Origin of the sequence: Pseudomonas sp. GL-RE-26 (genome assembly GCF_019956275.1) — a bacterium.
GTDB lineage: Bacteria > Pseudomonadota > Gammaproteobacteria > Pseudomonadales > Pseudomonadaceae > Aquipseudomonas > Aquipseudomonas grandcourensis.
In genome coordinates this window covers 56,398-112,013 of the sequence record NZ_JAHBDI010000005.1, presented here as the reverse complement: position 1 = coordinate 112,013, position 55,616 = coordinate 56,398, and the positions used below count along the sequence as shown (strand labels likewise).

Annotated in this window: 53 protein-coding genes and 3 pseudogenes (2 of these 56 only partly in view); 37 read left to right on the top strand and 19 right to left on the bottom strand. The window is 61.7% G+C overall.

Going from position 1 to position 55,616, the window contains the following annotated elements; translation table 11 throughout:
* Positions 1–752 carry the 3' portion of a hypothetical protein gene (locus KGB07_RS04015; protein WP_223464632.1) on the top strand. It extends 160 nt beyond the left edge of the window, so only the last 752 of its 912 coding nucleotides appear in the window; the start codon falls outside the window, past its left edge; the stop codon is at positions 750–752.
* A 320-nt stretch (positions 753–1,072) separates the two neighbouring features.
* Positions 1,073–2,509, top strand: a complete 1,437-nt coding sequence (locus KGB07_RS04010) for an IS1182 family transposase (protein ID WP_223464631.1) — start codon at positions 1,073–1,075, stop codon at positions 2,507–2,509.
* Between the two features lie 384 nt (positions 2,510–2,893).
* Here KGB07_RS04010 and KGB07_RS04005 read toward each other — a convergent pair.
* Positions 2,894–3,312: pseudogene (locus KGB07_RS04005) on the bottom strand (organic hydroperoxide resistance protein).
* A 226-nt stretch (positions 3,313–3,538) separates the two neighbouring features.
* Positions 3,539–4,423 (bottom strand): LysR family transcriptional regulator, encoded by an 885-nt coding sequence (locus KGB07_RS04000; RefSeq protein ID WP_223464629.1) that lies wholly within the window; start codon positions 4,421–4,423, stop codon positions 3,539–3,541.
* A 122-nt stretch (positions 4,424–4,545) separates the two neighbouring features.
* Here KGB07_RS04000 and KGB07_RS03995 point away from each other — a divergent pair, with 122 nt between their 5' ends.
* From KGB07_RS03995 to KGB07_RS03965, 6 genes are all read left to right on the top strand, one after another.
* On the top strand, positions 4,546–5,970 hold the full coding sequence (locus tag KGB07_RS03995; RefSeq protein ID WP_404942369.1) for an MFS transporter: 1,425 nt from the start codon (positions 4,546–4,548) through the stop codon (positions 5,968–5,970).
* Positions 5,971–6,127: 157 nt separating this feature from the next.
* Positions 6,128–8,131 carry an aminotransferase class I/II-fold pyridoxal phosphate-dependent enzyme gene (locus KGB07_RS29565; protein WP_317850404.1) on the top strand — a complete coding sequence of 668 codons (2,004 nt, stop codon included), beginning with the start codon at positions 6,128–6,130 and terminating at the stop codon, positions 8,129–8,131.
* 27 nt (positions 8,132–8,158) lie between these two features.
* Positions 8,159–8,941, top strand: coding sequence for a transporter substrate-binding domain-containing protein (locus tag KGB07_RS03980; RefSeq protein WP_046042494.1), 783 nt, complete (start codon positions 8,159–8,161; stop codon positions 8,939–8,941).
* Between the two features lie 142 nt (positions 8,942–9,083).
* Entirely contained in the window at positions 9,084–9,797 is a 714-nt protein-coding gene (locus tag KGB07_RS03975) for an ABC transporter permease (protein ID WP_046042493.1), read from the top strand.
* 18 nt (positions 9,798–9,815) lie between these two features.
* Entirely contained in the window at positions 9,816–10,514 is a 699-nt protein-coding gene (locus KGB07_RS03970) for an ABC transporter permease (RefSeq protein WP_223464627.1), read from the top strand.
* A complete protein-coding gene (locus KGB07_RS03965) occupies positions 10,514–11,518 on the top strand; it encodes a DMT family transporter (RefSeq protein ID WP_046042491.1) in 1,005 nt (334 codons plus the stop codon). The genes KGB07_RS03970 and KGB07_RS03965 overlap by 1 nt, the downstream gene beginning before the upstream one ends.
* On the opposite strand, the pseudogene KGB07_RS03960 reads toward KGB07_RS03965, so the two are convergent.
* Positions 11,474–11,959: pseudogene (locus KGB07_RS03960) on the bottom strand (TetR family transcriptional regulator C-terminal domain-containing protein); the annotation flags it as partial. The gene KGB07_RS03965 and the pseudogene KGB07_RS03960 overlap by 45 nt on opposite strands.
* 171 nt (positions 11,960–12,130) lie before the next feature.
* On the opposite strand from KGB07_RS03960, the gene KGB07_RS03955 reads away from it, so the two are divergent.
* On the top strand, positions 12,131–13,147 hold the full coding sequence (locus tag KGB07_RS03955; RefSeq protein WP_223464625.1) for a succinylglutamate desuccinylase/aspartoacylase family protein: 1,017 nt from the start codon (positions 12,131–12,133) through the stop codon (positions 13,145–13,147).
* Positions 13,148–13,314: 167 nt separating this feature from the next.
* Here KGB07_RS03955 and KGB07_RS03950 read toward each other — a convergent pair whose 3' ends face one another.
* Positions 13,315–13,674 (bottom strand): DUF6124 family protein, encoded by a 360-nt coding sequence (locus KGB07_RS03950; protein WP_046042489.1) that lies wholly within the window; start codon positions 13,672–13,674, stop codon positions 13,315–13,317.
* A gap of 383 nt (positions 13,675–14,057) precedes the next feature.
* Positions 14,058–14,426, bottom strand: a complete 369-nt coding sequence (locus tag KGB07_RS03945; protein ID WP_223464623.1) for a type 1 fimbrial protein — start codon at positions 14,424–14,426, stop codon at positions 14,058–14,060.
* A 263-nt stretch (positions 14,427–14,689) separates the two neighbouring features.
* On the opposite strand from KGB07_RS03945, the gene KGB07_RS03940 reads away from it, so the two are divergent.
* The 3 genes from KGB07_RS03940 (at position 14,690) to KGB07_RS03930 (ending at position 16,911) form a co-directional block, all read left to right on the top strand.
* Complete coding sequence (locus KGB07_RS03940; RefSeq protein ID WP_223464621.1) at positions 14,690–15,103, top strand: hypothetical protein; 414 nt, start codon at positions 14,690–14,692, stop codon at positions 15,101–15,103.
* Positions 15,104–15,363: 260 nt separating this feature from the next.
* Positions 15,364–16,170 (top strand): lytic transglycosylase domain-containing protein, encoded by an 807-nt coding sequence (locus KGB07_RS03935; RefSeq protein WP_046042484.1) that lies wholly within the window; start codon positions 15,364–15,366, stop codon positions 16,168–16,170.
* 390 nt (positions 16,171–16,560) lie between these two features.
* The gene (locus tag KGB07_RS03930; protein WP_046042568.1) at positions 16,561–16,911 is read left to right on the top strand and encodes a BON domain-containing protein; all 351 of its coding nucleotides are present in this window, start codon (positions 16,561–16,563) and stop codon (positions 16,909–16,911) included.
* A gap of 95 nt (positions 16,912–17,006) precedes the next feature.
* On the opposite strand, the gene phnE is transcribed toward KGB07_RS03930, so the two are convergent.
* The 6 genes from phnE to KGB07_RS03900 form a co-directional block, all read right to left on the bottom strand.
* A complete protein-coding gene (gene phnE, locus KGB07_RS03925; protein WP_046042483.1) occupies positions 17,007–17,774 on the bottom strand; it encodes a phosphonate ABC transporter, permease protein PhnE in 768 nt (255 codons plus the stop codon).
* Complete coding sequence (locus KGB07_RS03920) at positions 17,771–18,598, bottom strand: PhnE/PtxC family ABC transporter permease (protein WP_046042481.1); 828 nt, start codon at positions 18,596–18,598, stop codon at positions 17,771–17,773. The genes phnE and KGB07_RS03920 overlap by 4 nt, the downstream gene beginning before the upstream one ends.
* A complete protein-coding gene (locus KGB07_RS03915; protein WP_223464620.1) occupies positions 18,592–19,389 on the bottom strand; it encodes a phosphonate ABC transporter ATP-binding protein in 798 nt (265 codons plus the stop codon). Before KGB07_RS03915 ends, KGB07_RS03920 begins: the two co-directional genes overlap by 7 nt.
* Positions 19,386–20,237: a putative selenate ABC transporter substrate-binding protein gene (locus KGB07_RS03910; protein ID WP_046042479.1), complete on the bottom strand. Its 852-nt coding sequence runs from the start codon at positions 20,235–20,237 to the stop codon at positions 19,386–19,388. Before KGB07_RS03910 ends, KGB07_RS03915 begins: the two co-directional genes overlap by 4 nt.
* A 311-nt stretch (positions 20,238–20,548) precedes the next feature.
* Positions 20,549–21,727 carry a trans-sulfuration enzyme family protein gene (locus tag KGB07_RS03905; RefSeq protein ID WP_046042478.1) on the bottom strand — a complete coding sequence of 393 codons (1,179 nt, stop codon included), beginning with the start codon at positions 21,725–21,727 and terminating at the stop codon, positions 20,549–20,551.
* Complete coding sequence (locus KGB07_RS03900) at positions 21,724–23,100, bottom strand: pyridoxal-phosphate dependent enzyme (protein ID WP_056727372.1); 1,377 nt, start codon at positions 23,098–23,100, stop codon at positions 21,724–21,726. The genes KGB07_RS03905 and KGB07_RS03900 overlap by 4 nt, the downstream gene beginning before the upstream one ends.
* A 276-nt stretch (positions 23,101–23,376) precedes the next feature.
* On the opposite strand from KGB07_RS03900, the gene KGB07_RS03895 reads away from it, so the two are divergent.
* The 7 genes from KGB07_RS03895 to KGB07_RS03865 all read left to right on the top strand — a co-directional run bounded on the left by KGB07_RS03895 (position 23,377) and on the right by KGB07_RS03865 (position 29,546).
* On the top strand, positions 23,377–24,738 hold the full coding sequence (locus KGB07_RS03895) for a flavin-containing monooxygenase (RefSeq protein WP_223464619.1): 1,362 nt from the start codon (positions 23,377–23,379) through the stop codon (positions 24,736–24,738).
* Positions 24,738–25,148, top strand: coding sequence for a RidA family protein (locus KGB07_RS03890; RefSeq protein WP_046042476.1), 411 nt, complete (start codon positions 24,738–24,740; stop codon positions 25,146–25,148). Before KGB07_RS03895 ends, KGB07_RS03890 begins: the two co-directional genes overlap by 1 nt.
* Positions 25,149–25,158: 10 nt before the next feature.
* Complete coding sequence (locus KGB07_RS03885; RefSeq protein WP_218486173.1) at positions 25,159–25,833, top strand: DUF1028 domain-containing protein; 675 nt, start codon at positions 25,159–25,161, stop codon at positions 25,831–25,833.
* Positions 25,826–26,995, top strand: a complete 1,170-nt coding sequence (gene argE / locus KGB07_RS03880) for an acetylornithine deacetylase (RefSeq protein ID WP_223464618.1) — start codon at positions 25,826–25,828, stop codon at positions 26,993–26,995. The genes KGB07_RS03885 and argE overlap by 8 nt, the downstream gene beginning before the upstream one ends.
* Positions 26,996–27,030: 35 nt before the next feature.
* Entirely contained in the window at positions 27,031–28,071 is a 1,041-nt protein-coding gene (locus KGB07_RS03875; protein WP_046042472.1) for an ABC transporter substrate-binding protein, read from the top strand.
* A gap of 142 nt (positions 28,072–28,213) precedes the next feature.
* Complete coding sequence (locus KGB07_RS03870) at positions 28,214–28,354, top strand: hypothetical protein (RefSeq protein WP_185754831.1); 141 nt, start codon at positions 28,214–28,216, stop codon at positions 28,352–28,354.
* A gap of 124 nt (positions 28,355–28,478) precedes the next feature.
* The gene (locus KGB07_RS03865; RefSeq protein ID WP_223464617.1) at positions 28,479–29,546 is read left to right on the top strand and encodes a GGDEF domain-containing protein; all 1,068 of its coding nucleotides are present in this window, start codon (positions 28,479–28,481) and stop codon (positions 29,544–29,546) included.
* Here KGB07_RS03865 and KGB07_RS03860 read toward each other — a convergent pair.
* From KGB07_RS03860 to KGB07_RS03845, 4 genes are all read right to left on the bottom strand, one after another.
* On the bottom strand, positions 29,543–29,902 hold the full coding sequence (locus tag KGB07_RS03860; protein WP_046042469.1) for a cupin domain-containing protein: 360 nt from the start codon (positions 29,900–29,902) through the stop codon (positions 29,543–29,545). The two genes, KGB07_RS03865 and KGB07_RS03860, sit on opposite strands and share 4 nt — an antisense overlap.
* Before the next feature lie 13 nt (positions 29,903–29,915).
* Complete coding sequence (locus KGB07_RS03855) at positions 29,916–31,313, bottom strand: NAD(P)/FAD-dependent oxidoreductase (protein ID WP_046042468.1); 1,398 nt, start codon at positions 31,311–31,313, stop codon at positions 29,916–29,918.
* A 70-nt stretch (positions 31,314–31,383) separates the two neighbouring features.
* Complete coding sequence (locus KGB07_RS03850) at positions 31,384–32,667, bottom strand: nucleotide disphospho-sugar-binding domain-containing protein (protein ID WP_046042467.1); 1,284 nt, start codon at positions 32,665–32,667, stop codon at positions 31,384–31,386.
* A gap of 100 nt (positions 32,668–32,767) precedes the next feature.
* Positions 32,768–33,700: a GntR family transcriptional regulator gene (locus KGB07_RS03845; protein ID WP_223464616.1), complete on the bottom strand. Its 933-nt coding sequence runs from the start codon at positions 33,698–33,700 to the stop codon at positions 32,768–32,770.
* 199 nt (positions 33,701–33,899) lie between these two features.
* Between KGB07_RS03845 and KGB07_RS03840 the strand changes: the two genes are divergently transcribed.
* From KGB07_RS03840 to KGB07_RS03790, 11 genes and pseudogenes are all read left to right on the top strand, one after another.
* Positions 33,900–34,955 (top strand): spermidine/putrescine ABC transporter substrate-binding protein, encoded by a 1,056-nt coding sequence (locus KGB07_RS03840; RefSeq protein ID WP_046042465.1) that lies wholly within the window; start codon positions 33,900–33,902, stop codon positions 34,953–34,955.
* Positions 34,956–35,037: 82 nt separating this feature from the next.
* Positions 35,038–35,898, top strand: coding sequence for an ABC transporter permease (locus KGB07_RS03835; protein WP_046042463.1), 861 nt, complete (start codon positions 35,038–35,040; stop codon positions 35,896–35,898).
* Positions 35,895–36,701, top strand: a complete 807-nt coding sequence (locus KGB07_RS03830) for an ABC transporter permease (RefSeq protein WP_046042462.1) — start codon at positions 35,895–35,897, stop codon at positions 36,699–36,701. Before KGB07_RS03835 ends, KGB07_RS03830 begins: the two co-directional genes overlap by 4 nt.
* Positions 36,694–37,773: an ABC transporter ATP-binding protein gene (locus tag KGB07_RS03825; protein ID WP_223464615.1), complete on the top strand. Its 1,080-nt coding sequence runs from the start codon at positions 36,694–36,696 to the stop codon at positions 37,771–37,773. Before KGB07_RS03830 ends, KGB07_RS03825 begins: the two co-directional genes overlap by 8 nt.
* A 32-nt stretch (positions 37,774–37,805) precedes the next feature.
* Positions 37,806–39,089 carry a nucleotide disphospho-sugar-binding domain-containing protein gene (locus tag KGB07_RS03820; RefSeq protein ID WP_046042459.1) on the top strand — a complete coding sequence of 428 codons (1,284 nt, stop codon included), beginning with the start codon at positions 37,806–37,808 and terminating at the stop codon, positions 39,087–39,089.
* On the top strand, positions 39,082–39,450 hold the full coding sequence (locus KGB07_RS03815; RefSeq protein ID WP_008049636.1) for a cupin domain-containing protein: 369 nt from the start codon (positions 39,082–39,084) through the stop codon (positions 39,448–39,450). The genes KGB07_RS03820 and KGB07_RS03815 overlap by 8 nt, the downstream gene beginning before the upstream one ends.
* A gap of 202 nt (positions 39,451–39,652) precedes the next feature.
* On the top strand, positions 39,653–39,997 hold the full coding sequence (locus KGB07_RS03810; protein ID WP_046042458.1) for a cupin domain-containing protein: 345 nt from the start codon (positions 39,653–39,655) through the stop codon (positions 39,995–39,997).
* 5 nt (positions 39,998–40,002) lie between these two features.
* Positions 40,003–41,076: an aminoglycoside phosphotransferase family protein gene (locus KGB07_RS03805; protein ID WP_223464614.1), complete on the top strand. Its 1,074-nt coding sequence runs from the start codon at positions 40,003–40,005 to the stop codon at positions 41,074–41,076.
* Positions 41,057–42,565, top strand: a complete 1,509-nt coding sequence (locus KGB07_RS03800; protein WP_046042456.1) for an aldehyde dehydrogenase family protein — start codon at positions 41,057–41,059, stop codon at positions 42,563–42,565. The genes KGB07_RS03805 and KGB07_RS03800 overlap by 20 nt, the downstream gene beginning before the upstream one ends.
* A gap of 27 nt (positions 42,566–42,592) precedes the next feature.
* Positions 42,593–43,039, top strand: a pseudogene (locus KGB07_RS03795) (NTP transferase domain-containing protein); the annotation flags it as partial.
* A gap of 327 nt (positions 43,040–43,366) precedes the next feature.
* Positions 43,367–44,845: an aldehyde dehydrogenase family protein gene (locus KGB07_RS03790; RefSeq protein WP_223464685.1), complete on the top strand. Its 1,479-nt coding sequence runs from the start codon at positions 43,367–43,369 to the stop codon at positions 44,843–44,845.
* A 471-nt stretch (positions 44,846–45,316) separates the two neighbouring features.
* On the opposite strand, the gene KGB07_RS03785 is transcribed toward KGB07_RS03790, so the two are convergent.
* Together KGB07_RS03785 and KGB07_RS03780 are read right to left on the bottom strand one after the other, a co-directional pair.
* Complete coding sequence (locus KGB07_RS03785; RefSeq protein WP_223464612.1) at positions 45,317–46,276, bottom strand: HlyD family secretion protein; 960 nt, start codon at positions 46,274–46,276, stop codon at positions 45,317–45,319.
* 3 nt (positions 46,277–46,279) lie between these two features.
* Positions 46,280–46,651, bottom strand: coding sequence for a DUF3302 domain-containing protein (locus KGB07_RS03780; RefSeq protein WP_223464610.1), 372 nt, complete (start codon positions 46,649–46,651; stop codon positions 46,280–46,282).
* A gap of 151 nt (positions 46,652–46,802) precedes the next feature.
* Here KGB07_RS03780 and KGB07_RS03775 point away from each other — a divergent pair, with 151 nt between their 5' ends.
* Positions 46,803–47,465 carry a VIT1/CCC1 transporter family protein gene (locus KGB07_RS03775; RefSeq protein ID WP_223464608.1) on the top strand — a complete coding sequence of 221 codons (663 nt, stop codon included), beginning with the start codon at positions 46,803–46,805 and terminating at the stop codon, positions 47,463–47,465.
* A gap of 77 nt (positions 47,466–47,542) precedes the next feature.
* Positions 47,543–48,625 carry a sterol desaturase family protein gene (locus tag KGB07_RS03770; protein ID WP_223464606.1) on the top strand — a complete coding sequence of 361 codons (1,083 nt, stop codon included), beginning with the start codon at positions 47,543–47,545 and terminating at the stop codon, positions 48,623–48,625.
* 152 nt (positions 48,626–48,777) lie between these two features.
* Here KGB07_RS03770 and mug read toward each other — a convergent pair whose 3' ends face one another.
* Together mug and KGB07_RS03760 are read right to left on the bottom strand one after the other, a co-directional pair.
* On the bottom strand, positions 48,778–49,299 hold the full coding sequence (gene mug, locus KGB07_RS03765; RefSeq protein ID WP_046042451.1) for a G/U mismatch-specific DNA glycosylase: 522 nt from the start codon (positions 49,297–49,299) through the stop codon (positions 48,778–48,780).
* Positions 49,292–49,918: a TetR/AcrR family transcriptional regulator gene (locus tag KGB07_RS03760; protein WP_223464604.1), complete on the bottom strand. Its 627-nt coding sequence runs from the start codon at positions 49,916–49,918 to the stop codon at positions 49,292–49,294. Before KGB07_RS03760 ends, mug begins: the two co-directional genes overlap by 8 nt.
* A 260-nt stretch (positions 49,919–50,178) precedes the next feature.
* On the opposite strand from KGB07_RS03760, the gene KGB07_RS03755 reads away from it, so the two are divergent.
* The 5 genes from KGB07_RS03755 to KGB07_RS03735 all read left to right on the top strand — a co-directional run.
* Entirely contained in the window at positions 50,179–51,315 is a 1,137-nt protein-coding gene (locus tag KGB07_RS03755) for an HlyD family secretion protein (RefSeq protein ID WP_223464602.1), read from the top strand.
* Complete coding sequence (locus tag KGB07_RS03750) at positions 51,315–52,811, top strand: DHA2 family efflux MFS transporter permease subunit (RefSeq protein WP_223464601.1); 1,497 nt, start codon at positions 51,315–51,317, stop codon at positions 52,809–52,811. Before KGB07_RS03755 ends, KGB07_RS03750 begins: the two co-directional genes overlap by 1 nt.
* 19 nt (positions 52,812–52,830) lie before the next feature.
* Entirely contained in the window at positions 52,831–54,309 is a 1,479-nt protein-coding gene (locus KGB07_RS03745) for an efflux transporter outer membrane subunit (RefSeq protein ID WP_046042447.1), read from the top strand.
* Between the two features lie 23 nt (positions 54,310–54,332).
* Positions 54,333–55,283, top strand: coding sequence for an aldo/keto reductase (locus KGB07_RS03740; RefSeq protein WP_223464599.1), 951 nt, complete (start codon positions 54,333–54,335; stop codon positions 55,281–55,283).
* A gap of 63 nt (positions 55,284–55,346) precedes the next feature.
* Positions 55,347–55,616: the beginning of a LysR family transcriptional regulator gene (locus KGB07_RS03735; protein WP_223464596.1), read on the top strand. The gene runs 663 nt beyond the window's last position; 270 of the gene's 933 nt are visible here — the first part of the coding sequence; the start codon lies at positions 55,347–55,349; its stop codon lies beyond the right edge, outside the window.

Sequence of the window (55,616 nt, the reverse complement as noted above, 5' to 3'; positions counted from 1 at the left end):
GGAGCCGACTATATCAACGTGCAGCGCTATTAGCCGAGAAAATGCTAAGCGGTATATTTGGCAAGCAGCCATTCAGTGCTGAAAGCATTTTGAAATTTAGCATCTTCTCGATTGCACTTAACTGCCTGCTTGCCATTGCACCGACAATTATTTCGGGAAAACCCCTAGCGTCTACTGCTCACAATTTAACCTTATGGATTAAAATCACAGCTGCATTTGTTTTAATTAATGCAGTTTTAGACTGTCTTGCTTATTTGTTAACCAGATCTTTACTCAGGCACCCACCACATTCCATTGTGGGCATAATTATCTCATTTTCATTAGTTGTAGCCATTGGCTGGCTAGCCACAACGATTTCGCTTGTTGTAGGGGGCGCAATGACCACAATACCTTTATTAGATAACCCATTCAGCAAAGAAGCATTTACGACTGTTCTGCTACCAATAATGCAGGGCTGGTTTTTCAACCAACTGCTGCACCCTTTTGACTCAAATGTAGCAATCCAAGGCATTAACATGGGATACATTGCACTGGGAGCCATACCATCTTTATTAATATTGATTAGCACGTTATCACTAATGTTAGTCTTGAAGGTAGCCGCTGACAGGCTTCACTTCATAACTTCTAAGTATTTCGGCCGAGTACTGGATGACAAGAAAAGCTTCTATGAACATTTGGGATTCATCGCTTCCTTAGTACTAATATTATTATATTGGATCTTTTTTGGTGTGTTTTATTTACTAAGCTCATGAAAACGCACATTGCTGTGCTGGAAACTTCCGCGGATCAAGCCTTATCATGGAGAGCATGCCCCCTAGCATCTATGGAGCTTCACGAGGAGTTATTATTTTTTAGCGTTATATGGCTGCCACTTTAATTTTCAGCGAAGGGAGTCGACGAGCGAATATCGGCAGCGAATATGGAGGCCCGCCGGTCCCAACCGGGATATTAATCGAAGGTCTGCAATTAGCCGTTTTCTGTCTTCCACGAAGGGCAGCTATGGGTCCAGGCTGTGTGAAAACGCCAGTGTTTGTCTAACCTTCTGATCGTCTAGATCGTATTAGGGGCGATCATGAAACGATTCATTGAAGGTGAGGCTCGGACGCAAGTCACGTTGCTGCCTGAGTGCCTGGACGATTACGTAGCCGAAGAAAATCCAGTGCGAGTGGTCGACGTTTTCGTCGATGAACTCGACCTGGGTGCACTTGGATTTGAAGGTGTTGATCCTGCTGCAACGGGGCGTCCGGCCTACCATCCCGCGATCTTGCTGAAGATCTATATCTACGGCTACCTCAATCGGATTCAGTCCAGCCGCCGGCTGGAACGGGAGGCCGAGCGCAATGTCGAGTTGATGTGGCTGACGGGACGTTTGGCTCCGGACTTCAAAACCATTGCCGACTTTCGCAAAGACAACGGCAAAGCCATTCGCAGCGTCTGCCGCCAGTTCGTAGTGCTTTGTCGCAACCTCAATCTCTTCTCCCAATCAATCATCGCCATCGATGGCAGCAAATTCAAAGCCGTCAATAATCGTGACCGTAACTTCACCCAGGGCAAAGTGAAGGCCCGCATGCAACAGATCGAGCAGAGCATTGACCGTTATCTGGCGGCGATGGATTCGGCGGATCGGGCAACGCCCGAAGTGGCCGAGGCCAAGGCCGAGCGGCTGAAAGAAAAGATAGAAACGCTGAAAAAGCAGATGCAAAAACTCAAGGACATCGAGGCGCAGCTTCACGACAGTCCAGACCAGCAAATCTCTCTTACCGATCCAGATGCACGCTCAATGGCCACGAGCGGCCGAGGCACCGGAACGGTTGGTTACAACGTCCAAACAGCTGTCGACGACAAACACCATCTGATCATTGCCCATGAGGTGACCAATGTTGGTAATGATCGTGGGCAACTGAGCAATATGGCGAACCAGGCGCGTGAAGAAATCGAGGCTGAATCGCTAACGGTGGTGGCCGACCGAGGCTATTACAAAGGTCTGGAAATCCTTGCTTGCGAGCAAGCCGGCATCACTACCTTCGTACCGAAACCCCTGACATCGGGCAGCAAAGCCGAAGGCCGATTTGGCAAGCAGGACTTCATCTACGTTGCTGCATCGGACGAGTATCGATGCCCTGCGGGACAGTTACTGACCCGGCGGTATTCGTCGGTGGAAGACGGCATGTTATTGCATTGTTACTACTTCTCGGGTTGCCAGTCCTGCTCAATGCAAAAGCAATGTACGACGGGTAAGGAGCGCCGTGTGAAACGCTGGGAGCATGAAGCCGTAGTCGATGCAATGCAGGCTCGGCTGGATCATGATCCAACGATGATGAGGCGTCGCCGCCAGACCGTTGAACATCCTTTTGGAACGCTCAAATACTGGATGGGAAGTACCCACTTCCTGACCAAAACCCTGCCGAGAGTGAGCACTGAGATGAGCCTTCACGTGCTCGCCTACAACCTCAAGCGAATGATGAACATCTTCGGCATCGCAGGATTGCTTGAGGCGATCAGGGCGTAAATCCAGCCGCTTGCTCGCCCGTGAGTAGCCGTTTGGGCCGCTGACGCGGCCCAAACGGCATTACGAATGCCTATGTCGCTAACTAGGGCTATTCGCGCTTTCACCTGCTGATTCCACAGGCAACCCTCGCGACTCTCAGTTTTCGACTTATTTAGTACGTTTTCACACAGCCTGGGTCGTTCTCTGCCGGTCATGGCCATGCGGCTTGCTGGTCAAATCCGATGCAAATAATTGGTCAGGTGGAATGCAAATGGATGGGGCAGTCTGTTCAGTTACCCAGTCGGAACGCCGCCCGGAGCAAGCTCGCTCCTACAGTCATTGTGGTGTTCAAAAAAGCCTGGCCTGACCGGTATCAAGACGTCAGGCCAGGCTTTTTTGCATCGGTCAAACCAGATTGATTTCGACGTCGATGTTGCCGCGGGTTGCTTTGGAGTACGGGCAAGTCTGATGCGCCATTTCCACCACGGAGCGTGCGATGGTCGGGTCCAGGCCCGGCAGGCTGACATTCAGACGGGCTTGAAGGAAGAGAGCGTTTTCGGATTTGCCCAGATCGATTTCGGCATCCACCGCAACGTCGCTCGGCAAGGCCACTTTCAGCGGGACGCACGCCTTGCCCATCGCCCCGATGAAACAGCCGACCAACCCGCCGCCAGCAGTTGCTAAGGGTTGGTGCCGGCACCCGAAGAGCCGGGAAGCGAAAGGTTGATGTCCAGACGTCCATCGGTGCTGCGCGCCTGACCGTCGCGGCCACCGGTGGTGTGGGTCTTGCCGGTGTACAGCACGGTATCGATTGCATTGATCATGGTGTTTTTCCTGTCAGTCGGTCGCTGGAATGCTCGGAAAACCTGCGCTTTCCGATGTGCCCCACTTTTTCATTTCCATGTACTGCACATATGTCCTGAACCTGACAGTTGTGTATCGCTGTGTATGGTGGCCGGAGGGAAATACAGTGCGATACAAACCGCTTGAATGCGCACGGCGGATTTGGTTGCGGTGTAAGCGCTGTAGCCGGGTCAGCCCATGGTGGCGTTATTGACTGCAAACCTCCCACACACAACCGCGCAGCCAGCGATGCGCCGGGTCGGCGTCCATGCGCGGGTGCCACAGCATCGAAACCGTGATCGTCGGCGTAGGGAACGGCAGGGCAAAGCAGTGCATCCCCTGGCACAGGTTGCCGACGTGCCGCTGCGGTACGCTGGCGACCAGGTCTGAAGCCCGTGCCAATGCAATCGCCGAAGAGAAACCCGCAACAATGGTGGCGATGTCCCGCTTCAGTCCCATTTCATACAAGGCGTCGTCCATGACGCCTTTTTCGTGGCCCCGGCGCGAGACCAGGATGTGCCGGGCCTCGGCATAACGGACCGCTGTCATCTCGCCACGAGCCAGTGCATGGCCCTTGCGCACGACGCCAATGAACCGGTCGCGAAACAGCATTCGGGTGCGCACTTCCGGGCTGGTGGACTCGCCGATCACACCGGTTTCCAGATCCACCGAACCGTCGCGCAGCAGGGTGCTGTCCTTGTTCAGCTTCTGCACGAAATTCAAGCGGACACCGGGCGCCTCTTGGTGGATACGGGCGATCAGTGGCGGTCCGAAATTTTCCACGAAGCCATCGCTGGTGCGCAGGGTGAAGGTGCGCACCAGTTGACTGAGGTCGAGTGCCTCGGCGGGACGCAGGACGGCTTCGGCGTCCTGCACCAGCGCGCCGACCCGTTCACGCAACTCCAGCGCCCGGGGCGTGGGAACCAGTCCGCGCCCGGCCCGAACCAGCAGCGGATCGCCCGTGGTTTCGCGCAGTCGCGCCAGCGCCCGGCTCATGGCTGAGGGGCTCAGGCGCAAACGCTTTGCCGCGCGGGCCACGCTGCCTTCTTCGAGCAACACGTTCAGGGTGATCAACAGATTCAGATCGGGCATCGAATCAATTCCTGTAGGAGCGAGCCCTGGTTTGTGGATGAGATGGCGTTATATGCACGTATAAAGTGCAAATGCTGCGTCTTCCGCCATCTTATGGCCAGGCTTAGGCTCGGGACAACTATTTGAGGAGTCGCGAGAAAATGAAGTCCATATCGATCCGGGGCGCCTTGGCCAGCCTGTCGTTATCCATGCTGCTGTCGTCCCTGGGCACCAGCATTGCCAACGTGGGTTTACCGACACTGGCCGAGGCGTTTTCAGCGTCGTTCCAGGCCGTGCAGTGGGTGGTGCTCGCCTACTTGCTGAGCATCACCGCGCTGATCGTCAGCGTCGGCCGGCTCGGCGACCTCATGGGGCGGCGGCGATTGCTGCTGATCGGCATTGCGTTGTTCACCGTCGCCTCGCTCCTCTGCGCCCTGGCGCCCAATCTGTGGTTGCTGATTGCCGCCCGGGCCTTACAGGGCGTCGGCGCGGCCACCATGATGGCGCTGACCATGGCGCTGGTGAGCGGGGCGGTGCCCAAGGAAAAAATGGGCAGCGCGATGGGCGTGCTCGGCACGATGTCGGCGATTGGCACTTCGCTGGGGCCGACCCTTGGAGGTTTTTTGATTGCCAATCTGGGGTGGCGGGCAATTTTTCTGGTCAATGTTCCTGTGGGTGTTTTGGCGATTGGGCTCTCGCTCTACTTTTTGCCGAATGATCGTGATCGCAGTGAGAGGAGGGTGGATCGAGCGGGCTTCGATGTGCTCGGCACGCTGGTACTGGTTCTGATGCTGCTGGCTTATGCACTGGCGATGACCATTGGGCGTGGCAGCCTGGGGGCGCTGAACATGACGCTGTTGCTGGTGACGGTTTTTGGGCTGTGCGTGTTTGTATTCGTCGAGCACACGGCTAAGTCGCCTCTGGTCCGATTGACGATGTTCCGTAACTGGCAGATGAGCGCAGGATTCGTCATGAGCATGCTGGTGACCACCGTGGTCATGGCGACCATGGTGGTAGGGCCGTATTACCTCTCTGGCGCACTGGCGTTGAATGCTGCGAGCGTCGGGTTGGCGATGTCGACGGGTCCGCTGGTGGCCGCGCTGGCAGGCGTACCGGCGGGCCGATGGGTCGATCGTTTGGGCACGTATCGAGCCAGCACGATTGGGTTGATCGGCATGTTGACCGGCGCTTGCATCATGCCGGCCTTGCCGATGGCGTTCGGTGTGCCCGGCTACATCCTGCCGCTGGCGGTCATTACCGCCGGTTATGCGCTGTTCCAGGCGGCGAACAATACCGCCGTGATGGCGGACATTGCGTCGGACCAACGTGGCGTGATGTCCGGTTTGCTCGGCCTGTCACGCAATCTCGGGTTGATCACCGGCGCCTCGGTCATGGGCGCTGTGTTCGCCTTCGGCACGGCCAGCGACGATATTTTACAGGCACAACCCGAGGCCATCGCGCAGGGGATGCGGTTGACGTTTGCGGTGGCTGCGGGGCTGATTCTCGTGGCTCTGGTGCTGGGAGCAATTAGCAAAATCGTTTCACGTCGCTTGATTGCGCCGTGCTGAAAAACGGCGCGACTGTCGTGAAAACGACCTGTTTGCGCTGAACGCGAAGCCTCGCGAGTTTTCTGTTGAACGAGTGTTCAGTCTGGACTATGTTGGGGGCCACCTTCCCCCGGCTGGTTGCGGGCTTGCGTTTCTTCAATTCGAACGAGGCACTGGCATGCGGTTTTCACCCTTTGTTGAACGGATCAGTGGCCAAGGCGTTGCCGCTTGGGATATCCACTACGCGGCCAGCGCAGCACAACGCAAAGGCGAGGACGTGATCATCCTCAGCGTCGGCGACCCGGATTTCCCCACCCCCGATTTCATTACCGATGCCGCCATCCACGCCTTGCGTGAAGGGGATACCCACTACACCGAGATCGCCGGCCGCCAGGCCCTGCGCGAGGCCATTGCCGACCGCTACAGCCAGTTGATCGACCGCGAACTGCAGGCGTCGAACGTGATTCTCACGGCCGGTGCGCAGAACGCCTTGTTCGCCACCTCGATGTGCCTGCTCGGTGCCGGCGACGAAGTGATTGCCTTCGATCCGATGTACGTCACTTACGAAGCCACGCTCAAGGCGTCCGGCGCCACGCTGGTGCGGGTGCCCTGTGCGGCGGACTCGGGTTTTCGCCTCGATGCCGCCGTGTTGGCCAAGGCCATTACCCCGCGCACCCGGGCGATATTCTTCTCCAACCCGAACAACCCCACCGGCGTGGTACTCAATCGCGAAGAACTGCAAGCCATCGCCGACCTCGCCATCGCCCATGACCTGTGGGTGGTGGTGGACGAGGTCTACGAGAGCCTCGCCTACGAGCGTGAACACCTGAGCCTGGCGGCGTTGCCGGGCATGGCCGAGCGCTGCGTGGTGATCGGCAGCCTGTCCAAATCCCATGCCATGACCGGTTGGCGCATCGGCTGGGTCGTGGCCAATGAAGCCCTGGTCAATCATGTCGAAACCCTGGTGTTGAGCATGCTGTACGGCTTGCCCGGGTTTGTCATGGAAGCAGCGCTCAAGGCCGTGCAGTCCCATGACGAAGTCACCCACGGCATGCGCGAGATCTATCGTCGGCGCCGCGACCTGGTGGTGTCCGGCCTGGCGGATTGCCCGGGCATCAGCGTGCTCAACCCCGATGCCGGCATGTTCGTGCTGGTGGACGTGCGCGGCACCGGCCTGACCTCGCTGGAATTCGCCTGGCGCCTGCTGCGCGAAGCCGGTGTCTCGGTGCTGGATGCGGCGGCATTCGGTGAGCCGGCCCAGGGGTTTGTACGGCTGTCGTTCACCCTCAGTGACGAGCGACTGGCACAGGCTTGTCAGCGCATTCGCGGCTTTGTCCAGGTACTCAATGGTGAGGCGCCCAGGCCGGTGATCGGCACGGTGACCAGCACCGCGACCGTCCAACCGGTCGCGGCCAAGACCATGATCGAGGTCGATGGCCTGCACAAACGCTTCGGCAATATCGAAGTGCTCAAGGGCGTTTCCCTGACCGCCCGCGAGGGCGACGTGATTTCCCTGATCGGTGCCAGCGGCTCGGGCAAAAGTACCTTGCTGCGTTGCATCAACATGCTCGAAGTGCCGGATCAGGGACGCATCCTGGTCGATGGCGAAAGCATTCACCTTAACCAGAATCGTCCCGGCGCACCGCTGGTGTCGGACGCCAAGCAGCTGGTGCGCATCCGTTCCAGTCTGGGCATGGTGTTCCAGAACTTCAACCTCTGGCCCCATCGCACGGTGCTGGAAAACCTCATCGAAGCGCCGACCCAGGTCCTGCGTGAAAGCCGTGCGGAGGCCACTGAACGGGCCGAAGCCCTGCTCGAACGCGTCGGGCTGGCGGCCAAGCGCAACGAGTACCCGGCGTTTCTCTCCGGGGGACAGCAACAACGGGTGGCCATCGCCCGGGCCCTGGCCATGCGGCCCAAGGTCATGCTGTTCGATGAACCCACCTCGGCACTCGACCCGGAACTGGTCGGGGAAGTGCTGCGGGTGATCCGCTCCCTCGCCGAAGAAGGCCGGACCATGATCCTGGTGACTCATGAAATGGCTTTTGCACGCGATGTCTCTTCCAAAGTCGCCTATTTGCATCAAGGGCTGATCGAGGAAACCGGTTCGCCGGACGAAGTGTTCGTACACCCACGCAGCGAGCGTTGCCGGCAATTCGTCAACGCTCATCAGACTCGCTAACTCATCATAAAAAGACGGGAAAACAACATGGGAAATCGACGTTTTGCAAACTGGTTGACCGGTGCGGCCTGCGTAATGCTGGCCGGCATGAGCGCAGCTCAAGCACAGCCGATCAGGTTCGCGGTGGCAGCGGAACCCTATCCGCCGTACACCGAAAAACAGGCCAATGGCGAGTGGAAGGGCTTCGAAGTCGACCTGATCCACAAGCTGTGCAGCGAAATGAAAGCCGATTGCGAGATCAAGGAAGTGGCGTGGGACGGCATCATTCCGTCGCTGTTGGCGAAGAAGATCGACGTGATATTTTCCTCGATGTCGGTGACCGAAGAACGGGAAAAACAGATCGCCTTCAGCAAGGCCTACTACGACTCGGTGATCGCTCTCGTCGGCCCGAAAGAGGCGTCGGTGAAGAAGTACCCGGATGACCTCAAGGGCAAGATCATTGGCGTGCAGAACTCGACCGTGAGCGCCAGCTACCTGAAGACCTATTACGAAAAAATCGCCGACGTTAAGTACTACGACACCCAGGACTCGGCCAACGCCGACCTGATTGCCGGGCGCATCGATCTGATGATGGCCGACGGCACCGCCATGGCCGCGTTCATCAAGACCCCGGACGCCAAGGACCTGGCCTACCTCGGCACCGTGCCTTATGACCCGATCTTCGGCAAAGGCGTGGGCGCCGGCCTGCGCAAGGACGACACCGAACTCAAGGCCAAACTCGACAAGGCCATCCAGGAATTGCTGGCGAGCAAGGACTACGACGACCTGTCCCAGAGCTACTTCGGCACCAGCGTGAAGCCTGCGTTCTGATCCCAGGCATACAAGCAAAAACCTGTAGGAGCGAGCCTGCTCGCGATGAGGGCATGACAGTCACCAACCAGGTGGCTGAACCACCGCTATCGCGAGCAGGCTCGCTCCTACAGGGGACCGTGTCCTCCAACTGGAGACTGATATGCCGGCAATGTTCGATCTGATCAATTTCACCGAGCAGGGATGGGGCAGTGCGCTGTTGAAGGGGCTCTGGATGACCCTGCAGATTTCCGCCGGGGCCTTTGTGCTCGGGCTGGCCATCGGGCTGGTGGTGGCGTGCCTCAAGCTTGGCGCGCCAAAGCCGATTGCGGCGCTGATGCGCGGCTACACCACCTTGTTCCGGGCTGTTCCGGAATTGCTGCTGATTCTGTTGCTGTACTACGTCGGCTCCATGCTCCTCAATTCGCTGATGACCCAACTCGGCTACGGCGTGGTCGATGTCAGCGGTCCGCTGGCGGCCATCGTGGTGCTGGGGCTGGTGCAGGGCGCCTACGCCTCGGAGATTTTCCGCGCGGCGATCCAGGCGATTCCCTTCGGCCAGATCGAAGCGGGAAAGGCGTTCGGCCTCAACGGTTTCGGGCTGTTTCGCCGGGTCACGCTGCCGATCATGGCGCCATACGCCATGGCCGGGATGGCCAACCTGTGGATCAACCTGATCAAGGACAGTGCGCTGATCAGCGTGGTTGGCACCAATGAACTGCTGTACACCGCCAAGCAAGGTGCGGGATCGACGCGCCACTATCTGTTGTTCTACCTCACGGCTGCCGCGTTGTATTACGCGGTGACGCTGGTGTCCAACTACCTTTCGGGACGGTTGGAGCGACGCATTCGTCGCTGGATGCCTCTTGTTGACTGAACCGGCAGAGAGAATGAAATGATTCCAGCGTGGATAGTTGAATACGCGGCACTGTTGGGCCGGGGGCTGCAAACCACCCTCGCAATCCTGTTGATCGCCAGTGTGTTGGGTTTTGGCCTGGCGGTGTTGGTGGCGTTGGCGCGGATCTCGAAAAACAAGGTGATCGCCAAGGTCAGCCTGTTCTACACCAGCGTCACCCGCGGTACGCCGTTGCTGATCCAGATCTACATTTTCTACTACGGCCTGGGCAGCCTGTTTGCCCAGTTTCCGCTGATTCGCGGCAGTTTCCTCTGGCCGTACCTGCGCGACGGTTACTGGTACATCGTGTTCGCCCTGGTGGTGTCGGTGGGGGCCTATGTCGGCGAAGTGATTCGCGGTGGCCTGCTGGCCGTGCCCAAGGGTGAAATGGAAGCGGCCTCGGCCTTCGGCATGACCGCGCGCCAGTCCTTGCTGCGGGTACGCTTGCCCCGGGCGATGCGCCTGTTGCTGCCGACCCTGGCCGGGGAAACCGTGATGCTGCTCAAGTCCACGGCGCTGGCCTCGACCATCGCCGTGATCGATCTGCTCGGCGCCGCCAACGTGGTCCGCGCGCAGACCCTGCAGGTGTACGAACCCTTGGTGCTGGTGGCCGGCGTCTACGTCTGCCTGACGTTCCTGATCGAAGCGCTGTTTGCCTTTGCCGAGCGGCGCGGGACGCCGGTACGCAGGTCGGCCTGATGAGTTCGCCACGGGTTGACCGGTCGTTGCAGGGCATTGGCCTGTGCACGTTGGGTTACGCATTCCTGTCGTTGCAGGATGCGGTCATCAAGTGGCTGGTGGCCGACTATTCGGTGGTCACCATTCTGTTCTGGCGCGCCGCCGTGGTGGTCGTGGCAGTGTTGCTGGCGGGGCGCCTGCGCCTGATCCAGCGGGCCTGGCGCTCGCCGAGCCGGCGCCTGCTGGTGGTGCGCGGTTTGCTGTCGATTGTCGCCTGGGTGCTGTACTACACGGCGGCCCGGGACCTGACCCTGGCCGAGATGACCACCCTGTATTTTTCCGCGCCGATCATGGTCACGGTGCTGGCGGCAGTGATTCTCAAGGAGCGCGCCAGCGGCTGGCAGTGGTTCAGCCTGATCATCGGTTTTGTCGGGGTGGTCATTGCCTGTCGCCCCGACAACATGAACGATCCGTTGCCGATCGTCCTGACCCTGCTGGCGGCGATGTGCTGGGCGTTCACTTACATCCAACTGCGTCAGGTGGATGAGAAGACCTCAGTGCTGGAGCAGATGCTGATCACCAACGTGGTGTTCGTGATTTGCATGGCGGTCGCCTTGCCCTGGACCCACACGCCATCACCGACGCCCGCCTGGCTGGGCATGCTCGGCGCCGGCCTGGTGGGCGGCATTGGCCAGTTCCTGTTGTTCGCCAGTTTCCGCCGCGCCACCGCGACCTTGCTCGCGCCGTTCGAATACACCGGGCTGATCTGGGCGTTTGCGCTGTCGAGCCTGGTCTGGGGCACGCTGATGGACATGTCGCTGATGATCGGCGCCGGGCTGATCGCCGTCAGCGGCACCCTGGCGATGATCTTCGGCCGGCATCCGTCACAGGACGTCGTCGGTGCTGAATGCTCCGTGACGCAGCCCCTTTATCCAGCAACGGCAGATGTGCAGTCCGTTGGCGGCGCTGAAGGTCTCGGGGTTCAGGCACCACTCGAGCCAGAGACCGTCGAGCATCGCCGATAAGCCGATGGCGGCCAGGCGCGTGTCGTGAATCACGAAGCCTTCGCTGGCGGCCAGCCCGTCGAGCAACTGGCGGATCAGGTCGAGGTAAGCGCGGTAGCTTTTTTCGTGGGACTGGCTGACGTGTTCGGAGTGACGGATCAGGCTCCAGAACACCACCCACACGCCGAGCAGTTTCGGGTCCATGACCCTGGGCGAGAACGAGCCTTCGAGAAAAGCATCGATTTTTTTCGCAGGTGTCTGGGCCTGCTCGATTTCCTGGAGCAGGGCCGTGGTCAGTTCGCTCGCGAGCCGCTGGTAGGTGTCGGCGATCAGTGCCTCGATGCTGCCGAAGTGATGGTTGAGCAGCCCCACGGACACCCCGGCCTCGGTGGCAATGCGCCGTACGGATATCCCGGCGTGACCGTCGCGGCCCAGGCAGCGCAGGGTGGCGGCCACCAGCATTTCGCGACGGTCCTCGGGTTCGGCGCGGCGGTTTTTCGGGGCATCGGTTGTCACAAGGCTGTCCTTGGGTGAGGTTCCACGATGCCGAGCTTAGTTGAACGTCTGTTCAATCACCAGCCTCGGCAGCAGCGATACAACGTTTTTCAACGTTCATGACGGGAGGGAAAGCCAATGCCGCAGGATATTTCGTTCAGTGTTCGCAACAACAACGGTGATGCCGTGCGGGTCGGTGCCTGGCGCTATGCAGGCGACGGCAACGGGCCAAACGTGCACCTGCAGGCCGGCGTACACGCCGATGAAATCGCCGGGATGCTGGTCCTGCATTTGCTGATGCAACGACTGCAAATCGCCGAAACCCAAGGCCGGCTCAAGGGCAACATCACCGTGGTGCCGCAGGCCAATCCGCTGGGCATCGGGCAGTTTCGCCAGGGGCGGATCCTCGGCCGTTATCACGACGCCACTGGGCATAACTTCAACCGCTCGTTCGATCAGTCGGCGGCCATGGAACGACCTTCGACCTGCGTTCAGGAGTGGCAAAAAAAACTGGTGCAACTGGCAGCCCCGGCCGATGTGATGCTCGACCTGCATACCGATGACGAGGCGCTACCGTACCTGTACGTGCACCGCAGTTTCTGGCCCCGTGGCCGCGAACTGGCGGCGGCGATGAAGATGGACGTGGCGATCATCTGGGACGACGGCGGCGATGGCTCCTTCGAGGAAACCATCATTGCCCCGTGGATACGCGACGGAGTCACTGCAGGGCGCATGGCCGCGACCCTGGAGCTGCGCGGGCAGGGCGATGTCAGCGATCGTTACGCCGAGTCGGATGCCGAAGGGCTGTACAACTGGCTGTGCGGTTGCGGCGTCATCGATGAGTCAGTGGCGCCCACGGACTGGCCCGTCGAAGCCGTGGAAATGGGCCACATGGAAACCATCATCGCCCCGCAACCCGGCGTGCTGATCTTCGAAAAAGAGCTGGGGGATTTCGTCGAGGAAGGCCAACGCTTTGTACGGATTCTTGGGCGGCCGGGTGATCCATCCTCCGAAGTGGTGTTGCACGCCGAACAAGCGGGGCGCCTGGTGACGCGCTATCGCGATCGTCTGATACCCCAGGGCATGGGGGTGGCGAAATTCACCGGCAGCCGGGTGTCGCGTAACTGGAGTGGTGGGTTGCTGGATCCGAACTAGTGATAGCCCAGCCAACATCAAACACACAAAACCTGTGGCGAGGGAGCTTGCTCCCGCTGGGTCGCGTAGCGGCCCCAGCTCTTCACCTGAAAAGCAGGGCCTGCTGCGCAGTCCAGCGGGAGCAAGCTCCCTCGCCACGGGGGCAGTGTTAGTCATAGATTCAGTGTTTATTCGCGCGGGTCGATTTGGTCCAGCACCCGATTCGCCGTGATCTCCGCCAACATCACACTGTTGGAAATCCCCAGCAGGGCATTGCGCGAGCCTCCATCCAGATGATCCACCAACTGATGCACCATCACATCGACCGAGGCTAGCGTTTCGACCAGATAAACGACCAGGGTTTCGGTCGTGGCTTCGGGGTCAACGGTAAACAGGTGGCTGGGTCTGCGCGGTGTGGCTTTGATGTCGGCAGTCGAGGGGAAGTGGAAGGCGAGCGCGCGTTCGGCGGCCTCGTTGAGCTTGTTTGAATCGGGTTCGTATGGGGAAGTCGGATCGGTGTCCGGCGGGTTGGGGGTGACCTTGAACATAAGCTAGATCCTTGTATGGAGCGCCACCCCTCTTGCGACTAAACGAAAGGGGAGGCAGCTGTACGCAGGTTAGTCGACCGGGGATCTAGCAAACCGGCGCGCCCGAAGGCGCCCTGCGCACAGCTACCATCAAGTGCAAGCATGGGAATGCCTGACTGACAGAGCTTGTGCACTTCACTAGAAAACCACGGGCGACTAAACCCGATCACTGATGGGCAGTGACGCGAACCAAGTTACTGAGCAGCTCCCGGACGCACAAGCCGGCGGATTCTGGCGTAACCGTAGGCAACGACGCAAGGTCCTGTAGCCCTTAGGAAATAACCTACAACCTCTTTAAACAGGTGCTTTCGGTCGGACGAAGACGTCCTGCGCGCGCCCCGTGATCAAGGCATGCTCAGGGTAATCAAGTAGTTTCCGGAGCGGACCGGCGAGCCTGCATCATCCACCAACACATACTGCTGATCGAAATAGCGACCTTCTTGACCACTGTCAGCGAGCAGTTTGACGTGGGTACGGGATTGACCGACAGCGCTCACACTGGCGGTTGGCGCGAGGGTGTTTGCCTCAACCCCCATCGCGCGACTCTGGGCAGAGCATTGGTAAAGATCGAATGTGCCATCCGTCCCCACGCGTGACTGACAGCCCGGCTCGACAATGCTGCCTTGAAACCTGATGGTGCCCGACGCCGCCAGGCACGCACCACTGAATGCGAACAAAAGACTCAATCCCGCTGCTATACGTTTACCGTTCATGTCTGACGCTCCTTGAGTTGTAAGGTCTAGGTCGTCAATGAAGGGTAGTAGCTTGAGGCTTTTGTTGTATCGCCGTGTATCAAGGCACCACATCTTCGTACAGCCATACAAAACCAGCTCTCCACGGATACAGCCCGGATACACCACTGGGGCCAAATAGACCTGCCAAAGCGAGATGCACAACGCAGCTCGCAACCAGGTTTATCAACCCTTGCGGTACGACCAATGGTGGTCCAGCCGCGCACATGCTCCGGAGTATCAACATGTCTCGTATCCAGTCGAACAAAACCCGTATTGGCCTGATCGCTGTTGCACTGGTCGGCGGTATCAACTTCGCGTCCACCGCGTTTTCGGCCGAAGCCTTGCCTCAGGGCTATCAGCTGGCTTCCGCGGAGAAGACCAGCGAAGGCAAGTGTGGCGAAGGCAAGTGCGGTGAAGGCAAGTGCGGCGATGCATCTTTCGCACGCACCGACGCCGATCATGACGGCCGCGTGTCGCTCAAGGAACTGCTGGCGGTAGCACCCAAGGGCACTGAGGAATTCAAGGCGATGGACACCAACAGCGATGGTTTCCTGTCCGAGGGTGAGGTGTACAAGTTCCGCACCAACCAGTTCATTTCCAACGGCAAGAAAGTACCGACCGAGCTGTTCACCAAGTTGAGCCAGGCTAAAGACTGATCGGCCGCAAACAAAAAAACCTTCCTGTGTTGAAACGCAGGAAGGTTTTTTTGCGTGGGCAGTGCTGGCCTGGGAAAACATCACGCCTGCGCCTCGCCTGGGAACGCCGGCAGTCCGTATGTCAACGCAAGTTCCAAGGCCGGTTACAAGGGGTATAACTATCAGAACAAAAGTCGGGCCACCCAGAATAGGCCCTCCAAAGGCAGCGCCCAGGCCAGGCGCCCCAGGCCTGATCGGCGCCTGCGGCGCGGAGCGATGTGATGAGATCCAGAGCATGGCGATGGGCTCGCAAGAGCCTTCTTGGCTGCATCGAACTGGCCTTGCTGGTCGCTCCTCTGTGCGCCAGCGCCATGTTCAAGTGCCAAGCCAGGGACGGCGCCATCAGCTACACCAGCCAAGCCATCGCCAGCGCCCGCTGCACTCGCCTCAATGGCATGGCGGGCGCCGGTGTCGGTGCCAAGGCAATGGCCCTGCCACGGCTTGTGCGGGACGACGACCCAGACGCGGTGCGTATTCGGGTGTTCACCTTCATCCACAAGGGTATTCGTCAATATGTGAGCCGGCGCCCTATCGGGATCTCCGCGCGGGTCGATGTCCTTGAGCTCTATTACATCAAGGGCTGTTATCTGTGCATGGCGACGAAGGATTTCAAGGTCGCCTCACTGCGCCTGGACACCCAGTCCTATCGACGGGAGATCGAAGCCGCTTCGGGTCATTATGGTGTCGACAGGGCGCTGGTCCGCGCAGTGATACATGCCGAATCGGCGTTTCGCCCCAACGTCATTTCCGAAGCCGGCGCCCAGGGGCTGATGCAGTTGATGCCTGCCACCGCCGAGCGCTTCGCCGTGGACGATCCGTTCGATGCCCAACAGAACATTCGTGGCGGCGTGCGCTACCTGGCCTGGCTGCTCAAGCGCTTCAACGGCAACCAGGTGCTGGCGTTGGCAGGTTACAACGCCGGCGAAGCGTCCGTGGTCGAGTACAACGGGGTGCCTCCCTACGCCGAGACGCAATCCTACGTCACCCTCGTGCAGTCCTTGACCGAACGCTATCGTAACCATCGCTAGTACCGTAGGGCGCATAACCCGGAACAGGTAATACGCCGGCCCCTCCACGGCGGATAGCGCTGGCGCGTTATCCGCCCTGTTTTTCAACAGAATCGGCCGTTTTCTGCCGGTCGAGATCGGCAGCTATGGGTTGATCAGGGCTGATCGCAATAAGGACTGTTTGGAGTGCTCTGTAGGTGTTGCGCCTGGCACTGAGCGACCAAGGCGGACATTCACGGGGACAGCGTTCTGACCGCAGGCAACGGCCGTACTATAATTAATTTCTGTCAATGTTTGCGTGGCGAGCGCTCCAAAACGAATCAGGTATCCATAGCGTTCACCTGACAGGCGGAGGGCGGCACAGCAAATGGGATGGACAGTACGTCTGATTACGCGAGAGAGGGTTCAGCCATGAAAATTCACTCCTTCCAGCATTACTCTCATGGTCTGGAAATGGCCGTTCACGATGCATGGATTACCGCCAGGGTGAAGTCGGCCCTGGCATTTTCCGATCCGACCCTTAGCCTGCATATCAATGTCAAAACCCATGCGGGCATAGTGGGGTTAAGCGGCCGCGTCAACACTCATAGACAGTGTGAACAGGCCATTGGTCTGGCCCGTTCGGTTCATGGTGTCGCCGAAGTCGATGCCAGCGACTTGCAGACCCATGTGTTCACGCCAGGGAGTTTTCCAGAAGCGCCCAACGCCGAAGAGAGCACTGAGCGCCGGCCACAATCGTCAACAAAGATGGACGACAAATGATAATGGCAACTTTGTAGGCGCCGCGCTCCCAGTCGGGAACCGAGGGCGGAGGGAAGCTGAATGCAATCAGGTGAGCAAGTCTATGCAGTTCCCCATCACGCCTTGACCCAACGCTGGCGGCTCCAGCTGCTCAGCCCGTCGACGGCAAACACCAGCAGCAGCATGGCGAGGATCACCGTGCTGGCCTGGGCTTCCTGGAACAGGCTGAGGCTGACATAGAGCATTTGCCCCAAACCGCCGGCTCCGACAAATCCCAGCACGCTGGCCATGCGGATGTTGTTTTCCCAGCGGTACAGGATGTACGCCAACAGCTGCGGAAACAGGTTGGGCAGGGTGCCGTAGCAGAAGGCCCAGACGACGTTGCCGCCCTGCAAGCGGATGGCTTCGGCCGGTTGCGGCGGGGTGTTTTCCAGTGCTTCGGCGAACAATCGACCCAGCACCCCGGTGGTGTGCATGGCCAGTGCCAGGGTCCCGGCGTTGGGGCCGAGTCCGGCTGCCAGCACCATCAGCGCGGCCCACACCAGTTCCGGAATGGCGCGCAGGGCGTTAAGCACCAGTCGCGACGCACTCTGCAGAGGCCAACCGAAACGCCCGGCCGCCGGCAGTGCCAGCACCAGGCCCAATACCGCCGCGAGCAGGGTGCCGAGGGCCGACATGGCCATGGTTTCCACGGCGCCACGGCCGATGGCTTGCAGATGGCCGGTGCTCAGGTCCGGGCTGAGAAAACGCAGCACGTAGGCGCCCATCTGCTTCAGGTTACCGCTGCCGGTCAGTTCGCCGAGGTCGATGCCCAGATAGCGGAACGAAGCGATGACCGCTACGCCAATGCACAGGATCAGCAGCAGGTTGATCAGGCGATTCATGCGAACCTCCAGCGCAACAGGCGGCTGATCTGGTCGGCGAACAGCACCAGGATGAAAAAGGTCAGCAACATGCTCGCCACTTCACCGCCGGCGAACATGCGCAACGACAAGTCGATCTGCTGGCCCAGCCCGCCGGCGCCGACGAAGCCCATCACCACCGAGGCGCGGATCGCGCATTCCCAGCGGTACACCGTGTACGACAGCAACTCCGCCGCGACATTGGGCAGGATGCCGTAGCAGAACGCCGCCAACCGGCCGCTGCCGGCTTGCAACAGTGAGTGGGCGGGACGCTGGTCGACCGACTCGAAGATTTCCGCGTAGACCTTGCCCAACATGCCGCTGTAGGTGATGGCAATGGCCAGCACCCCGGCCGTAGGGCCAAGGCCGACGGCGCGCACGAACAGCAAGGCCCAGACGATTTCCGGCACACTGCGCAGGAAGATCAGCAGCCCGCGCACCGGCCAGCGCAACAGTCGGCCCAAGGCGCTCGGGCGACCGCTGCGCGAAGCTGCCGACAACGACAGCGCTCGACTGGCCAACAAGCTGGCAGGCACGGCCAACAGCAAGGCCAGGGCCATGCCGGCGGTGGCGATGGCCAGGGTTTGCAGCGTGGCTTGCCACAGCAACTGGATGAACTCTTCGCCATGGGCCGGTGGCCAGAAGGCCGAGACAAACCGGCCCATCTCACTCTGGCTGTCGGCCTTGAGCAGTACACCCAGGTCCAATTCGCTGAAATGAATACCCGGCCACAGCAGAGCAAGTGCCAACAGACTGAGCAGCAGGCGGGGCAGGGTGGCCGGGTCTCGTGTATCGCGCGTCAGCATCGTGGAATCTGCAGGCTCAAGGGCGCCACCGGAACGGGCGGCGATAGCAGTTGCTCGTTGGCGTAGAGCTTGTCGAGCAAATCGTGGTCGACGTCGCTGGCGGGAAGGTCGAACAGGACCTGCCCTTCACGCAAACCGATGATGCGTGAAAAGTGCGTCAGGGCCAGCTCCACCGCATGCAGGCTGGCGACCAGCGTCACGTTGTGCTCCCGGGCGTGGCGGCAGAGGATCGACAGGGTGTGCCCGGCCAGTACCGGGTCCATTGCCGACACCGGCTCATCGGCCAGCAGCACTTCGGGCGCCTGGTACAGCACCCGGGCAATGCCCACGCGCTGCAGTTGGCCGCCGGACAATTGCTGGCACTGGGCAAATAGCTTGTCACCCAGGTCCAGCTTGACCAGTGCCGCCCGCGCGCCCGGAACATCCACCGGATGCAGCAGGCTCAGCAGGCTTTTGGCAAAACTCCATTGCCCCAGCTTTCCGGCCAGCACCGCCGTGACCACCCGTTGCCGCGGTGGCAGGGGTGGCGCCTGGTGAACCAGGCCGATGCGCGCCCGCAGCTGCTGACGCCGATGGGCGCCAAGCTGCCAGGCGTGCTCGCCGAGTACCTCGACCGCACCGTCGTCCGGGCGCAGGGCGGTGGCCAGCACGTTGAGCAGGCTCGACTTGCCGGCACCGGACGGGCCGATGATTGCGACCTGCTCACCGGCAGCGATGTGCAGGTCGACCTCATGCAGTGCACGCACGCCGTTGCCGTGAGTCAGGCTGACCCGGTTCAGATGCAGTGTCATTTCAGCAGGTCGGCAGCGCGTGCGGCTTCCTCGATGCCCTTGTAGTTCTCAGGCTTGGTCTCGATGAAGCGACTGGCGGCTTGCAGGTCCAGAATCGCCTTTTGCTCCGGGTTGGCCGGGTCGAGCGCGAGGAAGGCCGCCTTGATTTTGTCAGCCAGGGCCGGGTCGAGGGTGCCGCGCACGGTCCAGTTGTAGTCGAAGTAGGCCGGCGTGGTGGCAAAGACCTTGACCTTGTCGGTATCGACCTTGCCGGCCTTGACCAGTTTTTCCCAGACGCTGGCATTGAGTACGCCGGCGTCGACCTTGCCGGCCTGAACCCAGGCGACGGTGGCGTCGTGGGCGCCGGAGTAACCGACACGGCTGAAATAGGTTTCAGGCTTGATGCCGTCCTTGAGCATGAAGTAACGCGGCATCAAGCTGCCGGACGTGGAAGACACCGAACCGAAGGCAAAGGACTTGCCCTTGAGGTCGGCCAGCGACTTGACGGCCGGGTCGGCGGTGATGAATTTGCTGGTGAACTGCGCATCCTGCTCACGCTGTACCAATGGAATGGCATTGCCGGTTTTCAGCCGCGCCTGCACGAACGTGAAGCCGCCCAGCCAGGCCATATCGATGCGGTCAGTGGCCAGGGCCTCGACCACTGCCGGGTAGTCGGACACCGGCACGAACTCGACCTTCATGCCCAGTTGCTTCTCCAGATATTCGCCCAGGGGCTTGAACTTGCGCTGCAATTCGGTGGGGGCTTCGTCGGGGATGGCGCTGACCTTGAGGGTCTCGGCAGCCTGTGCCAGCAGGGTGGAAAAGGATAGGGTCAGGCCGACGGCCAATGCCAGGGTACGTTTGAGCATGGAAGTTCTCCGGTTCAATAGCGGAAAAATGTCGATGCGCCCCGCACAAGCTGATTGCTGCACGACGCTTCGTGAGGGTAGACGAAAACGCCGCGATTATAGGGACTCTTGCGGGCTTGACCAGCGTTGAAGCAGGGGAGAGGGCCAAAACGGAACTGTAGGAGCGAGCCTGCTCGCGATTGCGGAGTGTCAGCCAGCATCAATATCGACTGATCCGCCGCCATCGCGAGCAGGCTCGCTCCTACAGTGGATTTCTGGTGAACACAAAATTTGTGTATGACAGAAATTCAAAAGTGTGGGAGCGAGCTTGCTTACATCCGCGCCAACGCCTGCGCCAGATCCGCCCGCAAATCCTCCACATCCTCGACCCCCACCGACAACCGCACCAACCCGTCGCCGATCCCCAGTTCTGCGCGGGTATCGGGTGGAATGGTGGCGTGGGTCATGATCGCCGGGTGTTCGATCAGGCTTTCCACACCGCCGAGGCTCTCGGCCAGGGCGAAGATCTGCACGTTCTCGAGGAAGCGTTTGGTGCCGGCCAGGTCGCTGTTGAGGTCAAGGGAAATCATCCCGCCGAAACCGCGCATTTGCCGTTTGGCCAGTTCATGTTGCGGGTGCGACGGCAGGCCGGGGTAGTAGACCCGTGCGACTTGCGGTTGGCGCTCCAGCCACTGCGCCAGGTCCAGTGCGTTACTGCAATGCCGTTCCATGCGCAGGGCCAGGGTCTTCACCCCGCGCAGGGTGAGGAAGGCATCGAACGGGCCGGCGATGGCGCCGACGGCGTTTTGCAGGAAGCCCAGGCGTTCGGCCAGTTCGGCGTTCTGCCCGACCACGGCGATGCCGCCGATCACGTCGGAGTGACCGTTGAGGTACTTGGTGGTCGAGTGCAGCACGATGTCGAAACCCAGCTCCAGCGGGCGCTGGATCCACGGGCTGGCGAAGGTGTTGTCGGCCACGCAGATGATGCCGCGCGCGCGGCAGGTGCGGGCGATGGCGGCAAGGTCGGTGAGGCGCAGCAGCGGATTGCTCGGGGTCTCGACCATGACCATGCGTGTGTCGTCTTGCAGGGAGGCCTCGAACGCCGCCAGGTCGGTCAGGTCGACGAAGCTGAAACGGTGCCCGGCGCTGCGCTGGCGCACCTTGTCGAACAGGCGGAAGGTGCCGCCGTACAGATCGTTGCCAGAGACGATGTGCGAGCCGGCGTCGAGCAGTTCCAGTACCGTGGAAATGGTCGCCAACCCCGAGGCGAAGGCAAAGCCCCGAGTGCCGCCTTCGAGGTCGGCCACGCAGCGCTCCAGCGCCCAGCGCGTCGGGTTGTGCGAACGCCCGTAGTCCAGGCCCTTGTGCACCCCAGGGCTCTGTTGCAGGTAGGTGGAGTTGGCGTAGATCGGCGGCATCAGCGCCCCGGTGGATGGGTCCGGCACTTGCCCGGCGTGGATCACCCGGGTGGCGAAGCCCTGTGGCGGGGCGTTTTTGTCCTGTTGACTCATGGCAGGGATCTCCGCAAATGGTTGAGCATGTCGGTTCGGGTAATCAGGCCGTGGAAGCCCGAGGCATCCTGGATGATCGCCACCAGCCCACGGCCCAGCTCGGCTTCCAGCTCGGCCAGGGTGGCATCGGGGGACAGGGTTTGCAGTTTGTCGGTCATGGCGCTGGAGACGGCCTTGCGAAAGTGCGCAACGTCTTCGTGCACGCCCAGCAGGATGTCGGATTCATCGATGACGCCGACCAGTTGTTTGCCGTTCACCAGCACCGGTAGCTGCGAGACATCCGCCAGGCGCATGCGTTGAAAAGCCGTCAGTAGCGTGTCATCCGGGCCGACGCTGATCACCCGGCCATCCTCGAAGCGCCGCGCGATCAGGTCGCGCAGGTCGCCGTAGTGCTTGCGTTGCAGCAGGCCCTGATCGTTCATCCACTGGTCGTTGTAGACCTTTGACAGGTAACGCGTCCCGGTGTCGCAGACGAAGCTCACCACCCGTTTCGGCTGGGTCTGTTCGCGGCAGTAACGCAACGCCGCCGCCAGCAAGGTGCCGGTGGATGAGCCGCCGAGAATGCCTTCGGCGCGCAGCAGTTGGCGGGCGTGATCAAAGCTTTCTTCGTCGCTGATCGAATAGGCGTGGCGCACGCTGGACAGGTCGGCAATCGACGGAATGAAGTCTTCGCCAATGCCTTCCACCGCCCAGGAACCGGGGGTGGGGAGGGTGCCGCCGCGGCTGTATTCAGCCATCACCGAACCGACCGGGTCGGCCAGGACCATTTCCAGGTCCGGCTGCACCCGTTTGAAGAAACGGGTCAGCCCGGTGAGGGTGCCGGCCGAACCGACGCCGACGACGATGGCGTCCACATCATGCTGGGTTTGCGCCCAGATCTCCGGCGCGGTGCTGCATTCGTGGGCCAGCGGGTTGGCGGGGTTGTTGAACTGGTCGGCGAAGAACGCGTCGGGAATTTCCGCCGCCAGCCGCGCGGCGACGTCCTGGTAGTACTCGGGATGGCCCTTGCCGACGTCGGAGCGGGTGATGTGCACCTCGGCGCCCATGGCCTTGAGGTGCAGGACCTTCTCGGTGGACATCTTGTCCGGCACCACCAGCACCACGCGGTAGCCCTTGGCGCGGCCGACCAGGGCCAGGCCCAGGCCAGTGTTGCCGGCGGTGGCTTCGACGATGGTGCCGCCGGGCCTGAGGCGACCATCGCGTTCGGCAGTGTCGATCATCGCCAGACCGATACGGTCCTTGATCGAACCGCCGGGGTTCTGGGATTCGAGTTTGAGAAACAGCGTACACGGGCCGGTATCGAAACGGCTGACGCGCACCAAAGGCGTGTTGCCGATCAGTTCGAGCACGGCGGGGCGAGAGTTGTCAGGCATGTCGTCACTTCCTTGCGCTATTCGCACTGGGTGGACATCGGCCGGCGCTGTGCCATCAGGCGTCAATCGCCGACATTGCATCGCTAGGACCATAGGCCGGGATCGGGCCTCCCGCAACCTTCCACAGCCGACCGGTCGGCTCGACGCTTTTTCCTCGCCAGCAACCACAAAAAACATAATTTCGCTATTTCCCGGCTCCGAACAGAATGCGGCCAACACCCTGACACCGATAGCCGCAGCAGAAGAACAACAGTGATCAGAATCGAGGCGGCAGCCATGACCGACCTGAATCAAACCACCTTTCAGAAGTGCACAGCCATGACAGTTGATAAAACCGCAATTGATACGCTTGTTGTTGGCGCCGGCCAGGCCGGCGTGGCCATGAGTGAACACCTGAGCAAGCTCGGTGTGCCTCACCTCGTTGTGGAGCGCAATCGTATCGCCGAAGCCTGGCGCACCGGTCGCTGGGATTCGCTGGTAGCCAACGGCCCGGCCTGGCACGACCGTTTCCCGGGGCTGGAATTCGACGGTCTGGACCCGGATGCCTTCGCCGGGAAAGAGCAGGTGGCTCAGTACTTCGAAGCCTATGCCAAGAAGTTCAACGCGCCGATCCGTACCGGCGTGGACGTGAAGAAAGTCGAACGTAACATCGACCGTCCCGGTTTCACCGTTGAAACCTCTGATGGCGTGATCGAGGCCCGGCATGTGGTGGTCGCCACCGGCCCGTTCCAGCGTCCGGCCATTCCGCCGATTGCTCCCGAAATCGCCGGCATCACCCAGATTCACTCCGCCCAATACTACAACCCGCAGCAACTGGCCGAAGGTGCGGTGCTGGTGGTGGGCGCAGGTTCCTCGGGCGTGCAGATCGCCGATGAACTGCAACGTTCCGGCAAGCAGGTCTACCTGTCGGTGGGCGCCCACGATCGTCCGCCGCGTGCCTATCGCAACCGTGATTTCTGTTGGTGGCTGGGGGTGCTCGGCGAGTGGGATGCCGAAGCCATGCAACCGGGCAAGGAACACGTGACCATCGCCGTGAGCGGTGCCCGTGGCGGCCACACCGTGGACTTCCGCCGGCTGGCTCACCAGGGCATGACCCTGGTCGGCCTGACCCAGACGTTCAACGGCGCTGTGGTGAGCTTCGAAAACAACCTCGCCGACAACATTAAACGTGGCGATGAAAACTACCTGGCGCTGCTCGACAAGGCCGACGCCTACATCGAACGCAACGGCCTGGACCTGCCGCTGGAACCCGAAGCCCGGGCCATGCTGGCGGACCCGGACTGCGTGACGAATCCAATCCTGGAGCTGGACCTGCTCAAGGCCGGCGTCACCACCATCATCTGGGCCACCGGTTACTCCACCGATTACAGCTGGCTGAAGGTCGATGCCTTCAAGGAAAACGGCAAGCCACAGCACCAACGCGGCGTGTCGGCCGAGCCGGGGGTGTATTTCGTCGGGTTGCCTTGGCAGTCCCGCCGCGGCTCCGCGTTTATCTGGGGCGTTTGGCACGACGCCAAGCACATCGCCGATCACATCGTTAAACAGCACACCTATCTCAACTATCGGGATGCGACCCAGCGTCAAGCCGAAGCCGCCCGTGCACCTATTCAGAAAGCCAGCCTCATGGGAGTTCGTTAATGCCTACTCATACCCGCATCCGCATGTTCAACACCAAAGACACCTACCCGAACCAGACGCTGGACAACGATTTGTGCCAGGCCGTGCGCGCCGGCAACACCGTGTATGTGCGTGGTCAGGTCGGCACCGATTTCAACGGCCAACTGGTGGGCCTCGGCGATCCGCGTGCCCAGGCCGAGCAGGCCATGCGCAACGTCAAGCAATTGCTGGAAGAGGCGGGCAGCGACATGAGCCATATCGTCAAGACCACCACCTACTTGATCGACCCGCGCTACCGCGAGCCGGTCTACCAGGAAGTCGGCAAGTGGCTCAAGGGTGTGTTCCCGATTTCCACCGGCCTGGTGGTCAGCGCCCTCGGCCAGCCGCAGTGGCTGATGGAAATCGATGTGATCGCTGTCATCCCTGAATAAGGAATTCGCCATGACTTTTTCCATCGTGGGTCGCTGCGCCGAGACCGGCCAGCTGGGCATTGCCATCAGCTCTTCGAGCATTGCCGTCGGCGCGCGCTGCCCGTGGCTGCGTGCCGGTGTCGGCGCGGTGTCGAGCCAGAACATCACGCTGCCGGCCCTCGGCCCGCAGATCCTCGATGAACTGGCCAACGGCTCGGCGCCGCCCCAGGCGCTGGACCATTCGTTGACCCGCAACGGCTACAGCCAGTATCGGCAGGTGGCGGTGGTGGATGCCCATGGGCGTACGGCGGTGTTCAGCGGCAACCATGCCCTGGGCATCAATAACGCTGTGGCCGGTGACCAATGCGTGGCGGCCGGCAACCTGCTGGCCAACAGCGGGGTGATTGAGGCGATGGTCGCGGCGTTCGAAAACAGCGAAGGCTGCCTCGCCACCCGGCTGATGAGCGCCTTGCAGGCCGGGCAGGATGCCGGTGGCGAAGCCGGCGCGGTGCACTCGGCGGCGCTGTCGGTGGTGGGTGACCTGACCTGGCCGATTGTCGACCTGCGGGTGGATTGGGCCGATGAAAACCCGATTGGCGAGCTGGGCAAACTGTGGACGGCCTACGAGCCGCAACTTCAGGATTATCTGACCCGCGCCCTCAATCCGACCCTGGCCCCCGCATATGGAGTGCCCGGCGATGAGTGAGTTGCGCAGCCGCGACTTGCTCGCGCGATTGATCGGGTTCGCCACGGTCAGCCGCGATTCGAACCTGGCGCTGATCGAGTTCGTACGTGACTACCTGCACGAACTGGGCGTGGAGTGCGAACTGATCTACAACGCCGAGCGGACCAAGGCCAATCTGTTGGCCACGGTCGGCCCGCGTGTGGTCGGCGGCATAGTGCTGTCCGGGCACACCGACGTGGTGCCGGTGGACGGCCAGGCCTGGACGGTCGAGCCATTCAGCCTGAGCGAGGCGAATGGCAAGCTTTACGGCCGTGGCACCGCGGACATGAAGGGCTATCTGGCTTCGGTGCTGGCGGCGGTGCCGATGTTTCTCTCCAGCCCTTTGAAGCGCCCGGTGCATTTGGCGTTTTCCTATGACGAAGAGGTCGGCTGCCTCGGTGTGCGCGGTTTGCTGGAAGTGCTGCCCCAGCGCATCCCGGCTCCGGCGTTGTGCCTGATCGGCGAGCCGACCGAGCTTAAGCCGGTGCTCGGCCACAAGGGCAAACTGGCGATGCGTTGTCATGTACGCGGCGCCGCCTGTCATTCGGCCTACGCGCCTTACGGGGTCAATGCCATCGAGCAGGCCGCGCGCCTGATCGGTCGGTTGGGCGACATCGGCGCCACCCTGGCCCGGCCACAACTGCATGACAAGCGCTTCGATCCGGCGTTCTCGACCGTGCAGGTCGGAGTGATCCAGGGCGGTACGGCGCTGAACATCGTGCCAGCGGACTGTCGTTTCGATTTCGAGATCCGCGCCTTGCCCGACTTCGCCCCGCAAGTGGTCGTCGACGAACTGCAGGACTACGCCGAGCAGACGCTGCTGCCGGCCATGCAGGCCGTGGACACCGATACCGCTATCCGCTTTGAAAAAATCTCGGCCTATCCCGGCCTGGCGACACCCGTCGACAGCGCGGCGGCCCGGCTGATTGCCCAACTGTGCGGCAGCGACGAGTTCAGCACCGTGGCCTTTGGCACCGAAGGCGGGCTGTTCGATCAGGCCGGCATTCCTTCGGTGGTCTGCGGCCCCGGCAGCATGGACCAGGGGCACAAGCCCGATGAATTTGTCAGCGTTGTTCAGATGGCGGCCTGTGACCGCCTGATGGATCGCCTGGCGGCTTACTTGAGTGAATCCGAACACCCATAACAACAACGGGCCGACAAGCCCCGAGGAAGCGATCCATGTCCAGATCCTTGCGTTGCAGTGTTCCGTTTGCCCTGGCGTTGCTGAGTGCCAGTGTGTGGGCGGCCCCCCAGGACCTCACCGTGATTTCCTTCGGTGGTGCTACCAAACAGGCCCAGGATAAGGCCTATTTCCAGCCCTTCAACGCCAGCGGCGCGGGCAACATCATCGCCGGTGAGTACAACGGCGAGCTGTCGAAGATCAAGGCCATGGTCTCCGCCGGCCACACCAGTTGGGACGTGGTCGAAGTCGAAAGCCCCGAGTTGTTGCGCGGCTGCGAGGAGGGCCTGTTCGAGAAGCTCGATCAAGGACGCTTCGGTGATTCGGCGAACTTCGTGCCCGGTGCGTTGACCGAGTGCGGCGTCGCAACCTATGTCTGGTCGATGGTCATGGCCTACGACCAGAGCAAGCAGGCCAAGGCGCCGCAGTCCTGGGCGGATTTCTGGAACGTCGCCGACTTCCCGGGCAAGCGCGGCCTGCGCAAGAGCGCCAAGTACACCCTGGAAATCGCGTTGCTGGCCGATGGCGTCAAGGCGGACGACGTGTACAAGGTCCTGAACACCCCGCAAGGCGTGACGCGGGCCTTTGCCAAGCTCGACCAGATCAAGCCGAACATCCAGTGGTGGGAGGCGGGCGCGCAACCGGCGCAATGGCTGGTGGCCGGGGACGTGGTGATGAGCGCCGCCTACAACGGCCGGATCGCTTCGGCGCAGAAGGAAGGCATGAAGCTGAGCATCGTCTGGCCGCAGAGCCTGTACGACCCGGAATACTGGGCGGTGGTCAAAGGCACGCCGAACAAGGCATTGGCGGAAAACTTCATCGCATTTGCCAGCCAGCCACAGACGCAAAAAGTCTTCTCTGAAACCATCCCCTACGGGCCGGTGCATCGCCAGACCCTGCCATTGCTGCCCAAGGACGTGCAGGAGCAACTGCCAACCGCCGAGGCCAACCTGGCCGGCGCCCGGGCCGTGGACGCGGAGTTCTGGGTCGACCATGGCGAGGAGCTTGAACAGCGCTTCAATGCCTGGGCTGCGCGCTGATACAGGCACCGCATAACCTCTGTGGGAGCGGGCTTGCTCGCGAAAGCGGTATGTCAGTCACATCGATGTTGGATGTGCCGCCGTCTTCGCGAGCAAGCCCGCTCCCACAAAAAAGCCTGGTGAAAAACCTCGGGTTCAAGCTTTGCCGCCTGCGCGCAGTGGTGATGGTAGTCAGTTAATCGGCCTGATCGTCACCACACCGCTGTACTACTGGCTGGCCAACCGCGATACGGCCTATCGCCGGCGCCTGAACGCGGCCGGTCTGATGCCGACCAACAGTTGATCGGGCCTGTGGCACAGGCGTACCGGGTTGAAATGATTGTGTAATTCGGGATGGTCGTTTGCCGGGCGTATCGCTATGCTCAGCGAGTTTGCCAAACGCCAATGATAACAATCACAGTGAAACCATGAGCCAATCAGACACGCGTGCGACTGTTCTAGCGCAGTATCCGGAAGACTCCCGCGAGGCCGCGGCATTGCTCAAGCAGGCAGTGCCGCTGATGGTTCGTCACAACATTCCGCCCAACCCGGTGCACTACGCGCTCTGGTACACCTATAGCAAGGGCCAGGAGCCGGAGCTCAACCGGCACCTGGACCGGGTGGTCAACGACTTCGACTATTTTCCGCCGGAGTCGGCCACCAAACTGTTTCGCGAGTACATCATCCGCGATGAACTGGCGGACGCCCGCTCCGGGCAGCAGGATGCAATCAACCTGGTCGACGACATGGAGCGCGATGTTTCGCGCAGCGTGAAAGGCAACCAGAACTTCCAGGCCAGCCTCGGCCAATACCTGCAAATGCTCGAAGAACCCGCCAACGAGCGCTTGCCGAGCATCCTGATCCAGCTGCAACAGAGCACCCGGCTGATGCAGGGGCAGCAGGAGCATTTCCTCGCCCAGTTGCAGTCGGCGCAGCATGAAATCAAAAGCCTGCGGGACAAGCTGGAACGCGCCCAATTGGCCGCGACCCTCGATGGCCTGACCGAATTGCTCAACCGCACCACCTTCAACCGCCAGCTTGAACAGGCCATGGGCAACATGGCGACGGGCGTGGCGCTGGTGATGCTGGATATCGACCACTTCAAGCAATTCAACGACCAGTACGGCCATCCCTTGGGCGACCGCGTGCTTCAGCATGTCGCCCGGGTGTTACGCGATTCTCTGCCCGAAGAAGCGTTCGCGGCGCGTTATGGCGGTGAGGAGTTCTGCGTGGTGCTCAAGGATTGCCCGGACCTGGCCGCCGCGGGCGCTTTTGCCGAGCGCCTGCGCTTGAAAATCCAGTCGCTGCGGGTCAAGGCCCGGGGCACCGACACGGTGCTGGACACCATCACCGCGTCGTTCGGCGTGGCCCATGCGCAAACTGGCGACACACCGGAAAGCCTGTTGACCCGCGCCGACGACGCGCTGTACCAGGCCAAGCGCAACGGACGCAATCAGGTGCGTCAGCAGCCTGACGTAGCGGTCGGGGCCGTTTAGCCGAGGATGAAGTAGACCTTGCGCACCTGCGTAAGGTTTTCCCAGGTGCCGGTGAAGCCGCTGGCCACCACGAACGAATCACCGGGGCCGAACGTGCGCGCGACGCCCTCGGCATCGGTCAGGCGCACGCTGCCTTCAAGGATGTGACACAGCTCGTCGTAATCGCACTGACAGCGCTCCCGGTGCGGTCCTGCCTCCCAGATGCCGGCCACGGCGTTTTTCCCGGGCTGTACAAAGTGCCGCCAACTCTTGCTGCGACAAGTCGCGTCGACCACGGCCGGGTCGTTGATTTCGGTTTCACGGGGGGCAAGGTCGCTGGCGAAGTCGATGACGTGCCGGGGCAGGGCTGTGGACATGGTGGTCTCCGGATCAGGAATCGAAACCGATGCCAAAGGCATCGAAGGTCTTGAGCAGCAGGTCGCGGTGACCGTCGCGGTCTTCGCGCGCCAGTGAACGCTGGGCCAGTTTCACGCCAACATAACGCAAGGGTTCGGGCGGAAAGCGGAACGGAGCCTTGGAGGTCATCAGCAGTTCGGTGCGTTCGGTGCGCTCGCCGGCCAGCAGGTCGAGCATGTTCAGCGCGGCGAAGCGGCTGGCGGACACCCCTTGCCCGGTGAAGCCCAAGGCATAGGCGACGCGGCCCTGGTGCTCGCAACCGGTGAACATCGTGGTGCGCGCGGAGGTGTCGATGATGCCGCCCCAGGCATGGCTGAAACGCACGTCGCCCAGGGCCGGGAAAGTCTGGTGAAACTGTTCGGCCAGGCGCTGGAAGCTTTGCGGGCGCTGGGTCAGGGCTTCGTCGCGGCGACCGCCGAAATGGTAGATGGCATCAAAGCCGGCCCAGAGAATGCGGTTGTCGGCGGTCTTGCGCAGGTAGTGGAACTGGTTGCCGGCGTCGGCGATGCCGTAGCGTCCGGTCCAGCCGATGGCTTGCAGTTGCGCATCGCTCAAGGGTTCGCTGACCAGGCTGTAGTCGTACACCGGGATCACGCTCGATGCCAGATGGCCGAGCAGCGGCGGGGCGATGTTGGTGGCGAGGGCGACTTTTCCAGCGGTCACTTCGCCGCTTTCTGTGCGCAGGTGCAAATTGTCTTTGTCCGCATTCAGTTGCAGCACCGGGCTGTTTTCGAACAGCTGAATGCCTTGCTCAAGGCACACGCGGCGCAGTTCAGCGGCCATTTTTGCCGGGTTGAGCAGGGCGTAATTGGGTTCGAACAGGCCGGCTGCATACGTCGGTGAATCAAGCTTCTGTGCCAGCTCGCTGCCTTCCAGCCACTGGCAGTCGATACCGAATCGCGCATAGTTGCGCTGCATTGAGCGCAGCCCGTCGACCTGCCACGGCTGGCTGGCGACGTTGAGTTTGCCCTGGCGTTCGAACTCGACGTGCATGCCGAAGCGTTGCAGGTCGGCGGCCAGTTCATCGAGGTTCTGCCGGCCCAGGCGGATCAGTTGCTCTGCTTCATCCGGCCAGCGCTTGAGTGCGTTGGACACTCCGTGGGAAATGCTTGGTGCGCAGAAGCCGCCATTGCGTCCACTGGCCTCACCGCCGCAGCGTCGCGCCTCGATGATCGCGATGCTCAACCCGGGGTTGCGCTGGCGCGCCAGTAGCGCCGTCCACAATCCGGTAAAGCCACCGCCGACCACCGCCAGGTCGCACTGCACCGTGCCGGCGACGGAAGGTGCGGCGGGTGGCGGGGTGACGGTGTCCTGCCAGAAGGGATGGGGCAGGACGTGGTCGAGGGAATCGAGACGCGGTGGGGCATTCATGCTGAAACTCCGGCGGTGTGTCGGGCAGCGACGATTGCGTTCGGTTGCCCGGCGGTTTTTGTTGTTTTGGCTAGAGGTCTGGAAGCGCCAGGATCGCGCGCGCGGCAATGTCGGTGCCGCGGGTCGCCTGCATGGGCTCACTGAACGATTTGAGGCGTTTTTTCATCGCTTGGTCGGCCAGCAGCTGTTCGAGGGCGGCGGGCAGGGCGGCCAGGGGATCGGCAAAGCGCGGCAGGTAGCGACCGACGCCGACTTCCTCGGCGCGGGCAGCGTTGTCGTGGCCGTCCCAGCAGTACGGAATGATCAGCGACGGCAGGCCGAAATACAGCGCTTCACAGAAGCTGTTGTTGCCACCGTGGTGGATGAACAACTGGCATTCCTTGAGCACCGCCGGCTGGGCAAACCAGCTGTCGAGGTACACGTTGTCCGGCACGGTGGTGTACATGTCGCGGTAGGCGCCGACGTTGACCAGGAAGCGGTACGGCAAGGTTTCGATTGTACTGATCAGGCGCTTCATCATCCCGGTATCGGCGGCACCGAGGCTGCCGAAGCTGAGGTAGATCAGCGGCGCGTCGTTGTGCCGTGGAAAGTCCGGGACGATGTACGGCGCTTCGCGGCGCACGCAACCGTCGAGGTACACGTAGCGTTGCGGGTCCAGCGGTTGCTGGCGCTCATAGCGCACTGGCGTCGGTGACAGCAGCAGGTTCAGCCATGGCGAGTCAGTGAGGAACTGCCCCGCTGGGCACGGCGCGGTGCTGTTGCCGAGGAGGAATTGCGAAAAGCGTTCATGGGCCGGCGCGACGGCCTTGAGGTACTGCTCGGTGTAGCGCTCGCAGGCCTGGGTGTCGCTGGCCAGGCATCCGGACAGGTACGGCGGAACAGCCGCATCCGGCAGTTCGGTTTCGGCGCACGACACCACTCGCACCCAGGGGCAACCGGCGTTGGCGATGGCCGGGAACATCACCACGTTATCGAGCACGATCACATCGGGCTTGAGGCGGCCGAGCAACTGCTGCAAGGGTTTTTCCGCTTCGATGGCGGTGTCGATGATGGCTTCCCAAGCGGGCGCAACGTAGCTGTCGATCTGTGCCAGCGGGGTCTGGTCGAAGTAGGGAATGCTGCGCTCGATGAAGCGCTCCCAGTAGTGCTGGTGTTCCGCTGCCGACAATGGGCTCGCTTGCGGAATCGGGTACTCGTCGAAACCGTATTCGGCGAACAACCCCTGGAAATGCTCATGGCAGATGAACACCGGTTTGGCGCCCATCTCGCGCAGCGACTGAGCGATACCAATGCAGTTCAAGGCCGCGCCGAAACTGGCTTCCGGAAACAGGGCGATCAGTTTTTGTTTTTGCATGGCGAGGGACTGTCCATGGCGGGTCAGACCCGCCGCTCCTGAAGGTGTTTTTGATGCTGTCTTATTTTCAAAAAAAAATCATCATGTTTTTGCGAGGCGGTTAGCGACGCCCGAGCAGATGACTTTGCGGGATGCCACGGTTGGCGGTTTGCGGGCGTTGCGCGGCGCTCAGGCGCAGGTGCAGGCGCAGCAGGTCGGCGGCAATCTCCATCTGCCCGCGTTCGATCTGCGCGATGATCTGCAGGTGTTCGCGCAGGGCTTCCTGCAGGCGGTGCACACTCACCGATGGCAGCAGGTTCGGCAAGCGGCGCAGGCCTTGATGCTTGAGCAGGGCGTCGCTGATGAAGCGGTTGCCGCAGCTCTGGGCCAGCAGTTCGTGGAAGCTGATGTCCAGTTCGCGAAACTGTTGGATGTCGAAGTCTTCCACGGGGCGGGCGAGCAGGCTTTGCGTGGCGCTGCGCAGCAACGCAAGGCGTTGTGGGTCGGCGTTGAAGCTCGGGCTGAGCAAGGCTTCGGGTTCGAGAGTCAGGCGGAATTTCAGGCTTTCTTCGAGGGCGGCCAGGCTGTTCAGTGACGGACGAAACAGCCAGGACTGGCCGGGGCCGCGCTCGATGGCCTGGTTTTCGCTCAATTGCTGCAGGGCCTTTTGTGCCGCCGGCCGGCCGATGTCGTAGCGGCGCATCAGCTCACTGATGCTGATGCTGTCGCCCAGGCGCCCGGCCATGCGGTCGCGCAGCACCGAGGCGGCCAGTTCTTCTTCCTCGGCCTGGGGCAGCGCGGCGTTGAAGGCCTGGCCCGTCGGCGAGGCCAGCAACCGGTAGCCCTTGCCGGCTTCGTGACTCAGCAGGTTTTCTTCCAGTAGCACTTTCAGCGCGCCGCGAATCAGCGTGCGCGAGACCTGGAAGGTCCGGGCCAGGGCCTGTTCGGCCACCGGGTCGCCGGCCACCAGGCCGCTTTCCTGGGTGTGCTCGAGGATGCGCCGGGCCAGTTCCAGGTGATTGGTGCGCGGTTTTTTTTCGGCTGTCGTGCTCAAGCGTCTTTTCTCGTTGTGATCCGCTGTCGGACTCAGTTGCCCATCTTATGTCATGCGCCGGCGAAGCGTCAGGCTGGAAAAAATGCGTTGACATCTTTTGATACTGGTCCTAATTTCTAAAAAAAAACACCAGCAATCGTTTCTCGTTTTGCCGTACTGCCTTCGAACACAACAATAAACAATCGTCGGGTGAGTATTTATGAGCAAGCTGAATGATCTTCTGTGCGTGGGATTGGCCGTTTCCCTGGCGATCGCTTCACAGGCTGCAAGTGCGAAAGACATGGTGATTTCCATCTGGGACGGCTACATGGCCCCGGATGCGCTGGACAAGTTCAAGGCTGCCAGCGGTGTGGACGTCGACAAGGCGCTGCACGCCACCAACGAAGAAATCATGGGCAAGCTGATGGCGTCCGGTGGTGAAGGTTACGACGTGGTGTTCGTCTCCTCGCCTTTCGCCGAAGTCCTGCACAAACAGGGGCTGCTGGCGGACATCGATCCGGTCAAGGTCCCCAACCTGAAAAACCTCTACCCCGAAGCCACACACCTGGAATATGACCAGGGCAACCGGTTTTCCGTGCCTTACACCTGGGGCACAACCGGCATCTGCTACCGCTCCGACAAGGTGACGCCGGCGCCACAGAGCTGGAACGAGCTGCTCAATCCGAGCGATGCCCTCAAGGGCAAGGTGACGATGCTCGCCACCGACCGCTGGATGCTCGGCGCCGGTTTCCTCGCCAAGGGCTGGTCGGTCAACGACAGCGACCCCGCGCAAATCGCCGCCGTTCGCGATCAACTGATCGCCACCAAAAAACGCATTCTCTCCTTCGACGACACCACCTTCTATTCCAAGCTGGCCTCCGGCGAATCGTTGATGGCCCACGCCTGGGACGGCTGGTGCAACTACGGCACCCAGGCCAACGCGGCGATCAAGTTCGTGGTGCCCAAGGAAGGTTCCGACCTGTGGGTGGACACCATGGTGGTGCTCAAGAGCTCGAAGCACCAGGACGACGCCTTCAAGTTCATCAACTTCATGCTGGCTAAGGAAAACCACGCCTGGGTCGCTGAAAACATCCTCTACAAAGTCCCCAACCAGGCGGCCATGGCCGGGTTGTCCGCTGACTTGCTCAAGCAATACCCCAACCTGACCATCGCCCCCGCCGAACTGCTGAAAATGGAGCAGTTGCGCGACCTGGGCGGCACCACGCAAAAGGCCTACACCCGCGCCGTCACCGAAATCATGGCAGCGCAGAACTAACGCCACGTCGATCCGAGGCATGCCCGGCATGCCTCGCCACGCTCGCAAGCCGCCTCTGTCCTGAGGCGGGAGGATAGGGTTAATGAGTGCTTTGCATGCTGACAGGCGTCTGTCGGCCTGGCTTCTTGCGCCCGGCTTCGGCTGGCTGCTGATGTTCCTGGTGATTCCGTGCCTGCTGGTGCTGGTCTACAGCTTCGTCGAACGCGGTGCCTACGGCGGCATCGACTGGTTGTTCACCTGGGAAAACTATCAGCGCGCGTTCGATCCGCTGTACCTGGGCATCCTGCTCAAGTCGGCGAAGATCGCCGGGTTGGCCACGGTGTTCGCGGTGTTGATCGGCTACCCGGCAGCCTATGCGATTGCCCGGGCGCCACGGCGGCGTCAGGCGGTGTATCTGTTTCTGGTGATGCTGCCGTTCTGGAGCAACTACCTGATCCGCACCTACGCCTGGATCGTCCTGCTCAATCGCGAAGGTCTGATCAACCGCCTGCTGCAATTGTTCGGCTACAGCGGCGAACCCATCAGCCTGCTGTACACCGAATCGTCCGTGGTGTTGGGGCTGGTCTACAACTACATCCCCTTTGTGATCCTGGCGATTTTCTCGTCGCTGTCGCGGATCAACAACGAACTGTGGGACGCCTCGAAAGACCTCGGCGCGTCGGGCTGGATGACCTTTCGCCGGATCATCCTGCCGCTGAGCGTACCGGGTATCGCGGCGGGCGCGGTGTTTGTCTTTGTGCTGAGCATCGGCAACTTCATCACCGCCGACTTGCTGGGCGGCAAGCAGGTGCAGATGGTCGGCAACCTGATCTATTCGCAATTCCTCACGGCGCGGGACTGGCCGTTCGGTGCGGCGCTGAGCTTCTTCCTGATCGCGATCATGTTGATCCTGTTGTTCATCCAGGCACTGGTGGCCCGTCGTGCAGAAGGGGCGCGCTCATGAGTCAGTCTCGTTCTGTCAGCGGCACCGTGCTGGGTTCGCACCTGGGGCTGGTGTACGCCTTCCTTTATATACCGATCCTGGTGTTGATCCTGCTGTCGTTCAACAAGTCCGGCTTGCCCACCGCCTGGGGCGGCGTATCGCTGAAGTGGTACGCGGCATTGGCGCACAACACGGCAATTCTGTCGGCAGCGCTCAACACCCTGATCGTTGCCTTGTCGGCGACCTTCATTGCCTGCGTGCTCGGCACGTTCCTGGCGCTGGGCATCGAGTTGCGCCGCAAGGACAACCACAAAGGCCAGGTGGTCGACACCTTGCTGATGGCGCCGATGATTATTCCTGACATCGTGCTGGCGATTGCGCTGCTCAGCTTCTTCAACCTGCTGAAGGTCGGCCTGGGGCTGCACTCGATCATCATCAGCCACGCGGTGTTCAACATCGCCTTCGTCTGCGCGGTGGTGCGCACGCGGCTCAAGCACTTCGACTATTCGATCCTCGAAGCCTCGATCGATCTGGGGGCGAGCTGGTTCACCACCTTTCGCCGGGTGCTGTTGCCGGTGATTTTCCCCGGTGTGCTGGCGGGCGGTTTGCTCTCGTTCACCCTGTCGGTGGACGAATTCATCATCGCCTTTTTCAACTCCGGCTCCGGCCAGGCCTCGACCACGTTGCCCATGCAGATCTACGCCATGATCCGCTTCGGCGTCACCCCGGAAATCAACGCTCTGGCGACGTTGGTGATGCTGGTCAGCATCACCGCGCTGCTGGCTTCGCAGCGTCTCAACAAGGCTCCTCGCACCCATGAATAATTCATCCGCGGTACTGATCCTGGACAAGGTCAGCAAGTCTTATGGCAACGGTCTGGCGGTCAACGAGGTGTCGCTGAGCATCCGCGAGAACGAGTTTTTCGCGCTGCTCGGGCCGTCGGGCTGCGGCAAGACCACGCTGTTGCGCATGCTCGCCGGCTTCGAGACCCCCAGCGGTGGCTGCATCTACCTGGACGGCAATGACATCTCGCCGCTGCCGGCCAACAAGCGTCCGCTGAACCTGATGTTCCAGTCCTACGCGCTGTTTCCCAACATGACCGTGCGCAAGAACATCGCCTACGGCCTGGAAATGGAGCGCCTGCCGGAAAGCGAAATCCGTCGTCGGGTCGATGAGGTGCTGAGCACCGCGCAATTGGGTGAGCTGGCCGAGCGCAAGCCCGATCAGCTTTCCGGCGGCCAGCGTCAGCGGGTGGCATTGGCCCGGGCACTGGTCAAACGTCCGCGGGTGTTGTTGCTCGACGAACCCTTGGGCGCTCTCGACAAGAAGCTCCGGGAAAAGATGCAGCTGGAGCTCAAGCGCCTGCAGCACGAGATCGGCATCACTTTCATCATCGTCACCCACGACCAGGAAGAAGCCCTGGTGATGTCCGACCGCATGGCGGTGCTCGATGGCGGCAAGGTGTGCCAGTGCGGCAGCCCGACCGAACTCTACGAAAACCCCAACAGCCGTTTTGTCGCCAACTTCATCGGCGTCAGCAACCTGCTCGAAGGCGTGCGCTCGGGCCAGCACTCGGTGCGGGTCAATGGCCAGGAGCTGAGCGTCGAAACCGACGCGCCGCTGGTGACCGGCCAATCCGTCGCCGTGGTGGTGCGCCCCGAACGCCTGCAAGTGCTGACGGAGCAGGGCGGCGATTGCGCCAATCAGGTCAGCGGCAAGATCGTCGAAGTCGCTTACCACGGCCTCGACACCAACCTGCACGTGCAGACCCTCCTCAGCGATAAGCCGCTGATCGTGCGCGTGCCGTCCTCACAGTTCGAATTCGCCCATTTTGCAATCGACACGACCATCCGGCTGGGCTGGCAGGCCCGGCATGCCCGCGTATTGACGCGCTGAACAATAAAAAGACCAGGCAGGAGCAGCACTCGATGAAACAGAAAGTGATCGCATTCTTCCCCGAAGCCGCCTACGGCCCGGCCCTGAACTCAGTGGGTATCGCCCAGGCGTGTGAAGCCCTGGGGCATAAAGCGGTGTTCCTCACCGACCCGGGCATGAGCGGTGTCTACGCCGGTTATGGTTTTGAAGAGCACATGGTCAACATGTCGGCGCCGATGCCGGCCGAAGAGATGGCCCGCTACTGGGTGGATTTCATCAACGGCCATATTCCGAACTTCCGCAAGTCGCCGCTCGACCAGATCGACAACTACGTCAAGGAATGCTGGGCGGCCATCGTCGAAACCGCCAAGTGGGCGCAAAAGGACCTGCCGGCGGTGCTGGACAAGGTCAAGCCCGACCTGATCTGCGTCGACAACGTGATCCTGTTTCCGGCGATCAAGCAATACGGCAAGCCGTGGGTGCGGATCATTTCCTGCTCGGAAAACGAGATCGAAGACCCGGATATCCCGCCGCACCTGTCGGGCATGAGCATCGACGACAAGGCCGGCCACGCGCAATTCCGCCAGCGTTTCGAGGAAGTGGTCGGGCCGATCCACGACGACTTCAACCAGTTCCTCCAGGCCCATGGCGAGCAGCCGTATCCGCTGGGCACCTTCTTTGAAGCCTCGCCGTTCATGAACCTGTTGTTGTACCCCGATGCGGTCAAGTTCGACCGCCGCCATCCGCTGCCGGCCGAGCGCTTCCATTACCTGCAGGGTTGCGTGCGCGACGATACGCCCTACGAGATTCCGCCGTTCCGCGCCCACAACGACAAGCCATTGCTGTACGCCAGTTTCGGCAGCCTCGGTTCCGGCGATGTCGAGTTGCTCAAGCGCCTGATCGAGGCAGTGGGCAAGCTGCCTTACCGCGCACTGTTCAACGTCGGCGAGCACCTCGACGAATACCCGGACCTGCCGGACAACGTGCAGATCTCCAACTGGTTCCCGCAGCCGTCGGTGATTGCCCAGGTCGACGCGGTGATCCACCACGGCGGCAACAACAGCTTCACCGAGTGCCTGTTCTTCGGCAAACCGGCGATTGTCATGTCCTACGTTTGGGACGGCCACGACAACGCCATGCGCGCCGAAGAAAGCGGTCACGGCTTCAAGCTCGACCGCTATGAGTGGAGCGAAGAGCAGCTCGCGGAAAAACTCCATGCGTGCCTCAACGACGAGGCGATGCGCCAACGCCTGCAGCGCACCAGCGCGCAGATGCAATCCCGCAAGGGGCCGCAAGACGCGGCCGCGATTCTCGACAAGGTGCTCAACGATGCCTGATTCATCCACCACGGCGGGTATCACGCCGTACCTCGAAGCCGTCAGCAGCCGCACCGACCTGGTGGACTGGGGCGTGCAGAGCGACGCCGTCGAAGGCGTTTCGCATTCCAGCGGCCGCTTGCTGTTCAAGGGCCCGAACAACAGCCCGGAAACCGGATTGTGGGTGTGCACCCCCGGTCGCTGGCGGCTGTCGATTCCCCGGGACGAGTTGTGCCATTTCATCGCGGGGCACGCCACTTACCGTAACGACAACGGCGAAGTGATCGAAGTGCGCCCCAACACCCTGGTGCTGTTCCCTGCCGGCTGGACGGGCGAATGCCACGTCCGGGAAACCCTGCGCAACGTTTACATGCTGGCTTGAACCTGACACCGCACTTGAACCTGAACCTGAACCTGAACCTGAACCTGAACCTGACACTGGACCTGTGGCGAGGGAGCTTGCTCCCGCTGGGCAGCGAAGCTGCCCCAACAATTGGGCCTGCTGCGCAGTCCAGCGGGAGCAAGTTCCCTCGCCACAGGTTATGCGATGAACCTTTTGAACTGATTTTTCTGGAGAGCAACAGATGAAGACCCCGTTTCTGTACGACCCGCTGAGCATCACCGACGTCAAGGATTGGGGCGTGATCCCGACCATGCTTGAAGGTGAATCCCGTGTCTGCGGCGTGGTGCTGCACAAAGGCCCCGAAGGCCAGTCCGAATGCGGCATCTGGATCTGCACCCCGGGCAAGTGGTTCTGCCATGTGACCAGCGACGAGTTCTGCCACTTTCTCGAAGGTCGCTGCACATACGTCCACGAGTCCGGCGAAGTGATCGAGATCAAGCCGGACACCGCCGCCTTCTTCGGCAAGGACTGGAAGGGTGTGTGCACCGTCCACGAGACCATCAAAAAGGTCTACATGATCCGGTGACTGCCATGACAGATGCACTGGCGTCATTGCCAACCCGTGAGGACCAGCGCGCCGCCTTTCTGGCCCGCGCCGGTTACGCCGGTGGCTTGCTGGTCGCCTTGCCGGCGGATGCCTCGAGCCGGCGTTATTTTCGCCTGGACGGCGCCGGCCTGTTGCTGATGGATTCGCCCCCCGACAGTGAGCCCATCGGCCCGTTCGTGCGCATCGCCCGGCAGTTGCACGGGCTGGGCCTGTCCGCGCCAGCCTTGCTGGCGGTGGACGAGGCGGCGGGGCTGGCGTTGATCGAGGATTTCGGTCACGACACCTACACCCGGCTGCTGCTGGCCGGGCATTCGGAATCGCAGCTGTATCACCTGGCGGTCGATACGCTGGTGGCCTTGCATCGCGCAGCGCCAGCCACGGAACTGGCGCCTTACGACGGTCAGCGACTGGCGGACGAGTACGCGCTGTTTATCGACTGGTATGTGCCGCTGCTGATCGGCAAGGACGCGGCGCAAGACCTGCGCGAGGAGTATCTGGCGTTGTTCGCCGATGCCTGCCGCGATGTCGCAAAACGCCGCGAAGCCCTGGTGCTGCGCGACTTTCATGTCGACAACCTGATGCTGCTGCAAGGTCGCGAAGGCGTGGCGGCCTGCGGCTTGCTGGATTTCCAGGACGCCCTGGTCGGGGCGGCGGCCTATGACCTGATGTCGCTGCTCGAAGACGCCCGGCGCGATGTGCCCGAAGCGCTGCGGGCGGCACTGGTCAGCCATTACCTGTTGCAGCGCCCGGAGCTGGATGCACCGGGTTTTCTCGAAGATTACCGGCGCCTGGCCGCCCAGCGTCATGCCAAGGTGCTGGGGATTTTCGTGCGCCTGGCCGGTCGTGACGGCAAGCACGGTTACCTGGCGCACTTGCCGCGCACCTTGGGTTTGTTCGTCCGCGCCCTGGACGCCGAGGCCTTTGCGCCGCTGCGCCAATGGCTCGACCGGCACGTGCCGGGCTGGCGTGAAGAACTGCCCGCCGAGACCCTGGCGACGTTACGCGAAACCCCTTATCGATTGGTTCAAGGATCATCCCATGGCCACGTTCAACACTGACACCGCATTGCGTTTCATCAATTCTGAATTCCTGCCGCTGACCGCAGGCCGTGTGCGCGAAGTGCTCGACCCGGCGACCCTGCAACCGGTCGGGCAAGTCGGCGTGTGTGGCGAAGCCGATGTGCAAGCCGCCACGGATGCCGCCACCGCCGCGCAAAAACAATGGCGCGTAGTGGATGCCAAAAGCCGCGCCGCGCGCCTGCATCAACTGGCCAACGCCATCGAACAGAACATCGCTTGCAACCGTGAAGTCGCACGCTTGATGACCCTGGAGATGGGCAAGCCGTTTCCCGAGGCCATGGGCGAGCTGGCCAACTGCGCGCCGATCTTTCGCTACTACGCGGAGATGGCCCGGGACGATGCCGGCAAGGTCGCCGGCACCACGCAAATCGGCTCGTTCCAGCATGTGCGTTACGAGCCGTATGGCGTCAGCGTGCACATCATGCCGTTCAACTTTCCGATCCTGCTGATGTGCTGGACCGTCGCCGCGTCTTTGGCGGCGGGCAATGCCTGCATCATCAAACCGGCGGAAGCCACGACCCTGTGCACCCTCAAGTTTATGGAGCACTTCACCGCGTTGCTGCCTGGGCTGGTGTCTTGTGTGCCGGGTGATGCGCTCACCGCGCAGTTGTTGGTGCAGTCGGCGCAGACCCACGCGGTGGCCTTCACCGGCAGCGTGGCGGCAGGCAAAGCGGTGGCCGTGGCCTGCGCCGAACGGATGAAACCTTGCGTGATCGAGGCCGGTGGCAGCGATCCGCTGATCATCTCCAGGCATGCACCGTTGGAAGTGGCAGCGGCGGGGGCGGTGACGGCGGCGTTTCACCTCAGCGGGCAGATCTGCACCTCGGCGGAACGCTTCTACGTCGTCGATGAAATCCATGACGAGTTTGTCGCGAAATTCGCCGAACGCACCCGCGCCTTGCGCATTGGCCATGGCCTGGAGCGCTCGGAGATCGGGCCGATGGTCAGCGAGGCAGCGCGAAACAAAGTCATGCGACTGGTCGATGACGCCGTAGCCAAAGGCGCGAAAGTGGTGTGTGGCGGGCGGATTCCACCCGAGCAAACCGTCGGCTGGTTCTATGAGCCGACCATCCTCACCGGGGTGACCGGCGACATGGCGATTCTGCAGGAAGAGTGCTTCGGCCCGGTGGCGGCGATCTGCCGGGTCGGCGATTTCGATGAGGCGGTGCGCTTGGCCAACGACTCGCCGTTCGGCCTTGGCGCCTCGCTGTTTTCCACGGATCTGGCCGAAGCCATGGAAGCCGCCGAGCGTCTGGAAGCGGGGATGGTCTGGGTCAACAATCCGCTGATCGACAACGATGCGCTTCCGTTCGGCGGCTGGAAAATGTCGGGTCTTGGGCGCGAGCTCGGGCGTCAGGGGCTGGAAGCGTTCCGCCGATCGAAAATGGTCATCATCGACCACCAGCCGAAAATCCAGGACTGGTGGTATCCCTACGCCGACGACGTGTTCTATCGCGATCCGGCCTGAAGCCGGGATGCACACAGGAGGATCGCGATGAGCGACAACATTGGCTGGCCGACCCTGGCGGTGATTCTCGCGGCCGGGCAGGGCACGCGCATGCGTTCGCCGCTGCCCAAGGTCTTGCACCCGGTGGGCAACCAGCCGCTGCTCGGCCATGTGCTGGCGGCGGTGGCGGCGGCGGGCATCGAGCAACGGGCGGTGGTGGTGGGCGCCAGCGGCGGGCAGGTGACCGAGTACCTGCGACAGGCGGCACCGACGGCGCAGGTGTTTACCCAGCACGAACAACTGGGCACGGCCCACGCAGTGCTTGCGGCCCGGCCTGCACTGGAGGCTCACAAGCAGGGTTGTGTGTTGGTGCTGTTTGGCGATTCGCCGTTGATCACCCCGCAGACCTTGAACCGTTTGCGTCGGGCGCTGATAGACGGCGCAGCGGTGGCGGTGGCGGGTTTCCACACCCAACAGCCCGGGCCTTACGGGCGGCTGCTGGTGGAGCAAGGGCGTTTGCTGGCCATCCGCGAAGCCAGGGATGCCAGCCCGCAGGAACTGGACATCAACTTCTGCAACGGCGGCGTCATGGGCCTGCGCGCCGACACCTGCCTGTGGTTGCTGGAACGTATCGGCAACCGGAACGCCCAGGGCGAGTACTACCTCACTGACGCGGTGGCGGTGGCCAACGAGGCGGGGCTGACGGTGACGGCCGTGGAGGTGGATGAAATCGACGTGCTCGGGGTCAATGACCGCGAGCAATTGCAGGTCGCCGAACAGCTGTACCAGCAGCGTCGGCACCGCAGGATCAAGGAGTGTCCCATGGGTGACTATCAACGGTTGTACATCGGCGGTGAGTGGGTCACCCCGGTTCAACGCGGTGTTTTCGACACGCTCGATCCGAGTGACGAGTCGGTTCTGGCGCAGGTTGCCTCGGCGACCGCCGAGGACATCGATCTGGCCGTGGCGGCGGCGCGCAGGGCGTTTGACGAGGGAGACTGGCCGCGCTGGTCCGGCGCACGACGGGCGCAAGTGCTGAGGAGCATCGCCGATGGCATCCGCGCTCGCCAGGACGAACTGGCGGCCATCGAAGTGCGCGATAACGGTAAACCGCTACCGGAAGCGTTGTGGGACATCGCCGACACCGCCGGGTGCTTCGACTTCTATGCGGGGCTTGCCGAGCAGTCGGACCAGCACAATGAGCAGTCGATCGAGTTGCCGGATGCGCGCTTCACCTCGTCGGTGATCAAGGAACCGGTGGATGTGGTCGCGGCGATCATCCCGTGGAATTTCCCGATGCTGATGGCCGCGTGGAAAGTCGCCCCGGCACTCGCGGCGGGTTGCACCCTGGTGCTCAAGCCTTCCGAACTGACACCGCTGACCGCCCTCGAACTGGCCGGCATCGCCGACCAGGCCGGGTTGCCGGCCGGGGTGCTGAATGTGGTCACAGGCTGGGGACGCGAGGCGGGCGCGCCGTTGGCCGAACACTCGCAGGTCGACAAGATCGCCTTCACCGGCAGCGTGCCGACCGGACGCAAGATCATGCAGGCCGCTGCCAGCGAGATCAAAAACATCAGCCTGGAACTGGGTGGCAAATCGCCTTTCGTGATCTTCGCCGACAGTGATATTGAGGCGGCGGTGGAGTGGATTCTGTTCGGGATCTTCTGGAACCAGGGCCAGGTCTGTTCAGCCACTTCGCGGGTGCTGGTGGAACGCGGGTTGTACCCGGCGCTGCAGGAGCGCCTGATTGCCGCTACCGAGCAGATTCAGATTGGCCAGGGCTTCGAGGAAGGGGTGAAGCTCGGGCCGCTGGTCAGCCAGGGGCAATTGGACAAGGTGCTGGCAGCGATTGCAGCCGGTCAGCAAGAGGGCGCGCGGCTGGTTTCGGGCGGTGTGCGGCCGGGTCATCTGGAAAAGGGTTATTACCTGACGCCGGCGATTTTCGCCGATGTCCCCGAGGACAGCGCCGTGTGGCGCGAGGAGATTTTCGGCCCGGTGGTGTGCCTGCGCGCCTTCGACACGGAAGCCGAAGCGATCCGTCTGGCCAATGACTCGCCGTTCGGGTTGGCGGCGGCCGTCATGTCCCGGGATATCCCGCGCTGCGAACGGGTCGCTCGCGGTTTTCGCGCGGGCATCGTGTGGGTCAACTGCTCGCAACCGACTTTCGTCGAGGCACCCTGGGGCGGCTACAAGCAAAGCGGCATTGGTCGCGAACTGGGTGAGTGGGGCTACAACAGCTACCTGGAAACCAAGCAGATCACCCGCTACAACGGCGATCCCTGGGGGTGGTATCTGAAGTGACGTGAGCGCCAGAGCGGTCTGCCTCCGGACAGGGGGCAGGTCATTTTTCCCGAATTGTACGCCTGTGGAACTGCAAACCATTCTGGCAATCGAAGCCTATATGGGCGAGATGGACGTCGTAATGGTTGCGCGTTGGCATTGAGCGCCCTGTATGGCTGCAAAGCCGGGAGGGTTGCATGGAAAGGGACGCGATGTTCAGGTTCCTTGCGGGCTACTTGTTGATGTGTGTCCTGCTGGCATGGGGGGTGGTCCAGGCCTCTCACTGGATTGCTTCTTGCCTGCTGCTGTACTGGATTATTTAGCGCCGACCCTCGCTGCCTCGCTCCTTCCTGTCGATTCTTCCAGCACCACAATGGTGCGACCCGCTGTCTGGCCTTTTTCCTCCGACCCTCAGTCTGCGAAATCAGTCCGGTTCGCCGAACCGGCAACCGACCCAATCCAATGATTGAGCCAGTTGCCGATGCTGCCCGGTTAGTGGAACGGAAAGATGTAGTTCATCCAGGCGGCCATGCGCAGAAGGATTTTGCGCATCATCGCGATGTGATGGAAATGCTGGCTGTACAACGCCGCCTGGCCGTAGGCGCCGCCCGGCATCTGGCCGGCATACTGGGCATAGTCGGGGTCGGTGATCTCAATGATCACCGGGACCCGGCCGGCCGGTGGAGAGCCGGTGAAGCCGATCAGGGTGCCTGACGGTTGGATCTGGCCTTCGGCGATGACCGAAACGACAGTCTTGACCCTGCCTTCGAACACCTTGCCTGGAATGCCATCGAAAGCGACCTCGGCCTCGTCGCCCTCGGTCAGGCGCAACAGACTGTTCTGACGCATCCATGCCGAGAAGTAATGCCCTTCCGCGGGAATGAAGACCATCGAAGGGCGCAGCGGCAACTTGGTCGCCATCATGCCCGGACGCAACGAAACGTGGGTGACGAAGCCTTTGCTCGGCGCACGGACCGTGGTGTTGTCGAGTTCGTACTGCGCGCTGTCCAATTGCGCCTTCAGGTCGTCACTGCGAGCGACCACAATGTCCAGTTCCCGTTGGGTGCCGAAATTACGCTTGATCAGCTCGGTGATCCGCGCGCGATCGGCCTGGGCGGCAATCAGCTGTGCCTTGAGGGATTTGAGCCGGTATTCGAACGGCGCGGGGTCGATGCGAAACAGCACATCGCCTTTTTCCAGGGGCTGGTTGGTCTTTACCGGTACATCGATCACCTGGCCGCTGACCACGGGTATCACTGGAACCGATACGAAATAGGAACGCGCCACCTCGGAGTAGGGGTGGTTGTAGTTCATCGTGAAAATCAGCGCGCCGATGATCACGATCCCGCCCAGCACCGCCGTGGGTACCGTCCATTTGTTCAGGGGGATGCGGAAGATCTTGAAGATGGCTACGCACAGAGCGGCATACGTCAGAATGAGTAAGAGATCCATGGCTCAAATGCCCTCGCCGAGATTGTCCGTTGGCAACCGGTTCTGTGCCGTCCCCGTCACTGCCTCCAGGCGCTCGATCCGGCCTTGCAGTTCGGCGACCTGTTGTTCGAGGTGAACCACATGACTTTTGGGTGAGTGTCCGTCACTGAAACCCCAGCCCCGGTCCTCTCGATAGGCCATCGCCCAGATCCACAGGAACGGCCACAGCGCGTGCAGGGTGAACAGGCTGACCCAGCCGGTGGCGTGGATCGCATCCTGGTGAGGGTGGTTGCGGTGGACGGCAATTTCATAGGGGATGTCGTGGAGCAGAATGATCCCGTAAAACAGGACAAGCCCGACAAAAACCAGTAGGCCCAGGGCGAAGTAATCAAGCATGAACCACTCCTCTTGAAGCAGGTGACGTGTGCGCATGAGTGTAGCCGTTCAATCTACACTTGACGGGGATGCGGATCTCCAGCTTGGGCAACCGGTGCCTGGCCGAAGCGTCGACCGATGTCGTGCAAGCACTCCCCGACGAGGTGAATTCATGCCAACCAATGGACAATTCGAGAGGGCGCCTGTACTTGACCCTGTCGAGCGCATTACCGAGGTGATCTTCGGCCTGCTGATGGCCATGACGTTCACCGGCACCATCAGCGTGGCCACGGCGGACCAGGCAGCGGAACGCACGATGATGATTGCCGCGCTCGGCTGCAATCTCGCCTGGGGACTGGCCGATGCGGTCATGTACCTGTTGCGTGCACTGGTCGAGCGCACGCGCAGGATCAAGCTGTACATGGCCTTGCGCAATGGCTCGGACGCCACGGCCGGCCAGGCGCTCGTTGCGCAGGTGTTGCCATTGCAGTTCGCGACGGCGGCCGGCAGCGAGGGCCTGGAGTTGTTGCGCCGTCGGCTGATCGAGCAGCCCCCTTTGCCGATCAGGGCCGGCCTGGGCTGGAACGACTTCAGGGGCGCCCTCGGTGTTTTCCTGTTGGTCGTGGGCTCGACATTTCCGCTGGTGGTGCCGTTCATACTGCTTGATCAGACGGCACTCGCCATTCGCCTGTCCAACCTGATCGGGCTGGTGGTGCTGTTCATCGCAGGCTGGCTGCTCGCCAGATACGCCGGCGCCACGCAATGGCAGGGTGGGGTGATCATGGCCGCCACGGGGGCCGTATTGATCCTTGCGATCATTGCGCTGGGCGGCTGACAGCCGGGCATAATTCAACACACTAAAGACTCATTCTCATTTACTATTGCCCTTCCATTTACGTCGGGCAGCCTGGTATGGATGTTCTTGCCGCTATCCATCTTTATTTTTCCCAATGGGTGATCGAGCCGGTCACCCGGCAGTTCCTGGGCATTTTCGACTTCAACGGCAGACTCGGTCTAGCCTTTCTCTGCATGTCTTACGGCGTCGCCTACTGCCTGTTCCGCTACCGAAAATCCCGGGGCCTGACCGACGCGCGTTCGTTCGGGCAGTTCATCGGCGGCCGTCGGGTGTACCTGCATCGCTCGGCGTTGCTCGACTACCGCTACTACTTCGTACTCGCCATCCTCAAGGTTGCCCTGGTGCTGCCCATCGTCGGCCTGGTGGATCCGTACGTCTTGCGTTCAGCGGACTACATCGCGTTCTTCACCAACCTGTGGGGCGCGCGTACGCAAGTGGAGGAGCACCTGGGGCTGACCCTGCTTTATGGGCTGGGTGTATTTCTGGTCAAGGACTTCAGCCATTACTGGGGCCATCGCGCTTTCCATTCGCGGTACCTGTGGGCCTTCCACAAGGTCCATCATTCGGCGCCCGTGCTGGTGCCGGCAACGGCCAGCCGCGTGCACTTTCTGGAAGAAGTGGTCGAAAAGCTCACGGACATCATCTGCGTCGGCGCGTTTGCCGGTGTCTTCTGGTACGCCTGTGGCGGGGAGATCAGCCGCTATACCTTGTTTGGCGTGACCTACATCGTGTTCATCTTCAATGCCCTGGCGGCCAACCTGCGTCACAGCCACGTCTGGTTTTCCTTCGGGCCGGTGCTGGAGCGGGTGCTGAGCAGCCCGGCGCAACACCAGATTCATCACAGCGATGCGCCGCGACACTTCAACAAGAACTTCGGCATCAATCTGTCACTGTGGGACTGGATGTTTGGCACGCTGTACGTCACCCGGTCCACACCCGAGTCCATCCAATTTGGCACGGGTGAGCAGGATCACGAGCGTTACCTGACGCTGCAAGGGTTGATCGTCACGCCGTTTGTGGACATCGCGCGCAAACTCCTCTCTGGGAAACGCCCGAAAGCACAGCCTGAAAGCGGATCTGATCCGTATTTTTCAGCGCAATCTGCCTCTGTAACGGATACAGCCGCCAGCCCACAATAAGTCTTCGGTACGCCGTTCGGGCAGCGCAGGCTGCCCCTGTACCGCCAATTCATTGTGTGGGAGGCCCCATGGCCAAGATGACGATTTTTCTCGGCGGTTTTCTGCTGTTGACCATCCTGATCGGTGTGCTGGCGACGATTCCGCCGACGTGATTACACCCGCCGCTGTTCGTCGACGGCCAGGCGCAGTTCACGGTACGCCGTGACCAGTTGTTCGAGGCTGAACCCACGATTTCTCCCGCTGGGGTTGGGCAGGACCCAGACCGTGGCATGGCCGAAGGTTTTGGTTTGCAGGCCCCAGGCGATGTCCCGCTGACCGGACAGCGCGGCATACGCCGCCTTGCCCAGAAACGCCACGAAACGCGGCGCATGGCGTGCGATTTTCTGTTCGAAGTCGGCAGCGGCGGCGGTGAACTCGTGCAAGGATAGCTGATCCGCACTGGCCGTCGGCCGTTCCACCACCGCCGTTAACCCGCAGTGGTACTGCAAGATCGTCCGATCGTTTTCCGGTTGCACAAGCTGCGGGGTAAACCCGGCGAGATGCAGCGTGCGCCAGAAACGATTGCCGCGCCCGGCAAAATGGTGCCCCTGGGCGGCGGCCGTCATGCCGGGGTTGATGCCGCAGAAGATCACGGCCAATTGCCCGGCGAGGATATCTTCGAGCTTTTCACTCACCGCAGATCACTCTGATCGCATTGCGTGCCAGTTCCGTCAGCTCGGTTCGGGATTTACCGGCCCGGGCACGTATCGAAATGCTGTGCAGCAGAGACGAGGCGAGCACGGCCAGGGCAGCCGGGTCTGCATTGTCTTTCAACTCGCCAGCCTCTTTCGCCGCTTGCAATCGGATTTCCAGATCGGCATCCAGCCGGCTCAACCGGTCGGACAGCACCTCGCGAATTTCCGGGTCCTCGACCGCCTCGGTGGTGGCCGTGCCGATGGCGAAGCAACCGCGGGGCTGGCCGTCGCCCGAGAAGTAAATCGATAACTGCCCCTCGTAGAAACGCTGCAAGGCCTCGGTCAACGGCAGGTCAAGGTCCGTCAGCGCCTCGCCCATGGACGCCGCAGCAAACTCCCAATATTGCTCCAGCGCTTTGATGTAGAGCGCGTGCTTGTCACCGAATGCCGCATAGAGGCTGGGGCGATTCATGCCGGCGGCGGTGGCGATGCTGTCCAGGGACGCGCCGGAATAGCCGGTGTTCCAGAACACACCGAGTGCCTGCTGCAACGCTGTCTGCGGGTCGTAGGCTCGAGGGCGGCCACGGCCTTTGCCCTCTGTCGATTTATTTTGTGCCATGTCGTACAAAATCCTTGTGGGAGGGTGGGTCGAGGGATATTCTTACACCATCGCACAAAATTAAGGAATCAGAAATTCCTTGTTCCAGGGTTTGTTGTAGCCGAGCGCGAACTGAGTGTTGCGGCGACGAAACCGACGCGCCGGGAGCGATCCTCCCGGCCGCGCACGGGCTTGCTTCCTTACAGCATTTATTGACCTGCGGGCCGCTGGCGATGCTTGCCGACGTCGGCCCGATTACCCGGCTAAAGGTGAACTCGATCATGACCAAACCGTTCGATATCCCGGCTTCACAGACCTTCGAGCACCCTGGCCCAAACCCGGCTGACTCGCGTATCAACAAACCATTGAAACAGAGGTTGCGTCCCTGGCTGATGGTGGGTGTTCCCATCCTCTTCGCGGCACTGGGCTATGCCCACCATGTGTCGGGGCAGGCTTATGTTTCGACCGATAACGCTTACGCCCGGGTGGCGAAGGCATCGATCAATGCGCGGATCTCCGGGCAAGTGGCAGAGATCGCCGTCGAGGACAATCAGCAGGTCCGCAAGGGCCAGGTGCTGTTCCGGATCGACCCGAAACCCTTCCAGATCGCCGTCGACCGCGCGCAGGCACAACTGAGCGTGGCGCGGCTGCGTATCGACGGGCTCAAGGCCAGCTATCGCCAGCAACAGGCGGAACTGCAATCGGCAAAAGAGTCGGCTGACTTCGACCAAAAGGATTTTGCCCGCAAGAAGGCCCTGATCGCCTCGGCGTTCGTGTCGAAGTCCATCTACGAACGCGCCGATACCGATGTGAAAGTGGCGCGGCAGCGGATCGCCTCCATCGAGCAACAGATCGCCAGCACCGTAGTTGCGTTGAACGGTAATCCGGACATCGATGCCGACAGTCACCCGACGGTGCGCGAGGCCAGGGCGCAGCTCGACGAGGCCCAGTTGTACCTCTCGTACACCACGGTGTATGCGCCGCAAGATGGCATCGTGGCCAAGGTCGACGATCTGCAGGTGGGCAACCATGTGAACAGCGGCGCGCCGGCCTTTGCCTTGTTGTCCGGTCACGAGATCTGGATCGAAGCCAACTTCCGCGAGACCGATGTGACCCACATGCGCCCGGGCCAGGAAGCCACCATTCGCATCGATACCTACCCGGATCGCGTGTTCAAGGCCCACGTCACCAGCATGAGCCCGGGGGCCGGGTCGGATTTCGCGCTGTTGCCACCGGAGAATGCCACCGGTAACTGGGTCAAGGTGACGCAACGGGTGCCGGTACGGCTTGAGCTCGACGAAGTGGACCCGACGCTGCCGCTGTTCTCCGGGACCAGCGCCACGGTACGGATCGACACCCGTTTTCAAAGCCCCTGGTGGCACCCGCTCAAGGCGTTGCTGAGCGCAGGTAACTCCTGATGAATAGCCAATCGATGGTAAGCCCCGGTGAGGAGGGCGCGCCTTCGCTCAGGTTCGCCGCCTTGCTGGCGACCTACATGCAGTCGGCGAACCTGCCGTTGCCGAACGCGGCGCTCAGGTTGATTCAGGGCAGCCTGTCGATGAGCGACGACCAGGCGGGCTGGATTTTCACCTCGTACCTGGCCGCGAGTGCGATCAGCATGCCGCTCGCGAATTGGCTGGCCGGGCGCTTTGGCTTGAAGTGGGTGTATCAGGCGGCGCTGGCGTTGTTTGTCCTTGGCTTGCTGCTCGCCACGGCGGCGACGACGCCGCTGGAATTCGTCGGCGCGCGCATTGTTCAAGGCATCGCCAGTGGCGTGCTGGCACCGTTGTCGATGGCGATTGCCATGGAAACCTTGCCGCTGGACAAGCGTGCGAAGTTCGGCGCGAGCTGGACCGCCATCGTGCTGTTCGGCATCGTCAGCGGCCCGAGTATCGGTGGCTGGATCGCCGAGCATTTTGGCTGGCGGCCGATGTTTTACCTCAGCGTGCCACTGTCGGCGTTTATCTTCCTGGTGGCGGCGCTGTTGCTGACCGAGAAGAAGGCCGAGAAACCGCCGGCGTTCGATTTCTTCGGTTTCGGCACCTTCACCCTCGGCATGATCAGCCTGCAAATGCTGCTCGACCGAGGGGAGCGCCTGGACTGGTTCGCCTCGCCCGAGATCTGCCTGGAAACCGTGGCGTCTGCGCTGGGGATCTACCTGTTCGTGGTGCATGTGCTGACCTCGAAGGTGCATTTCCTCAACAAACGCCTGTTCAAGGACCGCAACTTCGTGTTGTCGACGGTGATCTTTTTCGCCCTCGGTTTCGTGCTGTTGTCGACCATGGCCCTGACGTCGCCGATGCTGGACGAGATTCTCGGCTACCCGCCTGACACCACCGGCGCCTTGACGATTCCCCGTGGCATGGGCCTGGTTGGCGCTTTTCTGTTGATGGGGCGGCTGCCCGAGCGTTTCGACCGTCGTCCCTTCGTGGCGGCAGGCGTGGCGGTGGTGGTTTATGCCAACTGGCTGATGCTCGGCTATTCGCCGCTGATGGACGAGTGGCCCGTGGCCGTCGCCGGTGCGATCCAGGGCGCGGGCCTGGGCATCCTGATGCCGGCGGTGACCAAGGTCGCGTTCAGTACGCTCGACCCCACGCTGCGCCCCGAAGGCACTGGCCTGTTCAACCTGGCCCGGGTCTACGGCAGCACGCTGGGCGTGGCGATCGTGCAGTTGTTCTTCTTCAACAACACCCAGGCCATGCACATGGCGCTGGCCAGCAACCTGACGCCATACCGCGCGGCTGCGCATTCGCTGACCTCGGCGCCGTTGCAGGTGCTCGACGGGCTCAACGAAATGATCACCGGCCAGGCCGCGTTCATCGCCGTGGTCGACCAGTTCAAGATCCTGATGGTGGTGATGCTGGTGGTGAGCCCGCTGGTGTTGTTTCTTCGCAAGCCCGTTGCGGCCAATTAGTTTTCGTGGAGTTTGCCTAATGAATGCTTATGCGCTGGTCCTCAACCGCTGTCTGCTGCAAACGAAGTTCGCGGGGTTGTCGCTGCTTGCCTTCCTGACTGCCTGCACCGTTGGCCCCGACTATCAAGCACCGGCGGCGAGTGCGTCGCAGCACTATGACCCACAGGCCGAGCAGCGTCTGGCCCAGGGTGGCAACCCCCGCATCGACCTCGGCAACAAGGTCAATGGCGATTGGTGGTCGGCCTTTGGTTCGCCGAAACTCGACCGCGTGGTGCGGCGTGCCATCGACGGCAACCTGGATCTGGTGGCCGCTGATGCGACGATCCGGCAAGCCGCTTCTTCTGTTGCGGCGGCGCAGGGTGTCCTGTATCCGCAGGTCGATTTCGCTGCGGTGGCCGGTCGTCAACGGCTGCACAACGCCAGGGAACCCGCCATCGCCAATTTCTACGCGATAGGACCGCGGGTGGGGTTCGACCTTGATGTGTTCGGCGGCAACAAGCGGCTGGTTGAACAACAGCAGGCGTTTACCGACCTGCAAAGGCACCGCTACGAAGCGGCGTACCTGACCCTGACCGGCAACGTCGCCAGCCAGGCCTTGCTGGTGGCCTCCGCCAACGCGCAGATACAGGCCGTGGAAAAGCTGCTGGCCGATGACGCGAAAAACCTTGAACTGGTGCGCATGGCCCATCTCAACGGCTCCACCACGCAGATCGATGTATCACTGGCCGAGACCCGTCTCGCCCAGGACCGCACCTTGTTGCCACCCCTCGCTCAACAGCGCGATGCGGCACGCCACGCACTGTCGATCCTGACGGGGAAGGGGCCGGCGGACTGGGTCGCTCCCGACTTCGACTTGAGCGAGTTTGCACTGCCGTCGAACATGCCGGTGACCCTGCCTTCGGAGATGGCCCACGACCGGCCGGATGTGCTGCAAGCCGAGGCGCAACTGCACATGGCCAGCGCGGCGGTGGGCGTGGCGACGGCGAACCTCTATCCCCACGTCACGCTGTCGGCGTCCCTGGCGCAGGCGGCTTCCGGCAATGGCGGCGCGGCACTCTGGGGTTTCGCTGCGGGGTTGGCCGGGCCGATCTTCGATGGGGGCACGCTCAAGGCTGAACAACAGGCTGCCGTCGACGGTTACAAGGCGACGCTCGCCGGTTATCAGCAAACGGTCATCACCTCGTTCGGGCAGGTCGCCGACACCTTGCAGGCGATCAACCATGACGCCGAGGAACACCAGGCCCAAACCGATGCCTTGCGCGCGGCCGAATCCAGTTTGCAGTTGAACCAGCAAGCCTTTGCGCAAGGCGAGAACAGCATCCTCCAGGTCCTGGAAGCGGAGCGTGCCTACGAGCAGGCGCTGCTGGGACAGATCCGCGTGAATACCGCGCAGTACCTCGACACCGTGCAGCTGTTCATTGCGTTGGGCGGCAACGCCGTCGGTGCCTTCGAGCAACGCGTGGCGTCGGGCGACGGGCAGAAACCTTCGTATCAATAACGGCTGCGGCCTGGAGTAATCACATGACTTATGAAGCCTTTCACGACGGACTGCGCGATACCGGATTCCTGCTCAACCATGGGGCGGTCGAGATGCCGGCGGTTGGGTTCGGTACGTTGTTCCGCGATCTCGCCACCACGACTGAAGCGGTGAAGGAGGCGCTGGCCGCCGGTTTCCGCCACTTCGATTGCGCCGAGCGTTATCGCAACGAAGCGCAGGTGGGCGTTGCATTGAAGGAAGTGCAGGAGGCCGGCAAAGTCCGGCGCGAGGAGCTGTTCATCACCACCAAACTGTGGAACACCAACCACCGTCCCGAGCGCGTCGAGCCCGCGTTCGAAGCCAGTTGCCAGCGCCTGCAAGTGGACTACATCGACTGCTACCTGATCCACACGCCGTTTGCCTTTCAACCCGGCGACAACCAGGACCCGCGGGACGAGCAAGGCAATGTCATCTACGACGACGGCGTGACGCTGATCGAGACGTGGCGGGCGCTTGAGCGGCTGGTGGATGAGGGACGGACGAGGTCCATCGGTGTGTCCGATATCACGTTGGAGGCGCTGAAGGCGCTGGTCGCCGTCGCCCGGATAAAACCTGCGGTGGTGCAGGTCGAGGCCCACCCTTATTTGCCGGAGTGGGAGTTGCTTGAGTTCTGCAAGGAGCACGGGATTATCGTGCTGGCGTTTGCGCCACTGGGGCATGGCATGGAACCGAATGTGCTGCAGGACCCGGTGATTACCGGCATCGCCCGGCACGTGCAGAAAACCCCGGCCCAGGTCGCGCTGGCCTGGTCGGTACAACGTGGGGTGGCGTTCTTGACCACCTCGGCAACGCCGAGCCATATCCGGGAAAACATCGATATCTCGACCTTGCCGCTCAGGGCCATGGTGGAGATTCAACAAGACATCACAACCCGTATACGCTTCAACTCGGTGGTTGAAACCGGTGTCCCCGGATTCATCCCGCGCAAGCAGTAGTTGCTGACGCCAGGGCGGTCCGTCACGGGGCCGTCCTGTTTGCCGATCCCTTGAGGTGAAACGATGGATGTTTTCCAGACTATGCGCTGTTTCACGGCGGTCGCCCAAAGTGGCAGCTTCACCGCGGCGGCCGCGGCGTTGGACACCACCACGACCAACGTTTCTAAAGCCGTTTCCAGCCTGGAGGCCCGGCTGCAAACGCGGCTGATCAACCGCACCACCCGGCGCCTGGCTCTGACCGAAGCCGGCGTGCGCTATTTGCAGCGCTGCGAGCGGATCCTGCAGGACATGCGCGAGGCCGACGAAGAGGCGGGCACCGCTCAGGTCATGCCC

Bases quoted from the DNA above. Each gene is read 5' to 3' on its own strand.
- KGB07_RS03800 (WP_046042456.1), top strand. From the start codon at position 41,057: ATGGCCACGTTCAACACTGACACCGCATTGCGTTTCATCAATTCTGAA.
- KGB07_RS03955 (WP_223464625.1), top strand. From the start codon at position 12,131: ATGCCGCAGGATATTTCGTTCAGTGTTCGCAACAACAACGGTGATGCC.
- KGB07_RS03850 (WP_046042467.1), bottom strand. From the start codon at position 32,667: ATGCAAAAACAAAAACTGATCGCCCTGTTTCCGGAAGCCAGTTTCGGC.
- KGB07_RS03920 (WP_046042481.1), bottom strand. From the start codon at position 18,598: ATGCTGACGCGCGATACACGAGACCCGGCCACCCTGCCCCGCCTGCTG.
- KGB07_RS03900 (WP_056727372.1), bottom strand. From the start codon at position 23,100: ATGCCTGACAACTCTCGCCCCGCCGTGCTCGAACTGATCGGCAACACG.
- KGB07_RS03940 (WP_223464621.1), top strand. From the start codon at position 14,690: ATGTCTCGTATCCAGTCGAACAAAACCCGTATTGGCCTGATCGCTGTT.
- KGB07_RS03770 (WP_223464606.1), top strand. From the start codon at position 47,543: ATGGATGTTCTTGCCGCTATCCATCTTTATTTTTCCCAATGGGTGATC.
- KGB07_RS03965 (WP_046042491.1), top strand. From the start codon at position 10,514: ATGAGTTCGCCACGGGTTGACCGGTCGTTGCAGGGCATTGGCCTGTGC.
- KGB07_RS03750 (WP_223464601.1), top strand. From the start codon at position 51,315: ATGAATAGCCAATCGATGGTAAGCCCCGGTGAGGAGGGCGCGCCTTCG.
- KGB07_RS03740 (WP_223464599.1), top strand. From the start codon at position 54,333: ATGACTTATGAAGCCTTTCACGACGGACTGCGCGATACCGGATTCCTG.
- KGB07_RS03810 (WP_046042458.1), top strand. From the start codon at position 39,653: ATGAAGACCCCGTTTCTGTACGACCCGCTGAGCATCACCGACGTCAAG.
- KGB07_RS03755 (WP_223464602.1), top strand. From the start codon at position 50,179: ATGACCAAACCGTTCGATATCCCGGCTTCACAGACCTTCGAGCACCCT.
- KGB07_RS03930 (WP_046042568.1), top strand. From the start codon at position 16,561: ATGAAAATTCACTCCTTCCAGCATTACTCTCATGGTCTGGAAATGGCC.
- KGB07_RS03760 (WP_223464604.1), bottom strand. From the start codon at position 49,918: ATGGCACAAAATAAATCGACAGAGGGCAAAGGCCGTGGCCGCCCTCGA.
- KGB07_RS03830 (WP_046042462.1), top strand. From the start codon at position 35,895: ATGAGTCAGTCTCGTTCTGTCAGCGGCACCGTGCTGGGTTCGCACCTG.
- KGB07_RS03875 (WP_046042472.1), top strand. From the start codon at position 27,031: ATGTCCAGATCCTTGCGTTGCAGTGTTCCGTTTGCCCTGGCGTTGCTG.
- KGB07_RS03815 (WP_008049636.1), top strand. From the start codon at position 39,082: ATGCCTGATTCATCCACCACGGCGGGTATCACGCCGTACCTCGAAGCC.
- KGB07_RS03790 (WP_223464685.1), top strand. From the start codon at position 43,367: ATGGGTGACTATCAACGGTTGTACATCGGCGGTGAGTGGGTCACCCCG.
- KGB07_RS03970 (WP_223464627.1), top strand. From the start codon at position 9,816: ATGATTCCAGCGTGGATAGTTGAATACGCGGCACTGTTGGGCCGGGGG.
- KGB07_RS03855 (WP_046042468.1), bottom strand. From the start codon at position 31,313: ATGAATGCCCCACCGCGTCTCGATTCCCTCGACCACGTCCTGCCCCAT.
- KGB07_RS03860 (WP_046042469.1), bottom strand. From the start codon at position 29,902: ATGTCCACAGCCCTGCCCCGGCACGTCATCGACTTCGCCAGCGACCTT.
- KGB07_RS03835 (WP_046042463.1), top strand. From the start codon at position 35,038: ATGAGTGCTTTGCATGCTGACAGGCGTCTGTCGGCCTGGCTTCTTGCG.
- argE (WP_223464618.1), top strand. From the start codon at position 25,826: ATGAGTGAGTTGCGCAGCCGCGACTTGCTCGCGCGATTGATCGGGTTC.
- KGB07_RS04000 (WP_223464629.1), bottom strand. From the start codon at position 4,423: ATGCCCGATCTGAATCTGTTGATCACCCTGAACGTGTTGCTCGAAGAA.
- KGB07_RS03745 (WP_046042447.1), top strand. From the start codon at position 52,831: ATGAATGCTTATGCGCTGGTCCTCAACCGCTGTCTGCTGCAAACGAAG.
- KGB07_RS03820 (WP_046042459.1), top strand. From the start codon at position 37,806: ATGAAACAGAAAGTGATCGCATTCTTCCCCGAAGCCGCCTACGGCCCG.
- KGB07_RS03890 (WP_046042476.1), top strand. From the start codon at position 24,738: ATGCCTACTCATACCCGCATCCGCATGTTCAACACCAAAGACACCTAC.
- KGB07_RS03915 (WP_223464620.1), bottom strand. From the start codon at position 19,389: ATGACACTGCATCTGAACCGGGTCAGCCTGACTCACGGCAACGGCGTG.
- KGB07_RS03910 (WP_046042479.1), bottom strand. From the start codon at position 20,237: ATGCTCAAACGTACCCTGGCATTGGCCGTCGGCCTGACCCTATCCTTT.
- KGB07_RS03945 (WP_223464623.1), bottom strand. From the start codon at position 14,426: ATGAACGGTAAACGTATAGCAGCGGGATTGAGTCTTTTGTTCGCATTC.
- KGB07_RS03980 (WP_046042494.1), top strand. From the start codon at position 8,159: ATGGGAAATCGACGTTTTGCAAACTGGTTGACCGGTGCGGCCTGCGTA.
- KGB07_RS04010 (WP_223464631.1), top strand. From the start codon at position 1,073: ATGAAACGATTCATTGAAGGTGAGGCTCGGACGCAAGTCACGTTGCTG.
- KGB07_RS03905 (WP_046042478.1), bottom strand. From the start codon at position 21,727: ATGAGTCAACAGGACAAAAACGCCCCGCCACAGGGCTTCGCCACCCGG.
- KGB07_RS03785 (WP_223464612.1), bottom strand. From the start codon at position 46,276: ATGGATCTCTTACTCATTCTGACGTATGCCGCTCTGTGCGTAGCCATC.
- KGB07_RS03840 (WP_046042465.1), top strand. From the start codon at position 33,900: ATGAGCAAGCTGAATGATCTTCTGTGCGTGGGATTGGCCGTTTCCCTG.
- KGB07_RS03935 (WP_046042484.1), top strand. From the start codon at position 15,364: ATGAGATCCAGAGCATGGCGATGGGCTCGCAAGAGCCTTCTTGGCTGC.
- phnE (WP_046042483.1), bottom strand. From the start codon at position 17,774: ATGAATCGCCTGATCAACCTGCTGCTGATCCTGTGCATTGGCGTAGCG.
- KGB07_RS29565 (WP_317850404.1), top strand. From the start codon at position 6,128: ATGCGGTTTTCACCCTTTGTTGAACGGATCAGTGGCCAAGGCGTTGCC.
- KGB07_RS03865 (WP_223464617.1), top strand. From the start codon at position 28,479: ATGAGCCAATCAGACACGCGTGCGACTGTTCTAGCGCAGTATCCGGAA.
- KGB07_RS03895 (WP_223464619.1), top strand. From the start codon at position 23,377: ATGACCGACCTGAATCAAACCACCTTTCAGAAGTGCACAGCCATGACA.
- KGB07_RS03975 (WP_046042493.1), top strand. From the start codon at position 9,084: ATGCCGGCAATGTTCGATCTGATCAATTTCACCGAGCAGGGATGGGGC.
- KGB07_RS03775 (WP_223464608.1), top strand. From the start codon at position 46,803: ATGCCAACCAATGGACAATTCGAGAGGGCGCCTGTACTTGACCCTGTC.
- KGB07_RS03825 (WP_223464615.1), top strand. From the start codon at position 36,694: ATGAATAATTCATCCGCGGTACTGATCCTGGACAAGGTCAGCAAGTCT.
- KGB07_RS03780 (WP_223464610.1), bottom strand. From the start codon at position 46,651: ATGCTTGATTACTTCGCCCTGGGCCTACTGGTTTTTGTCGGGCTTGTC.
- KGB07_RS03805 (WP_223464614.1), top strand. From the start codon at position 40,003: ATGACAGATGCACTGGCGTCATTGCCAACCCGTGAGGACCAGCGCGCC.
- KGB07_RS03885 (WP_218486173.1), top strand. From the start codon at position 25,159: ATGACTTTTTCCATCGTGGGTCGCTGCGCCGAGACCGGCCAGCTGGGC.
- KGB07_RS03950 (WP_046042489.1), bottom strand. From the start codon at position 13,674: ATGTTCAAGGTCACCCCCAACCCGCCGGACACCGATCCGACTTCCCCA.